The sequence below is a fragment of the Borrelia duttonii Ly genome, from assembly GCF_000019685.1.
GTDB lineage: Bacteria > Spirochaetota > Spirochaetia > Borreliales > Borreliaceae > Borrelia > Borrelia duttonii.
This window is the reverse complement of sequence record NC_011229.1, coordinates 403,701-461,371: the sequence shown is the minus strand read 5'-3', so window position 1 is coordinate 461,371 and position 57,671 is coordinate 403,701. Positions and strand designations below refer to the sequence as shown.

Here is a 57,671-nt window from a genome sequence, read left to right as displayed (position 1 = left end):
TTATAGCACCAGTTGTTTTTCCTACCCCACCTTTTTGATTAATAATTGATATTATTGTCATATAAATTTTCTCTTATTGTGTATTTTGATAATATTCTATTTTAAAACATAAATAATAAAAATTATACTATGTGAAAAATTATTTCTAAATAGTTAATTAGTAAATTAAACAATATCTACAATGTAAGCATTTAATTTGATTAAATGTCTAACTTTGGATAAAGTTATATTGTTAAATTAATTAAACGTAAATAAAATTATAGAAGTGAATTTCCTTGTAAAAATTTAAGGATATTGTTTTTGTTTTTTATGTTAAATTGTATTTTAGTATGTATCTTATCTAAAAAGCTTGCATCTATAATTTTAATTCCAATTTTGTTTTGCATTCGTATTAGTAAATTGTATTGATTGTAGTTTAGATTAAGAGATAATATTTCATTTTCTTCTTTTTCTATTAAATTTGTTTTATTTATTACTTCGTATGCTGATTTAGAATATGCTTTGTTTAAGCCTTGTTTTCCAAGTAGAGTGCCACCGAAATATCGTACTGTAATAATAAGAGTATCTGTTAAATTTTTGTTTAATATGGCTTCTAAAGTGGGTTTTCCAGCTGTATGTTTAGGTTCTTTATCATCACTCATTCCATTTGTGAATGAATTTAAGTTTCCAATTCTAAATCCATGGACAACATGAGTTGCCGTTTTAAATTTCAATTTATATTCTTTTAATATTTTGTTTATTTCTTCTCTTGTAGTTACATGGAAAATGTATGATAAGAAAATTGATTTTTTGACTTCAATTTTTGAATAAATATTTTCTTTAGGAATTAACATCATTTAATTTAATAATATATCATCTTTTTTGTGTTGAAGTATTTTTAATTTATGTATATTATTAATAAAGATTATTTTTATTAATTTTGGGTACAAGTGTTTAAGAGGGTTTTGAAATGATATCAGGTTTAAATCCTACATTGAGGTTATTTAAAGAGCATAGAATACTTTACTCTAATATGGAGAGAGGTTTAAAGCCCCTTTTAGAGGTTGATAATTTTATTAATAAGTATATTCAAAATAAAGAAGGTTTAGAGATTTATGATAAAATTGTAGGCAAGGCGGCTGCTGTTATTATTTATAATATTGGGCTTCAAAATGTCCAAGCAGGTGTTATTTCACAACCAGCTAAAGATTTTTTAGAAAGTAGAGGAATAAGGGTAAGCTTTAAAAAGCTGGTAGAAAGGATAAATGATAAGACTGAAAATTTAATTGAGAGTTTGGAAAATCCAGAAGAAGTTTATAAATATCTTATTAAAAGAGGAATTATTGTGAGTAATTTTTGAATTTATTTATTCCTTTGTTTTGGAATATATAGAAATTATTAATCCTATGTTATATATTAATATTAATAAACTTCCCCAGCTTAAGTAAAAGTTATCTTTTTCATAATTAAAAAGCCATACTCCAGAATAAGTTCCTAAAAAGCCTCCAACTGCAGAAGTAAGCATAATTAAATTTGGACTTATTGTGTGCTTGATAATTTGACTCTTGCCATCTTGAATTGTTTCTTTTTCAGAAAATTTGCTGTCAATGAAAACCATAGCAATTCCAGCAAGTGTGATGCATAAAAAATAGATTACAAATATCTTTCTAATAAGTTTTAACATGAAACTTTACCGCCTTTTAGTTTTCAGTTGTGAAAATTAAGTAACAATATAAATATAACATAAAAATAAATATTTTCTTATATGAGTATATAAAAACTAAATATTTTTATTGCAGTGTCAAGTGCTTTGCGGATGATTTAAGTTGTATGCAATTTTTTTGCATTAAATCCCATTGAGTATTAAATATTATTATTAGACAATATTAAGGTAATTTGTTTTTTTTGTAGATTGATATTTAAACTCTTAAGGAGAACATGTGTTATATATTGTGGGAACGCCTATAGGTAATTTAGGTGATATTACATATCGTGCAATTGATATTTTAAAGTTGGTTGATGTTATATTTGCTGAGGATACAAGAATTGCTAAGAGACTTTTATCTCATTATGGTATTGTTAAAAAATTAATTTCTTGTAATGCTATAACAGAATATAAGCGAATTGATTTATTGTTAAGTTATTTGTCTAGTGGAAGCAATGTGGCTTTTGTTAGTGATGCGGGAACTCCTTGTCTTAGTGATCCTGGTAGTTTGCTTGTTGATGCAGCATTTAAAAATGGATATAAAATTTGTCCTATTCCAGGTATTAGCTCTTTTAATACAGTAATTAGTGTTAATCCTTTTAGAGATAAAGTCATAGTATTTGAAGGATTTTTGCCAAATAAAGGAGTTAAAAGGGTAAAGCGCATTGAAGAACTTTATCATAGAGGAGATGCGTTTATTTTGCTTGAGTCTAGTCATAGAATTTTAAAATTATTGTCTGAAATTTCTTTAGTAGATTTAAATGCCAATGTTCTTGTTGGTCGTGAAATGACTAAGTTATATGAAGAATATAAAATTGGCAAACCTTTGGAATTGAAAAAATATTTTGAAAAACATAATAAGGATAAAGGAGAATTTACGATTTTGGTTAGTAGAAAGTCTAAAAATTAATATTAGTGGTTTTTTATAAAAAAAATGCGTTATATGATGTTATGTATTGATTGTTTTTATGACAAAGAGTAAATTATGAATGAAAAAATTGTAAATGTTTGAATTGTTAGTATAAATCATTCAAGATTATTGGGTAATTGATTTGGCTGTTTTAGTTGCGTTATTTTTTACTAAAATAGATGTTATTTTAAACTAAGGTTTGATTTTAATTATGAAATTTTCCTTTCTTGAAAATTTAAACATCTTTTAATATTGAAAATATTGGATATAGTTAATAGATTAATCAAATATAGGAAAATTATATAGTATGATAATATTTCCTTTGAAATAATGATATAAAAAATAAAGATTAAGTATTGACAAAGAATAGAGTATGTTATAAAGTAGTAAGAGTTGATATTATAAATTGGAAGAAGAGAGAAGGGAAGAGTTAAGTAAGGTTTAATAAGCCAAATAAAATACATAACCTGTTAATTTTTTAAATTAGAAATAAAAATAACGAAGAGTTTGATCCTGGCTTAGAACTAACGCTGGCAGTGCGTCTTAAGCATGCAAGTCAAACGGGATGTAGCAATACATTCAGTGGCGAACGGGTGAGTAACGCGTGGATAATCTACCTATGAGATGGGGATAACTATTAGAAATAGTAGCTAATACCGAATAAGGTCAGTTGAGATGTCAATTGATGAAAGGAAGCCTTTAAAGCTTCGCTTGTAGATGAGTCTGCGTCTTATTAGCTAGTTGGTAGGGTAAGAGCCTACCAAGGCTATGATAAGTAACCGGCCTGAGAGGGTGAACGGTCACACTGGAACTGAGATACGGTCCAGACTCCTACGGGAGGCAGCAGCTAAGAATCTTCCGCAATGGGCGAAAGCCTGACGGAGCGACACTGCGTGAACGAAGAAGGTCGAAAGATTGTAAAGTTCTTTTATAAATGAGGAATAAGCTTTGTAGGAAATGACAAGGTGATGACGTTAATTTATGAATAAGCCCCGGCTAATTACGTGCCAGCAGCCGCGGTAATACGTAAGGGGCGAGCGTTGTTCGGGATTATTGGGCGTAAAGGGTGAGTAGGCGGATATGCAAGTCTGTGCGTAAAATACCACAGCTCAACTGTGGAGCTATGCTAGAAACTGCATGACTAGAGTCTGATAGGGGAAGTTAGAATTCCTGGTGTAAGGGTGGAATCTGTTGATATCAGGAAGAATACCAGAGGCGAAGGCGAACTTCTAGGTCAAGACTGACGCTGAGTCACGAAAGCGTAGGGAGCAAACAGGATTAGATACCCTGGTAGTCTACGCTGTAAACGATGCACACTTGGTGTTAATCGAGAGGTTAGTACCGAAGCTAACGTGTTAAGTGTGCCGCCTGGGGAGTATGCTCGCAAGAGTGAAACTCAAAGGAATTGACGGGGGCCCGCACAAGCGGTGGAGCATGTGGTTTAATTCGATGATACGCGAGGAACCTTACCAGGGCTTGACATATACAGGATGTAGTTAGAGATAACTATTCCCCGTTTGGGGTCTGTATACAGGTGCTGCATGGTTGTCGTCAGCTCGTGCTGTGAGGTGTTGGGTTAAGTCCCGCAACGAGCGCAACCCTTATTGTCTGTTACCAGCATGTAAAGATGGGGACTCAGACGAGACTGCCGGTGATAAGCCGGAGGAAGGTGAGGATGACGTCAAATCATCATGGCCCTTATGTCCTGGGCTACACACGTGCTACAATGGCCTGTACAAAGCGATGCGAAACAGTGATGTGAAGCAAAACGCATAAAGCAGGTCTCAGTCCAGATTGAAGTCTGAAACTCGACTTCATGAAGTTGGAATCGCTAGTAATCGTATATCAGAATGATACGGTGAATACGTTCTCGGGCCTTGTACACACCGCCCGTCACACCACCCGAGTTGAGGATACCCGAAGCTATTATTCTAACCCGCAAGGGAGGAAGGTATCTAAGGTATGTTTAGTGAGGGGGGTGAAGTCGTAACAAGGTAGCCGTACTGGAAAGTGTGGCTGGATCACCTCCTTTCTAAGAGAAAGGTATTACTTAAAGGTAAATTATGAAATGTAAATTATGTTTTAACTCTTCCTTTGTCTTTTCTAAGACTATTTTTAGGGGGTTTAGCTCAGTTGGCTAGAGCATCGGCTTTGCAAGCCGGGGGTCGAGGGTTCGAGTCCCTCAACCTCCATTTATTTTAGGCTGAATAAATGGAGGTTATAATTAGCAGTAATGCTATGTTGATTGTAGCTAAATTTAAAATTGTTAAGGATCCGTTCTAATTTTATTGTCTAGGTAATGTGTTTTTTATTATGTCTTTAATTAAGTACGGTTGTTTACGTATGGCAATTCATGATAAGTGATCTTAATTTAGATTTTGTTTTTTCATTTTTTGTTTGCATTCGTTACAATTAATTTTTGATTTTTAAGATGTGGGTTTAGGAATTGCAAATCACTAAGCGTAAGGCATTTCTTTAAATATTTGGATGTTTCTTAAAATGAGTCTTAGTAAATTGGGACCAGGAGGACTTGAACCTCCGACCTCAGGTTTATCAGACCTGCGCTCTCACCACCTGAGCTATGATCCCCTAAAATATTCTTACCCTTTAAGATTCTATTGAACTTTATTAGGTTTGTCAATATACGGTTTATTTTTCTATTATGATTTATACTATTTTTTGGATTGTTGTTTAATATATGTTTTCATTACGATAAATTTTGAATTTGGTTTTTGTTTTGTTTAGAATTGTATTAATGAATAGAGAGTTTTTTATGCAAGATGCTGTTATTGTGGCTCAGTCTTTGCTTGGACATTTATTAGTTAGAAAAATAAATGAGATAGAGATTATTTCAAGAATTGTTGAAACAGAAGCCTATATGGGTGTTATTGATAAGGCTTGTCATGCTTATGGTGGTAAAATAACGAATCGTACTAGTGCTATGTATAATGTTGGAGGATATGCTTATATTTATATGATTTATGGTATGCATTATATGTTAAATGTTGTGGCATCTGATAAACATGCTCCCCATGCTGTTTTAATAAGAGGCATTGAGCCTATTTCTCCAAAAGTTGATAGAATATTTACTAATGGACCTGGCAAACTTACTAAATTTTTAAATATAGATTTAAAATTTAACAAAATAGATTTGCTTAATGATAGTAAGCTTTTTTTAAGGAAGAGTTTATCTTTAAATTTTGAAATTGTATGTGCAAAGAGAATAAATGTTCATTATGCAGGTGAAGAGTATGCAAATAAACTTTGGAGATTTTATATAAAGGGTAATAAATTTGTTTCTAAATATTAGTTTGGTTATTGATTTTTGATAATGGGATCAATTATTTCTTTTATAAAATCTTCAACTTGGGATGATGCAAATCCTATATTTTTATTTGGATTTAAGATTTCATTTATATCTTTGGATGTTAATTTAAAACTTTTATCATTGAGAATTAATTGAATTAAATTGTTTTCATTTTTTCCTGAGTATAAATTTTCCTTTACTTGCATTGCATAAGTTCTTATCTTTTCATGTAAGATTTGTCTATCACCGCCATTTTTGGTTGCTTTCATTAGTATATCTTCTGTTAATATAAATGGCATTTCTGTTTGAACATGTTTTTCAACTATGCGTTCATTTACCTTAATATTGCTAAATATTTGATTAAGTAATATCAAAATAGCATCAGTGGCCAAAAATGCTTGAGGAATATTTAGTCTTTTGCAGGCCGAATCATCTAGGGTTCTCTCAAGCCATTGAGTTGTTGCTATAAGTCCACCACTTGATTGTAGACTTATTATGAATTTAGCAAGTGAAGCTACTCTTTCACTGTAAATGGGATTTCTTTTATAAGGCATTGCTGATGAGCCTATTTGATATTTTTCAAAATTTTCTTCAATTTCTCTAAGATGTTGCATAAATCTGATGTCATTTGTAATTTTGTGGGCACTTTGAGCTAGGTTGCTTAAAAAGTTCAGTATTGATGAATCAAATTTTCGATCATAGGTTTGACCAGTTATTTTGTAAACCTTTTCAAATCCCATTTTTTTTGCGAGATTAATATCTAAATCTTTTACTTTGTCGAAATTAGAGAGAAATAATTCTTTAAAGCTACTTTGATTACCAACTGTTCCCTTTACTCCTCTAAAACACATATTTGAAAGTATGAATTTCAGTTCTCTAAAATCAAAAATTAGACTTTGAAGCCATAAACTACTTCTTTTCCCAAGAGTTGTTAGTTGTGCTTCTTGTAAATGTGTATATGCAAGTGTTGCTAGATCTTTATATTTTATTGAAAATTGTTTTAATATTATAATAATTTCTGTTAATTTTTTTTCAATTAATAATAAAGCTTCTTTGATTTGGATTAAGTCTGTATTATCCATCAAATATGCACTTGTGACACCAAGATGTAAAATTTTTTTAGCATCTTCTCCAACTAAATCAGCATAAGCATAAAGATGTGCCATAACTTCATGTTGGAATTTTTTCTCGTATTTTTCTACGAGTTTAAAGTCAATGTTTTCAATTTGTTTAGATAGTTCATTAAGTTGATCATTATTGATGTTTATGCCTAATTCTTGTTGTACCAAAGCCAAGTTATACCATAATTTTCTCCATGTGGTATATTTAAATTTAGGTGAGAAAATATAGAGCATTTCTTTGCTTGCATATCTTGATTTTAATGGGTTTAAATATTGCTCCACTCTTGATTCCTAAAAATTGTTTTTTCTCTTTCTGATCCAACAGATAAAATTGAAATTTGGATACCTACTTCTTTTTCTATAAATTCAATATATTCTCTAGCTTCAATAGGTAAATCATCATAATTTTTGATATTGCTAATATCTTCTTTAAATCCTTTAAAAACTTTATATATAGGTCTAACTTTTTCAATTGTTTCGCAAGAAGTAGGTATATAGTCGTATATTTTACCTTGAAATTCATAGGCTGTGCAAATTTTAAGGGATTCGATATTATTTAATATGTCTAATTTTGTTAGTGCTAGATGATTTAGTTCATTAAGAGCTATTGCTTTTTTTATTGTCAAGAGATCAAGCCAGCCAATTCTTCTTGGTCTTTTTGTTGTTGAACCGTATTCTTGTCCTTTTTCTCGAATTATATCTCCAATAGAGTTTGATATTTCTGTTACAAAAGGTCCTGAGCCTACTCTTGATGAGAATGCTTTTATTATTCCAATTTTTTGTTTGATTTTTGATATGGGAATACCACATCCTGCTGCTGCTGTAATTAATGTGTTGCTTGAAGTTACAAATGGAAATGTTCCATGTTCAATATCAAGCATTGTGCCTTGTGCTCCTTCTATTAGGATATGTTTTTCTGAATTTATGGCATGATGTAATATTTTTTCTGTATTAGTAATTAAAGATTTGAGTATTTCTATATATTTTTTATATGTATTTAAAATATCGTCATAGTCTAAGGGTTTATCGTTATATATTTTTTCTATAATTTGATTTTTTTCTTCTAAATTTGTCTTTAATTTATTTGCAAAAATCTCTGTGTTTAGTAAATCAATAGTTCTGATTCCTATTCTGTTTATTTTGTCAGCGTAGCATGGGCCAATGCCCTTTTTTGTAGTGCCAATTTTATGGATACCTTTTTTTTGTTCACTAAGTTCATCAAATTTAATGTGATAGGGCATTATTATATGTGCTTTATCACTTATGAATATTTCTGTTTTGATATTATTATTTTTGAGTACTTCAAGTTCTTGAATTAAAATGAGTGGATCAATTACTACACTAGGTCCTAGTATGCATTTTGCTCCTTGCAAAACACCTGATGGTAATAGATTGAAAATGAATTTTTTGTCGTTTACAACTATTGTGTGACCGGCATTATTTCCTCCGTTAAATCTTACAACATAATCTATTTTTGATGAGAGAAAATCTATAATTTTTCCCTTCCCCTCATCACCCCATTGAGTTCCAACAACTGCATAAATTGCCATTCCTATCTCCTATTGATTTATTTTTGCTACACTTCTAAGAGTTCTATGCTTTTCATTAAAATCAATACCATATCCTACGATGAAATCATTTTGAATTTCAAAACCTGTATAATCTATTTTTATTTCTGTGAGTCTTCTAGATGGTTTGTTGAAAAGCGTACAAATTTTGATTTCTTTGGGTTTTTTAGTTTGTAAGTGTGCAATTATTTTTTTATATGTAAGTCCAGTGTCTACGATATCATCAAATATTATTACATAACAGTTTTCTATGTTAATTTCAATGTCTTTTTTTATCAACACGTTTAATGAAGATAGAGTTTTGTTGCCATAACTTGAGGCTTGCAAAAAATCTATTTTTACGTTAAGTCCAATTTCTCTTGTAATATCTGCAAAGAACATGAAAGAACCCTTGAGAAGCGATATAAAAACCACATTATTTTTGTCTTTATAATAACTTCTAATTTTTTGAGCTAGTTCTTTGATTTTACTTTTTATTTTTTTCTCTGTAAACAGAGTTGAAATCTTATCACTCATTAATCTTTACATTTAACTCTCTATTTTTAACCTTTGTAAACATAATAATTATATTTTTTTTATTAATTTAATTCAAGGCAAAACTATGCCTCGTAAATTTGATGTGATATCATTTATTTTAAAAGAGGATATTGCAATGAATGCCAATTATGAAAAGTATAAGATGTTGGTTTTTGATCTTGATGGGACTTTACTTAATAGTAAGCATGAAATTACCCCATTGACCCTTAAGGTTTTATTAAGGTTGAGAGATGATTTTCATATAATTATTGCTACTGGTAGAAGATTATATGAAATTAGGGATATTTTGCTTCAGCTTCAAGACTTAAGAATTAATGAGGGTTATATTGTAACAGCCAATGGATCTGAGGTATTTTTAAATAATGATCTTTTATTAAGATGTAGTATTGATTATGGTATAGTAAGAGAAATTTTTAAGGTAGATAGAGAAGGTATTGATATTAATCTTTATGATCTTCATGATTGGTATTCTGATAGAGAGATTAGAAGTCCAATTATGAATCATTTTATTCAAAATTTGGGAATAAAACCAATTATTACTGATTTATCTGAGCTTAAAATAAATTCTTGTTCTAAGATAGTTTATTATTCTCATGATTTACTGAGGCTTGAAGAATTTGCAAATACTCTTAGAGAGAAAAATTTTAAAGGCATAAGTATGTTTTATTCTGCTAATGATCTTTTTGAAATTACAAATGTTGATGCTAGCAAATATAATGCTATTAAAAATATTTCTTTGTGTGAATGTATTGGCGTTGATTCTATTTTGGCATTTGGTGATAATGGCAATGATTATGAAATGTTAAAAAATGTTGGTAAGGGCATTTTAATGAAAAATGCACATGATCGTGTTAAGAATAGTTTGCCAAACAATGAGCTTACAAAATTTTGTAATGATAATGATGGGGTTGCAAAATTTTTAATAGAATTTTTTGATCTTGATATTAATTAATTTTTGTTTTTATTCTTTTTTTAATCTTAAAAAAATATTTGATAAAAAGTGTAATAATGGTATTGACATAGTAAAATTAAAAGTATATATTATTTTATGTTGTATAAACGATTGGCAAGTTAGAGATGGAAGATAAAAATATGGTCAAAGTAATAAAGAGTCTATGGTGGATGCCTAGGAGCTTTAAGGCGAAGAAGGTCGTGGTAAGCTGCGAAAAGCTTGGGGGAGAAGCAAACATTCTATGATCCCAAGATTACCGAATGGAGTAATCCAATTAGTTAGATGCTAATTATCTACTGCTTATGTGGTAGAGGCTATACCAGGGGAAGTGAACCATCTAAGTACCCTGAGGAAAAGAAATCAAAGAGATTCCCTAAGTAGTGGCGAGCGAAAGGGGAGTAGCCTAAACTTTAAATGTGTCAAGCTGCAGAGCGTTGCATTTAGAGGGTTGTAGGACGCTTGGAGCTTAGTCTGCAATAAGCTGAGAAGTTACAAAATATTTATATAGAAGAATAGCTTGGAAAAGTTAGCCAGAGAAGGTGACAGCCCTGTAATTTAAATATAAATATCTTCTTAAAGATGTTCCTAAGTAGGACGGGACACGAGAAACCTTGTCTGAAGCTGGGGAGACCACTCTCCAAGGCTAAATACTATAAAGCTACCGATAGTGAAGAGTACCGTGAGGGAAAGGTGAAAAGAACCCCGGGAGGGGAGTGAAATAGAACTGAAACCGTGGACTTACAAGCAGTCAAAGCCATGATATATTCATGGTGATGGCGTGCCTTTTGCATAATGAACCTGCGAGTTATCATGTCTAGCAAGGTTAAGGCATAGTAGTGCTGGAGCCTCAGCGAAAGCGAGTCTTAAACGGGCGATTTAGTTAGATGTGGTAGACCCGAAGCCGAGTGATCTATTTATGGCCAGGCTGAAGCTTGGGTGAAACCAAGTGGAGGGCCGAACCCTAGTCTGTTTAAAAAGGCAGGGATGAGCTGTGAATAGGAGTGAAAGGCTAAACAAACTCGGAGATAGCTGGTTCTCCTCGAAATGGATTTAAGTTCAGCCTTATTTTAGTGCAATAGAGGTAGAGCACTAATTGAGCTAGGGCCTGTCAAAGGGTACCAAACTCAGTTAAACTCCGAATGCTATTGTATGATGAATAGGAGTGAGACTATGGGCGATAAGGTCCATGGTCGAGAGGGAAACAACCCAGACCAACAGCTAAGGTCTCAAAAATGTATTAAGTGGAAAAGGATGTTTAGGTACGTAAACAGCCAGGAGGTTGGCTTAGAAGCAGCCATACCTTTAAAGAGTGCGTAATAGCTCACTGGTCGAGTACTTGAGCGCCGACAATGTAACGGGGCTTAAATACATTACCGAAGCTTTGGATTCTAATTTAATTAGAATGGTAGAGGAGCGTTCTGTAAGCTTGTGAAGTTAAACTGAGAAGTTTGATGGAGGTATCAGAAGTGAGAATGCAGGTATGAGTAACGAAAAAATGGGTGAGATCCCCATTCGCCGAAAACCTAAGGTTTCCTGGGTGAAGGTCGTCTTCCCAGGGTTAGTCGGCCCCTAAGGCAAAGCTGAAGAGTGAAGTCGATGGGAAACGGGTTAATATTCCCGTACCTCTTATAGTTTCGATTGGAGTGACGCATGAGGTTAACTACTGCTAGGCGATGGTAGTCCTAGTTTAAGCATTAAGGTGTTGATTTTAGTAGGCAAATCCGCTAAAAGAGCTGAGATGTGATGATGAGTGTTGTTTTGGCAACATGAAATGTAGGTAGTCAAGGTGCCAAGAAATAACTTCTAAGGTTAGGCTATAAGGGACCGTACCGCAAACCGACACAGGTAGGTGGGATGAAAATTCTAAGGCGCGCGAGAGAATCCACGTTAAGGAACTCTGCAAAATACATACGTAACTTCGGGATAAGTATGACCTAAGAGATTAGGTAGCATAAAAATGGTCCAAACGACTGTTTACCAAAAACACAGGTCTCTGCAAATCTGTAAAGAGAAGTATAGGGACTGACACCTGCCCGGTGCTGGAAGGTTAAGAGGAGATGTTAGTGTCAAAGCGAAGCATTAAATTTAAGCCCCAGTAAACGGCGGCCGTAACTATAACGGTCCTAAGGTAGCGAAATTCCTTGTCGGGTAAGTTCCGACCCGCACGAATGGTGTAACGATTTGGACGCTGTCTCAACGTGGAGCTCGGTGAAATTGAAGTATCGGTGAAGATGCCGATTACTTGTGGTTAGACGGAAAGACCCCGTGAACCTTTACTATAGCCTGGTATTGAGGTTTGGTTAAATATGTGTAGGATAGGTGGGAGACTTTGAAGCTATCTCGTTAGGGATAGTGGAGTCGTACTTGAAATACCACCCTTGTTTAATTAAGTTTCTAACTCATAGTGATATGAGGAGAGTGCCAGGTGGGTAGTTTGACTGGGGCGGTCGCCTCCCAAAGAGTAACGGAGGTGCGCAAAGGTTACCTTAGAGTGGTTGGAAATCACTCTGTAAGTGTAAAGGCATAAGGTAGCTTAACTGTGAGACTGACAAGTCGAGCAGATACGAAAGTAGGTCTTAGTGATCTGGCGGTGGCGAGTGGAAGCGCCGTCACTTAACGAATAAAAGGTACTCCGGGGATAACAGGCTTATCCTTCCCAAGAGTTCATATCGACGGAAGGGTTTGGCACCTCGATGTCGGCTCATCGCATCCTAGGGCTGGAGCAGGTCCTAAGGGTATGGCTGTTCGCCATTTAAAGCGGTACGCGAGCTGGGTTCAGAACGTCGTGAGACAGTTTGGTCCCTATCTGCCACAAGCGTTGGATATTTGAGAGGCTCTATCTCTAGTACGAGAGGACCGAGATGGACGAACCTCTGGTTTACCAGTTATCCTGCCAAGGGTAAGTGCTGGGTAGCTACGTTCGGAAGGGATAACCGCTGAAAGCATCTAAGTGGGAAGCCTTCCTCAAGATTAGATATCCTATTAGAGGGTCCTGGAAGAATACCAGGTTGATAGGTTAGAAGTGTAAGTATAGTAATATATTAAGCTGACTAATACTAATTACCCGAATCTTTGACCATATTTTTGTCTTCCTGTAAATACCCTGGTGATTAAAGAAAAGAGGAAACACCTGTTATCATTCCGAACACAGAAGTTAAGCTCTTATTCGCTGATGGTACTGCGAGTTCGCGGGAGAGTAAGTTATTGCCAGGGTTTTTTTCGTTTTATTGTACTGTTAGTGTTTATTTTAAAACATGTAAGTAGCATAATTATGCGCAATTTGAAAATTTTTTTATTTGTACTTTTTTTTTCTTATATTAGTTTGTCAGCCAAACAAACTCTAAAATTTAAGCTTGTAGATCAATATTATCCTTTATATTACAAAAATAAAGAAGGTAAGATGACTGGTATGATTTTTTATCTTCTTAACAAATGGGCACAGGATCATCATTATGAAATTAGTGTAGAGGCCATTGATTATCTTGATCAAAGCAAAATAGAAGATGATGTGGTTTATTTGGGATTAACATATAATTCTGATTTAAGTGAACATCTGTATTTTAAAAATGAAATTGGCAAATGTGTAACGGCATTGGTTTATAATTCAAAGGAAAATCAAAAAATTACAAATCCATCTCTTTCAAAAGAATTTCGTGTAGGAGTTGTAAAAAATAGCATATATAAAGATATTTTGAAGTTGCATGGTCATATTGATAATGTTTTTTCATTTTCAGATACACAACAGTTATTTTCAGCATTAAGAGATAACAAAATTGATTTAATATATGGAAGTTACAAATCATTGTATTTTTTATGGCATATTTATTTTGATCCATCTTTTTTAAAAGTATTTAATTCTGACTATTTTTATAGTTTTGGCATACGGGTTGCTATTAGTAAAAAAGCTGTTAATGAACTGAAGAGTTTAGATATTGATCTCTTGAGTTATATGAAAGCTCTCTCTAAAAGCGAATATGCTTCTTTTAAGGAGTTAGATTACTTATTTAATCTTGATGTTGGAATATATAATGATTATCCTCCTTTAAGTTTTATTAATTCTAAAGGTCAATTATCAGGAATTTTAGTTGATTTATGGAATGATCTCTCTAGAGAATATGCTTTTTCTTTAAAATTTGTAGGATTTCCAAAGGAAAGTATTAAACTGAGTCTGGATGATAAAGATATATCTGTTTGGGGTGGTATTATTGAAGATAATAATATTTTGACTTCAAAAATCTATAAAGTAACAGATCCAATATGTATGCTTGATTTTAATTTTTACTTAACGAATTCTAGAAATAGTGATAAAATCTTAAATTCACAAATTGTTGATTTTCACTTAAGTGGTATAAGGTTAGATAAAAATACAGACATAGTTAATAATTTTGCAGATATAATAAATAATTCATATGGTTTTATAGAAAATTCAATTACTACAAATTATCTATTGAGGTTGCATGGGTATAATAATATATTAAAATTTAAAGATTTAAGTTTTAACGTGCAAAAACCTTTAATATTAGCTAGTAATATTCGCAAATTGCAGTTGTTCTCGTATATGCTAGATGCATTAACATCAAATATCTTATTTGATACTTTATTAGAGATAGATAAAAATTGGTTTACTCAAAATGAGATTGAAGATTATCAAAGTAGTTGTTATAGCCATGTAAATAGCAGTAATTTTAATATTGAAGAAAAAATTTGGTTGGAGCACAATAAAAAATTAAATCTTGCTGTTAAGAATTGGTATCCTGTTGATTATGTAAATTCTGGTCGTTATAAGGGAATAAATGAATGGTTAATTAAAAAGATAAAAAGATTAACAAATGTGGATTTTAATATTATTAATGTACGTGAGCGGGAACTCAAAGATTTAATTAAGAATGGTCAAATAGATATTTTGTCTTCTAATTTGGATAGTGCAAATTTAGATTATTTTTTTAATATTAAATCAGTTTCAGGAATTCCTTTATATATTTTTTCACAAAAAACTAATTTATTTATTCCCAAATCATCTGATCGTATAGCAGTGCTTAACTTTTTATATTCTAATAAATTGGAAACCCAAATAGGAGCACAATTAGTACAAGTAGAGAGTTTTAAAGAGGCTTTGGATTTGATATACAAGAGAGAAGTTGATGGAATTCTTAGTGATGAGTATACTGCTACTGTTAATTTTGAAGATTTAAATGTTAGAGATCTTGAAAAAATTGTTAATGTGTCGGATTTATCATTTAATTTGAATATTGCTGTTTATAATCAAGATTATATTTTAAGAAGAATTATACAAAAAATTTTATTCCGAACAAATGTTAATAATAAATTATATTTTGATGATTGGGTATTTAATGTTCATGAAAGTTCTAAAGACATGAAATTAAAAAAATCTGGTATATTAGTCTTAGCGATTGTTTTTTTTGTTTTAACTATTTTAATGTTTTTCTTATTCAGATTATTGAAAGAAATAGGATTTAGAAAAAAAATGTATTCTTCTGTAATTAGTGAAAAAAAAGTTATTGAAGATGCTATTGTTGCTAAGACTATTTTTTTAGCAAGTATGAGTCATGACATTCGTACTCCCATTAATGGCATAATAGCAGCTACCGAACTTCTAGATAATACAGATCTTTTAGGTGTTCAAAAAGAATATGTGCAAATGATCAATTATTCATCTACTTCATTACTTTCTTTGATTGATGAAATATTGTATATCTCTAAAATAGATATGAATGGTATATATATTGAAAATAATGAAATAAATCTAGAATATGAGATTGAAGAAGTTGTAAAAAGTTTTCAGTCTCAAAGCGCAAAACATAATCTTGATTTAATTTTTTATTCAAAATCAGATTTAAATAATTATTTGATAGGAGATAGGTCTAGACTTAAGAAAGTACTTATTAATTTGATAAGCAATGCTTTTAAGTTTACTAAGGAAGGAATCATAATTATAAACTATGAAATTATATGTACTAGAGAAGGTGATAATGGTGATAGAATTTTTACCATTGAATTTAAAGTAATTGATACTGGTAAAGGAATTAAAAAAGGAAATATACCCGTAATATTTGAATTATTCAAACAGGGAGATGACTTTGATGCAAAAGAATATGAAGGAACGGGACTTGGACTTGCAATATCTAGAAAGCTTGTCAGTTTAATGGGTGGTCCTGGTATTACTGTTGAGAGTGAGGTGGGCAAAGGGACAACTTTTTCATTTATGTTGCCTTTTGTTTTAGGTAATGAGATTAATGATAAAGAGAAAAGTAAATTTAAATTGATTAGGAATAAAAAGATTTTAACTTTATTTTCAAGTAATAAAGCTGTTGTCTTGTTAAATGAAATAAGTGAAATCCTTGATTATAAGGATAACGTACGTAATTTTTATTCTTATGAGGATGCTTATGAAGAATGTTCTAAATATCCTTATTATGATTTTATTTTTATAAATGTTGATAATGCGGATTTACAAAAGTGTTTAAAATTTGCTGAACGGCTTGAAAAATTAAATTTAGATGCAAAAATAGTATTTGTGTTCTATTATTTAAAGAATGAAGAGATCATTGATTTTAAATACGAATATATTCAAAAACCTTTTAAAAGGTGGGATTTTTATTCTGATTGGATTATAAATGGTTCACTTGTAGATGCTCCATTAATTGATGATTCTGGAATTTTCAAGCTTAAGGATAATATTTGTATATTGATAGCCGAAGATAATGAGATTAATCAAAAAATTTTAAAAAATATTTTGATTGTTATAGGCGTTAGAGAAGATTCTATTGATATTGTGGATGATGGTTTTAAGGCCATTGATTATTTAAAAACCAATAGATATGATATTGCTTTTGTTGACATAAGAATGCCAAAATGTGATGGATTTACAGTATCTGAAGAAATACGAAGATATGAAAAACAAAATAATTTAAATTCATGTGTGTTAATAGCTGTTACTGCACATGCTTTAAGGGAATATAAAGATAGGTGTTTGGAGAGTGGAATGAATGATTATCTTGCAAAACCCATACATATTAAGTCGATTAAATATATATTAAAAAAATATTTATATATTGATGAGGTTAAGAATAATAATATTATAGAATATAAAAATTTCGATAAATTGGATGATTTGGATATTAATCGTGCTTTGCAAGATTTGGATATTTCGTATGACATGTACATTGATTTATGTAGAGGTTTTGTTGTCATGAGTGATAATATTATACGTGATTTGGATGAGGCATTTAATTTAAATAATGTGGTATTAATAAAAGAGTTGGCACATTCAATAGCAGGTGCTCTTGGTAATATGCGTAGTAATTTATTTGATGATTTTAAACAAATTGAAAATGGTACAGATTCAATAGAGGAATTAAGAGTACTATATTCTAAAGCACGTCAAAATTTGATTATGCTTGTTAAAAATATAAGAGATCGGATATTAAATGTTGTTGATATTGATGATTATGAAAAATTAGAATTTCAAAGTAATAATGACTTTTTAATTATTATGCAAAAACTTTTAAATGAGATAGAAAATAGAAATCCAAAAGAATATAAAAAAATTCTTGAAACCCTTAAAAAATATCATTGGGATGATGATAATATTGTGTTATTTGATTCTCTTGTTGAATGTTTAAGGGTATATAATTTTAAGGAAAGTGTTAACATTATCAAACGTATGATGAGCCATAATAGAATAGGGAAATTGTGATGAAAGGTATAATTTTAGATAACTTTGATGAAATTGCGATTGAACCTCAAAAGTTATTACTTGTAGATGATACGCCTACAAATTTAGATTTGTTACTAGATATTTTGCAAAATGATTATGATATTAGAGTTGCGCTAAATGGATTTGATGCTTTAAAACAGGTGGAAATTGATAAACCAGATTTAATACTTCTTGATGTGTTGCTTCCAGATGTTAGTGGTTATGAAGTTTGTAGAAGACTTAAAAATGATCCTGAGACTAGAGATATTTCTGTGATATTTATAAGTTCAAGAAATTCTACTGATGCACAACTTGAAGGATTTAATGTTGGTGGTGTAGATTATATTTTAAAACCTTTTAATGGAAGGATTATTAATGCCAGAATTAAGACTCATCTTGAACTTAAAAGGCTTAGGGATTATTTTAAAAATCTTTCAAGAATTGATGGCTTAACTCAAATTCCTAATAGAAGGTTTTTTACAGATAAATTTGCTAAATCGTGGATGCAAGCATTAGAACATCAAGATAATGTTATTGTGGGAATGTTAGATATTGATTATTTTAAGAAATATAATGACAATTATGGACATACCAATGGTGATGAATGTCTTAAATTAATAGCCAAAAGTTTAAATAGGATTGCTATTAAATATAAGATAGATGTTGCACGTTATGGTGGTGAGGAGTTTATTTTATTTTCTGTCAATAAAAGTTTAGAAGAAATGATTAAGATTGTTAGTTTTTTAATTGAGGATATTAGAAATTTAGGAATAGTTCATGAGTATAGTGATATTTCTCATTTTGTTACAGTTTCAATTGGACTTGCAGAACAAGTTCCGCAAGATTCCAATTTTACTAATATTATTAAACTTGCTGATGATAAGTTATATGAAGCTAAAATTTCGGGACGTAATCAATTTAAATATTAATCATGAAAATAGAAGTTAAATCTTATAAGTTAAAGACAATCCAATAGAGTCATAATAAACATACGAATTGTTTGTGCTTACCTTTTTTGTGATATCAGCTAATCCTACTGTATCTTCTGTATAGGAAGGTGCTGTTGAAAATTTAAATAGTACGTCTAATGTTAGATTTTCTATAACTTGAATTTTGGCAATTAAGGAAAAATTGTGATAAAAGAAGTCACTTCCCCATCCTTTATCTTGCATTGTGCTCACATATCTTGCATTTCCAATATATGTTTGACCTTCATATAAGAATCCAACTAAATTAAGGGGCATTGGCATTTGATATGCTAAGAGTGCATAAGGATTTATTATGGTTCCATTTATATTTTTACCTTCGTCAGCTTTATATTTCCAAAGTTGATTATTCTTAGCGTGAGGGTTATATCTTAATTTCATATTATTTCCAACTACTGTTATAACATGTGTCCATTCTCCATCAATGATTGAATTTAGATCAAATTGTAGTCTACCTCCTGTAGTGAATTCATAGTAAAATTCAGGTTTACTTGAATATTTTCCATTACCAAGATGTACTCCAATGCCTTTAAATCCAAATGCTTCCCAACCTATTCCAAATTCAGATTCTGTGTATATATTTAAAAATGCAATAGGAGTAATTCCTATTTTTGCATGGGATAGTGCTAGGATAGGTGATAGTCCAATATTGACATCAAGGTCTATTCCATTATTCTTGAAGAAAATTGAGTCGAAATTATTTTGTAATGGGATAAATTTATGACCTCCAAAATGTGATATTAATTTTGCGCTTCCCCACGAGCTAGGTTCAATCTGTTTGCTTGGGTCTGTCGATGTAAATTTTGGGGTTATAAAACTTGGAGAAAATTTACTATTTGAAGTTCCAAGTGCATGTGGTGGATAATAAGCCGTTTGGAAATCAATATAAAAATATCGCGTTTGATTTTGTTTTGTTTCTGAATTTTCTTTTGTTGTTGAATTTTCTTTTGTTTCTAATTTTTGTTTTGTTTCTTCCTCTGAATAGGTAGAAACAGTTTGTAAAAATATTAATATTATTAACAATTTTTTTAACATATAATACCTTTGCTTATATAAGATTTTTTTCCTTTTTAATTTTTTTCATTATAGTTTATTTCTTTAAATAAAGTAAATTGTTTTGATTATAATTTTAGACTAATTTTTTTCAATTTTTGATATTATCTCCATTAAGTTTTTTTGTACTTCATTAATATTTTTTGATGCGTCTATATTATTAAGTCTATTACTGTTTGAGTAAAAATTTATTAATGGTTTTGTTTGCAAATTATATTCCTGAAGTCTAATTTTTAAAGACTCTTTTGTATCATCTTTGCGTTGGTAGAGAATACCTTGGCAAAAATCACAAATTTCTTTTTCTTTTGTAGGAAGTGTATATATATTAAATATTTTGCAACAAGATTGGCATATTCTTCTTCCAGAAAGCCTTTTAACCAGAAGTTTTTCGTCAATTAAGAAATTTATTATTTTAATGTTTTCTAATAACCTATCTAATTCTATGGCTTGATTGATATTTCTGGGAAATCCATCGAGAATAAAATTATCCCTATTGTCAATAGTATTGATTTTGTCTTCAACGACTTTAATCGTAATTGAGTCGGGTACTAATTGTCCATTTTCAACTATTTGTTTGATTTCTTTTCCAAGGGGTGTATCATTTTCTATGTTTGTTCTAAACAAATCGCCTGTTGAAATGTGATAGTAATTTAGTTCATTTGATAGAATTTTTGCAATTGTACCTTTTCCAGAACCTGGAGGGCCTAAAAAGACAAGTTTCATAATGTAACTCCTGTATAGTTTTATTTTTATTTTTGATATTTAACCGAAGATATTTAACAAGAATTTAAATCCAACAATTGTTCCAATTGCAGATCCAATGTTAACAAAAAACACTATTAATAAGATTTTTGTAACTTTATTCTTAAAATATCCTTTTATGTTATGTAAATCTTCTTGTAGGCTTTCAAAATCTTTTATTTTTGGTTTATTTATATATGCTTCAACGAGTCCTGCTACCATACCTGTCCCAATAAATGGCATTAAAGAAAATATTGGAGCACCAATTGATGCTGTTAGTATAGTAATAATGTTGGCTCTTAATAAAATAGCTGCAATGCCTGCAAATACAGAATTACATATTATCCAGATTTCTAAATTTTTATAGGCAAATTCAAAGTCTTTAAAGTAGAATGAACTTGCTATTAGTATAATAATCGAGATAGCTATTAAGTAGGATATCAATTTGCTTATTGAGAAATTGTTTTTAGGTATGGTGTTTAGTTCTTCAATGTTAATAATTTTTTTAGTATCTTGAATTTCTTTTAAGTTTTCTATTATTCCCTTTACATGGCCAGCTCCCACAACAGCAAGAATTGTTCCAGATCCTTCAAGTATTTTACTTGCTATAAATTCATCTCGTTCATCAATTAAGACTTTTTTTACAGTGGGAATTTCTTTTGCAAGTTCTTCCATTATATTTGATAGAGCATCTTGTTCTTTAAGTTTTTCAATTTCATCTTCTGTGACTTTGATATCTGAGAATGAAAACAGGCTTGATATTATTTTTGTTTTTTCAAAAATTGGAACACAATTCCAAGCTCTCTTTAGAGTTGTCTCAACTTTTCTGTCTGCAAGTATTAAAGGTATGTTATGTTCCTTGGCTTTTAAAATGGCTGTTTTCATTTCTTCACCAGGACTAATTCCTTGTTCTTTTGCTAATTTTTTTTGAAAATTACTTAAAATAATTTGTACTATTAATAAAAAGGCTTTTCCTTGTTTTATTACTTTATATATGTCCAAGTTGCGCCATTTTTCATTTTCGTCTGTTTGTAGAATGGCATGGTAGCGTGCCTCATCAAGTTCAACCGCTATAAAATTTGGTTTTAATATATCAATCAAATTAGCAGTGTCTTGTGAGCTTTTTTTTGATACATGAGCTGTTCCTAATACATATATTTTATGATGATCTATGTCAAGAGTACTTACATGTGAAAAGTAGTCTTTTGTGTTTTCTTTTGCGGTTTCCAAAAGTTATCCTTGTCTTTAAAAATTTAACCATCAAGAAGGATGGTTTCTAATAATTTTACCACATGACCTATTGAAACTATATAGTCTATATTATTTTCTTCTATTGCAATTTTTGGCATTCCAAATACCACTGAGCTTTTTTCATCTTGTGCAATAGTTACGCCTCCAGCTTTTTTAATATCTCCAATTTCTCTGGAACCGTCATTTCCCATTCCAGTCATTATGAGAGCTATGACTTTTTCTTTTACGTTTTCTGATATTGACTTGAATAGTACTCCTATAGAAGGTTTGTGTCCGTTGACATTTTCCGCATCAAAAACCTCTATTTGATAATTATCGTTTATTTTGTTTATTTTTGTGTGATATCCTCCAGAACTTATATATATGCATCCTTTTTGAAGGATTTCATTGTTTTTTGTTTCTTTTACAGTTAAGTTACAAATCTTATTAAGATTGTTTGCAAATTCTGTAGTAAATCCTTTTGGCATATGTTGAACAATTACTATTGGAATAGGAAAGTTTTTTGAAATTTCTGATAAAATTATTTTTAATGCTGCAGGGCCTCCTGTGGATATTCCAATAACTACCATTTCAAATTTTCTATTTTTAAGTTTTTTTAAATCTTGGTCATTTATTATTTGTTTTTGATTAAGACTTGTTACTATGTATTTAGTGTTTGTTTTTTTTAAATTATGTTCTCTTATGTTTATTATATTTAGGTTATTTTTTTTATCTTTTTCATTTTGTGACGGTGTGTATGTTTCTGGTTTAGAATTAATATTGGTTATGATTTTGTTTTTTATACTCTTATTTCCATAAATTATAAGTAAATCAATAATTTTATCTTTTATTTTGTCTAATTTACTATCAATTTTTATTATGAAATCATCAGCACCTTGTAGTAGAGCATTTATTGCAAGATCTTTATTAGATGATAGTATAATGACGGGAATTTTATTATTGATATTTTGCTTTTTTTGTATGAGGGAAATGTCTTTGATAGTTTCTTTTTCTAGGCCTAGTAATATTACATCTGGGTCTTGTTTTAATTTTTTTAATGCAAAGTCTGCATTGGCTGCAGTTGCAATAACTTTAAGTTTTGATGAGGAATTTATTATATCCGATATAGCCTTTCTATTAACAGACGAAGAATCAATAATGAGCACGTAAATTGTTATTCTCATTTTTTATTTGCTCCTATAGGTCTGCTTGCATAAAATTATAGTTTGTATTTGTTTTGGAATGAAAGTTTTTTTTCATTAGGGACACTCTCATCATCCTTTTCATATATTATAGCCCAAGGTGTCTTTAAAAACTTGAAAGGAAGATTTAGACCAAAGAGTGATTCTGAGTGTCCGATAAATAAGTAACTCTTCATAGCCATAGAAGAATAAAATTTTTTCAAGACTTTAATTTGTGATTTTTCGTCGAAATATATGAGTACATTTCTACAAAATATGACGTCTATATTGGAAAATCCACTTTCAAAATTTAAATTATGATAATCAAATCGTATGTGTTTTTTGATGTCATTTACTACCTTATAACCATCCATGTGAGGCTTAATGTATTTTTTATACTCTGCTGGAATATGTTCACATTGTTGGCTAGAGTAATGTCCGTCTTTTGCTATCATTAACGATTTTAAACTTAAATCAGAGGCTATAATAATAAATTCAAAATTTTCTGGAATGTGGTATTTAAGAACAAATGCTAATGAATATGGTTCTTCTCCAGTTGAACATCCTGCAGACCATATAACAATTCTATTTTTATTTTCTTTTGTTTTAATATTTATTAATTGTGGTATTATGAATTTTTCAAAAGTTTTAAAATGGGCTTCATTTCTGAAAAATCTTGTTAAATTTGTAGTAACTAGATCTAAAAAATACTCTTTTTTAAATTTGTCTGAAATTATTAATTCGTATAGTTGTTGTGGTGTATTGATATTTTGAAGTTCATGTATTGCATCATTAATTCTACTTTTTAATACAATTTTATTTTTTTCATCAAAACGTATACCACTATTATCATATATAAAATTACAAAATTTTACCAAAAGTTCATCATTAATGTTTAACATCTATAAAGTCCAATTTTATGAATTTTCTTAATACATAGTATTACTTAACCATTGTAAATTTCTAGTGGGTTTATATAATTTTTTCAAAATAATAGTACAATTAGTATTAGTAGAGTTACTTTAAATATTAGTTTAAGGGATAAATTTGTGAATAAGTATTTATTATTTTTTATCTTGATTTTAATGCTAGTAGCTTGTGCTAGCAAAAGGAAAAATTTAATGGAAGAACATGGAATATTTGCTTTAATTGATACAAATAAAGGTACTATAAAAATTAAACTTTATTATAAAATTGCTCCTTTGACCGTGATGAATTTTATTGGTCTTAGTGAAGGTCTTATTGAAAATTCTGTTACAAATCAACCTTATTTTGATAATCTTATTTTTCATAGGGTTGTTGATGGGTTTGTTATTCAAACAGGTGATCCTACTGGTACTGGTACTGGAGGTCCTGGTTATGTATTTCCTGATGAATTTACTAAAGGTGTGAGGCATGATGAAGCAGGCGTTGTTTCTATGGCTAATGCAGGTCCTGATACTAATGGAAGTCAGTTTTTTATTACTCTTGCAGATAATCTTACATATCTTGATTTTAAGCATTCAATTTTTGGTAAGGTGGTTGAGGGAATGGAAACAGTGAGGAGCATAAGTCTTGGAGATAAAATAGAGAGAGTAAAGATAATTCGTGTTGGAGATCATGCACATTCTTTTAAAGTTAATAATGAAGAATTTTTAAAATTAAAGAGTAGTTATGAAACAAAAAAATTAAAAGAGTATGAAAAACATATGGCTTGGCAATTTGAAATAATTGATCGAGATTGCAAAGATTTTGAAAAAGATGAAAGTGGTATTTTATATAAGGTAATAAAACAGGGAAATGGTAAATGTGCTAAGAATGGTGATATTGTAAGAGTAGATTATGAGGGTTTTTTGTTAAATGGATTTAAATTTGATAGTTCTCTTGAGAGGGGTAATATAATGGAGTTTGAACTTGGTCTTGGGAGAGTGATTAAAGGTTGGGAGATAATGTTGTCAAATATGTGTGAAGGGGAAGAGAGAGTTATAATAATTCCACCAAATCTTGCTTATGGAGATAGAGATTTTACCAGTATGATAAAAGCAAATTCTTTTTTAAAATTTAATATTATTTTAAGGAAAGTTAATTAATGTTCAATCGAATTTTTTTTGATGAAGATATTAAATATGAATTTTATAGAAAATTTTTTCATATCTCAAGTTTAGTGTTTTTATTATTATATAAAGTGAATTTGTGGATAGGTTTTGTTGCAAGCTTGTTTTTTATGGTTATTTACCTGATATTAGAATTGTTAAGAGTCATGCAAAAAAAATTATTTTTTTTAGGAGATATATCAGAAATACTAGTGAAAACTAGAGAAGTCTCTTTTTGTAAAATATATCTCTCTCCAATATTTTTAGTAGTCAGTATGTTTTGTACTTATTTTTTTATAGCTAAACCTTTTAGTTATATTGGAATATTTTCTGCATGTATTGGAGATGGGCTTGCAAGTCTTTTTGGTAAGCTTATTCCATCTTTTAAACTTGTAAATAATAAAACGTTTGCAGGAAGTATTTCTGTTTTTGTTGTTGCTTTTATAGTATGCTATTATTTTGTTCCCAATTTTGTTATGGCATTAATTGTTGGTATGGGAGCTATGCTTGTTGAACTTTTTGATTTTGCAAAATACGATAATTTATTTTTGCCTGTAGGGGTTGCAACTTTATCTTTTTTATTGGTAACTTGAATTTATTGAGCTTGACTTTTTATAGCCAATAAAAAAAGAGTTTGCCTGATTCTTGTAAGTATATTGGTACTCCTATTGAAATTGGTATGAATGCATAGGGTATTTCTATCAAATTTAAGTAAGTTCCTAATACTATTAATGATGTTGATACAAAGAGTAGCAAATAACTTAAGTTTTTTTTCCTTAAACATGCTACCAGGAAGTTCATTAATATTAGTAGTAGGAATAAATAGATGTATAATTTATTATTTTTTATTGGAGAGAAAAAGTCGTTTGTGTGTTGATAAGCATTAATAGGTATTAAATAGCTATAAATCATTGAGAAAGTAAAAATTAAATAAATGGTATAAGTTATTGATTTTATTTGAAAATCACATATATATAGACTTAAAAAGAATAAATTTAGTAATGAAAATATGACTATTAAGTGATAAAATTTCATTAAAGAATACAATTCTAAACTCAATGTGTTGCTTAAAAGGTAATATTTAAAAATTGCAATGGGTTCAATTATATAAAAGCAAATAAAACAATAAAAAAATACGAATTGTATATTGTTTGTTCTCTTGTAATTGATATATGTCCAAATGGATCCTATGATGCCAATGTTGAATATAAAAAATTTGTTGACCAAAGCCAATGTATTTGTATTGTATATTTTACTAAGATAATTATAAAAGTTTATGCTGGTATTTAAGTAGTAAATAAATATTGATATAACAATTATTCCTAGACTAACGGTCGTTAATAAAAAGAAATTTAATTTTGAAAATAATGTTTTCATTTAAGTTCCCAAGAAGATATATTTTTTTGCATTTTGATTATTTTTTTTATTTTAGCATCAAGTTTTGCAAAAAAATCTATTTTTGTTTTCTCTTCAATTGAATTTACGTTCACAACGTAATTTTTTAAATCTGTATCTTTAGCTTTTTCATTTGGAATAATAAAAGCTACAATTTCATAATTATTACTCTTGTTGTTTAAGGATAACACGATTTTATAAAAGTTTTTTGGAATTAAAATTTTGTTGTTTCCAATAAATCCTTGGTTTTCCGTCAAGATTCCTGCGCTAATAATATAAATCTTTTCTTTTGAAATAGCCCATTTTCTAACTTTTTGTTCAAGTTTAGACCAAATTCCTGAGTTGAATGAACTTTTTTGTGGAGAAATGTTTGATAAAAAATAAGTCTCTCTCATAGCCTCTTTAGAAAAAGACATATCAGCAGAACTAACAATATGTCCTCTATCATATCCGCTGTGTAGGTAGTCACTTAATTTTGGTGCAATTCCTTTGATATCTGGATCTTCAAAAAATTTTTTACTTCGCGTGATTTTTTTTTCTTTAACTAAGATTAAAGCTAATTCAACCATTTCTCTTTTTAATTGATAAGCTACCCATTCTGATTGTCTTGCATGTTCAGCATATCCTAAAGAATAATATTTTTTGTGTAATACTTGGGTAGTAAGATATCCCTGTGGTAAGAGATATTCTTCTTGTAGTTTTATTGGAATTTGAGGTCTATAAAATCTATTTTTAATTTCTTCTAAATAATTAGAAGCTATTTCTTTTATTTTATTGACGATTTTTGGGTTTTGATGTAGGAATAAAAATCCTATTAAAATTGATATGTAGAGAATAATTAAGATTTTTGATTTTTTTTTCATTGATTTTCCCCTTTTTTATTTTTTAGATTATATCTAATACCAAAGTTAAATGAAATATTAAAAGTGTCAAGGAATAAACATTCGACTTTTGAGTATATATTAAGGTAAGAAATAGATTCTTTTGTAGAAAATTCAAAAAATATATATGGTTCTACTACATAAGGTATTTTATTATAAAATCTAAAATTTCCTATTAAATTTGTTGATAGGTAAAATCGTCCTCCAATACCCATACTAGTAGATAAGTATTTTAGTTTTTGAAAGAAATTAATGATATTCCAATTTATTCCTATACCAATATAAGTACTTGAGAATTGGATTTTTTTAGATACATTGTAATCTTCAATCATTAAAATCATGCAAACAGCCATAAAATCAAGATTATTTGTGGCGAATGTATAATAGGGTCTAAATATTATGTGATTGTTTTCTGCATTGAGAAAGAATCCTGTTCCAAGTCCTATACCTGTTGAATAGATGAAACCTCTATTTATTGAGAATATACTATTTTTATTTTTTTCTGATTTTTCTTTTAAAGGTAAATTTTTTTTATTGATTTCATCTTTTTTTTGTGTTTTTTCATTTGAAATTTTATTTTCTTTATTTTTTATCTCATTATTTAATGAATATAAATTAATACATGATAATAATAAGCAACAGTAGATTATTTTTTTCATAATTAAATTAGTTTAAATAATATACAATTATTTGCAAATAAAGAAGTGTTAGTGAGATGGGGAATACAAATTTAATCTTTGTACTGTGATAAAATTAATTTAAGTACTTAGGAGGTTTAAGGTTATGTTTTTGGATTTTTTAAAAAAGGAGCTTATTTTTGTATCGTCCACAATATGTTCTAAAGATGAAGCACTTAATTTTTTAGTGGAAGAAGTAAGTAAGAAAGGTTATACAAATGATAAATCAGTATTTATGCAAGGATTGCTTGATAGGGAAAATATTGGTGATACATCTTGGGAAAATGGAGTTGCTATTCCTCATTTTGTAGGAGATGTTGTTAGTATCAGTTTTATTTCATTGCTTTACATAAAGGGTAATGGTATAAAATGGTCTGATGATAATCCTCCTGTTAATTTAATATTTTTAATTTGTATGTCAAAGGATCAACAAGGTACTGGGCATATTAAGTCAATAGCTTTTATAGCCAGATTATTTGAAAATGATGATTTTAAAAATTTTTTAAAAAATGGAAATAATTCTGATGAAATTTATTCTTATATAAAAAATGTTGAAAATAATTATTTAGAGAGTGATTTTAGTATTTCTAGGACAGAGAATATATTGGCTGTATGTGCTTGTCCTGTAGGAATTGCACATACATATATTGCTGCTAAGAAGCTTGAAGTTGAAGCTAAAAGACAGGGATATAGCATTAAAGTTGAAACTCAGGGTTCTATTGGTATTGATAATCCTTTAAAAAAAGAGGATATTGAAGCTGCTGATGTTGTAATACTTGCAGTAGATAAAGATGTTGATGAGTTAAGATTTGATGGAAAGCGAGTTTATAAAATTTCGACTGCAAGGGCTATTAACGATGTAGAGAATGTTATTAAAGAAGCATTTAGTGTTCCAGTGTTAACATTTAAAGGTATGAATACTTTAAAGGATAATTCTAATAATAGCAAATCTGGCTTTTACAAATATTTAATGAGTGGTGTCTCTCCTATGGTTCCAATTGTGGCTAGTGGTGGTATTTTAATAGCCTTTGGCATATCTCTTGCAGGGGTTGGTTCTGGTGGTCCAAATTTTGAGCAATATCCTTTTTATAAGACAATTACAGATATTGGTGGTGTGGCTTTTAGTATGATGTTGCCAGTACTTTCAGGATTTATTGCAATGTCAATTGCTGATAAGCCAGGTCTTGCACCAGGTCTTGTGGGAGGAGTTCTTGCTAGGGACGTTAAAGCAGGATTTTTAGGAGCCATACTTGTAGGGTTTATGGCAGGTTTTATTGCAAGATGGTTAGCAAGAAGACAAATATCTGAATGGCTTAGGCCTATAATGCCTATATTTGTAATTCCTTTAATAAGTACTGTTATTATTGGATTTTTCATGATTTACGGAGGTGTTTATATTGCCCAATTTATGGGACTTCTTGAAAATGGTCTTAAGGAGCTTCAAAGTAATTCAGATGCTCATGGTATTATAGGAAAGTTGTTACTTGGGGCAGTACTTGGTGCTATGGTATCAATTGATATGGGAGGGCCTTTTAATAAAGTTGCATTTCTTTTTGGTGTTGGTATGATTCCTAGTGTGCCACAAATAATGGGTATGGTTGCATCAGCTATTCCTGTTGCTCCTATGGCTATGGGACTTGCTACTTTGATTATGCCACAATTATTTGAAGAGGAAGAGAGAGAATCGGGAAAAATATCATTTTTGATTTCTTTTATTGGCATTAGTGAGGGTGCTATTCCTTTTGCTGCCAGTGATCCTGCAAGAGTTTTGCCTTCGATAGTGCTTGGAGGTGCTGTTTCAAGCATTATTGCAGCATTTTGGGGCGTTGCAGATCATGCTCCGCATGGGGGGCCAATAGTTTTACCTGTTGTTGATCATAAATTTGGATTTCTTGTTGCAATAGCTGTTGGTGTTGCGGTGGCAACAAGTGTAGTTATTTTTTTGAAATCTTTAAAGGTTAAGGTATCTAAATGAGTGTTGATAATATATTTTTGATGAAAAATGAGATTAAGGAGTATGATTGGGGTGGATATGGTTTCATCCCTTCCCTTTTGGGACAAAAAAAAGACGGTTTGCCAAAAGCTGAAATGTGGCTTGGTGCACATAAAACATTTTCTAGTAAAATATTAGTTGATGGTCAATATGTTTCTCTTTTTAATTTTTTAGAAATACATAAAGAGCTTTTAGGTTTTGGGAGTGAATTGTCGTTTTTATTTAAAATTCTTTCAGTGCATAAACCTTTGTCACTGCAGATACATCCTTCAAAAGATATTGCTTTAAAAGGCTTTGCGCTTGAAAATAATAAAAAAATAGTTATTGATGATTCTAAGAGAATTTATAAGGATGAAAATCCTAAAGTAGAGCTTGTTTATGCTTTGAGTGATTTTTATGCTCTTAAAGGTTTTTTGCCACTTGATGGCATTAACCATATTTATAGAAGTTTAGGATTGGATTTTAATTTTATGACACATGAATCGTTTGTAAAAACCTTATTTGATTTACACGAATTTGAAATTGAGAATATTATTTATAAAGTGTTAGATAATTTAAATTTTATAGATGAATTTAGAGCTTTTTGGTTTAATGAAATTTATAAAATGTATGGTATTGATATTGGTCTTTTGGTATTTTTGGGAATGTATATTTTTAAATTAAAAACAGGTGAAGTTTTTTATACTGAAAGTCGAGAAGTTCATGCTTATCTTAAAGGTGAATGCATTGAACTTATGACTAATTCTGATAATGTCATTAGAGCAGGTTTTACAACTAAACATATTGACAAAGATGAAATGTTGAAGGTTGGAAAATTTGAGGAGGGAGTTTTTTCATTGTTAAAGAGTGAAAATATTGATGGTTGTGATGTATTTAAGTTGCCAGGTACCAATTTAAGTTTGTTTCACAAATGTATAGGTGGAGAGAGCTACTTTGAAAGAGTTGGTGTTATGATATTATTAGTTATAAAAGGAAAAGTTCAGCTTAATAATAGAATTTCTCTTAAGATGGGAGATAGTGTGTTTATAGGGAATTGTGATTGTAATAAGGAATTGTCAATTTGTGGTAATGGAGAAATTTTTATTGCGCTTTCTTTATAGTTAAGATATTGATTTTTAATTTTTAATTTTAAGAAAAGATATTTAATAATTTATATAAACATTTTAATAAATCCAATTGCAAAAAATTTAAATCTCATGCCTTCAAATACTATTTTTGGTTCTGTTAAAAATATTGTTGGACCAAGTGTTGGGTAAATTTTAAATCCTAATGATAAATTTTTGATGATTTTATATTCTATTGATAAGGGTAGTCTAGTTACTATTGCTATTCTGTCATAAGGGGATGGTTTTTGAGAACTAGGAGAAGTTAAATTTGCTTGAGACCAATCTACTCCAATTCCAAATCCACCTCCTATTATTAGAGATTTTCCTATTAGTTGTCTGAAAATTAAATCAATGGCAATTAAATTATAAGGCTTAAAGTTTATTGTATTGAAATATAGAAAGCTACCATATCCAAAATCTATGTCTACGTATGGCACTGAGATTAATAGGTTTATAAGAGGACTTCCAGTGCCTGTTCCTGCTGCAAATGAGTAAGCGTTTTTATATTTTTTATTATTGTTTGCAGTATTATTTGGTTTAAGTTTTTCAGGTTTTATTTCAGGTTTTATTTCAGGTTCTATTTCAGGTTCTATTTCAGGTTGTTCAGGTTCTATTTCAGGTTGTTTAGGTTCTATTTTAGGTTGTTCAGGTTCTATTTTAGGTTGTTCAGGTTCTATTTTAGGTTGTTCAGGGACAATAGGTTTGTCATTTGTAGTGCATATAGTTCCATCCTTTTTTTGTTTACATTCGATAAAATACATACTATCATATTGCGAAAAGGCAAGATTGTATAAGTTGAATATTAACAATAATGTAAGTATTTTTTTGGTGTTTTTTCCCATTAATGTTCCTTTGTATAGTTGTTTTATATGTATATTTTTATGAATCCAAAACCAAAAAATCCAAATCTTATTCCTTCCATTGATGTGGGATTAAATATCATTGTGGCACCAATTGTTGTGATAGCTTTAAAACCTATGAAAACATTTTTTAAAAAACCATATTCCAATATAATGGGAAGTCTAATTGTAAAGCCCAATCTATTATTGGATGAAGTTAATGAAAACTCTTCTTGTTTATTTTGTCCATTATTATTTTGTTGTGTTACATTGGAGGCATCTTGTTCATTTGGTTTTACTTGAGATAGGTCAATGCCTATGCCAAGTCCTCCAGAGAGTGTTGTATTGTGATAGACTTCTTCTTTAAATACAATATCAGTCCCAAGGACAATATAAGGTATAAAGTTGTTAGGATGCAGTCCATTAAAGCCCCCATATCCAAAATCTACATCTACATAAGGAAAATTGATTATGATATTGGTTATAGGATTTCCGATACCAAATCCTATGCCAAATATATTAGGTGGATAGGAACTTTTTTGAGAATGCTGTTTGTTTAATACTCTATTTAGAGCTTCTGGATCAATGGTTGTTGCAATAGATGAACTTATGGTTAAAAAAATCATAAGTATTGTTAATTGTGTTTTCATGAATTTTCCTCCAAATTGTGTTTGATTAGATTTGTATGATTTTTAAAATTATATTTCATAAAATATAAGATGTTTATGTTTTCGTTTATAGTCAACATTATTATGATTTTATATATTGGGTACATTTTTAATATTAAAATTTTTTCCATATCAGCATTTTTTTGATGATTGTAAATTATGACAATCAGAGTCATTTTTGTGTATATTGCTAAGTGATATCAGATTTTTATTAAGTTTTAAAATGTAATATCTGAATAAGTTGAGGTTATAAATAACATTTGATTTGAATTTTTGAACATTATTAGATGTAACATTATTTATGTTATTGTTATATTTATTTTTTATCGTAAATTTTTGGCATAATGTTATAGTTAAATTTGTAAACATTTTACTACATATTTTTTTTAGACATCTATTGTAATATACAAACATATTTTTATAGCTTATAAAAATAAATATTACAGCAAAGATTTATATTAAAAATATGTTTGACATATTTTTAATATAAATATAAATTTAAGTATAAATTTTACTTATGAGTTGATAAGATTGTTTTTAGTTATTTTCCATAATTGTAAGATAGGTTTTTAGTGTACAATTTTTATTAAATATCTTATATTGTATTATTAATTAAAAATTATGGTATGTATAAAAGTCAGAAAACTTAGAGAATATTGATCTTGGAATTAATATATATGATATCCTTTATTGTAAAAAGTAGATTTTTGCTTTTGAGGTCAAATTATATTGTGTCTTTATAGTTAAGTTTTAAGTTTTTAGGGAAGGTGTGGTTTATGAGTGATTTTATTGCTTCAAGAGAAGAGGAATTTTCTAAATGGTACTTGGATATAGTACAAAAGGCAAAACTTGTTGATTATAGTCCTGTTAAGGGTTGTATGGTTATTATGCCTTATGGATATGCTATTTGGGAGAGAATTCAGAGTGTAATTGATGATAAGTTTAAAGAGAGTGGGCATGAGAATGCATATTTTCCATTACTGATTCCTTATGAGTTTTTAGAGAGGGAAAAAGAGCATGTTAAGGGATTCTCTCCAGAACTTGCTGTTGTAACAACAGCTGGGGGTGAAGAATTGAGAGAACCTTTGGTTTTAAGACCTACTTCTGAGACAATTATTTGGAATATGTATAGTAAATGGATAAAATCTTATAGAGATTTACCTATTAAAATAAATCAATGGGCAAATATTATTCGTTGGGAAAAAAGGACAAAGCCATTTCTTCGTACTACTGAGTTTTTGTGGCAAGAGGGACATACTGCTCATGAGACTTCTAATGAAGCTCAAGAGGAAGCTTTGTTTATTTTAAATCTTTATAAAAAATTTGTTGAAGATTATTTGGCTATTCCTGTATTTTATGGTAAGAAGACAGAAAGAGAAAAATTTGCAGGTGCTGTGTCTACTTATACAATTGAAGCGTTGATGCAAGATAAAAAAGCTTTGCAAGCAGGAACATCACATTATTTGGGATTGAATTTTGCCAAGGCTTTTGATGTTAAATTTCAAAATAAAAACGGTGAGATGAGTTATGTTTTTGCCACTAGTTGGGGGGTTTCAACTAGGTTAATTGGGGCATTGATTATGGTTCATTCTGATTCTAAAGGTTTGATTTTACCTCCTAAGATAGCACCAATAGAAATTCTTATTGTTCCTATTTTTAAAAAAGATGATGATGTTAATAAAAAAATTCTTGAATATGCGACTACTATTTTTGATATTTTAGTAAAGGAAAAGTTTAGGGTTGAGATTGATAAAGATTTTAAGAATTCACCAGGATTTAGATTTGCTGCTTCAGAATTTAAGGGGATTCCAATACGAATTGAGATAGGTTCTAATGATATTTTAATGGATTGTGTCACTGTTGCAAGAAGAGATAGAGATAAAAATTCTAAGTATCAAGTATCATTTAAAGAGTTATTACCTAAAATAAAAGAGGAACTTGAGACTATGCAATGTGAATTATTTAATAAAGCGTTAGAATTTAGAAATTCAAATACCAAAGAAATTATTGGTTTTAAAGAGAATGATTATGATCTTTTTAAGACTTATATTAACGATAATTTAGGATTTGTACTCTCTTCATGGTGTGGAAATGAAGTTTGTGAAGAAAATATTAAAAATGATACAAAGGCTACAATACGATGTATTCCAGAAGATTTTCAAGATAAATCTTTAGACAATGTAACTTGTATTTATTGCAATACATCAGCCAAGCATTTTGTTTTATTTGCAAGAGCTTATTAAATTTTTATTTTTTAGTTATTAAGATATTAAGTATATTGTGAGTCATTAAAGTCTATTATTTGCATTATTGCAATGCTTGAGGTAAAGTCAATCATTATAGCTAGCGATGTTAGGATTGGAAGGATTGGTATGATGTTTGAGTAACTAAGTTCAATTCCTTTTGTATAAGTTGAGCATAGCATTGTAATTATGTAAATTAAACTATTAGGAATATGTGGAAATGCAAAAATGGAAATGAATGCTAATATACTCATATAGCTTATTTCATAGATTGTTATAGGTAAACTAGAGTAGGATTTTAAAATAATAAAGAAAGAAATTGTTGAAATGAAAATTGTTCCAAATTTAGACATAAAGTTTATTATTGGTATGTTTATGATTATGGATTTTTTTATATTTATTTTTTCATTTTTAATGTTTTCTATTAAAAGAGAATAGGGAGCATAAGTATCCATTGTTAGGCCCGCAAATATTATATTATGTAGAGATGTTAATATATTTTTGTACGATAATTTAAAATTCTTAGTTAATCGGTAGCTAATCATTGGAATTATTATTAGAATGATAATTCCTGTCCATAATGATAAAAAAATTATGCTATTTATATAATATTGATAGTTCTTAAAATTTTTTAAGTTAACAGCATATGCTGCTGTTATAAAAATAATTCCAAATTGTGATATTTTAACAATAATATCATTTGTATTATAAAAAAGATTGGACATGCTTAAGAGAAGCTCTTTTGCGATTCTTCCTTTTTGTTTTGCGTAATAAAAACTGGCACCAATAATGATTGAAATTAAATAAATATTTAAAAGATTTGGATTACTATTTGTAAATATAGTAAAAATATTTTTTGGAAAGAATGTTTCAAGAAATATTTTTTTATCAAATAAATATTGATTTTGAATATTTTTATCTAATATTGGAATTCTTTGTGGTAGGTATATTGTTGAAACAGCTATGGCTATAATTACTCCTGAAATATTAATTAAAATTCCATAATAGATTATTTTGCCAAACAACCTTTTGAATTTTTTATTTTCTATAATGTTTTCTATTCCAAGTGGAATTGCAAATATTAAAAAAGGAATTAGAGAAAAATAAGTTAACCTTATGAAAATATGTGAGAGTGCATTATAAGTTTCAGATGGCAGGAATAATCCAAATAATATTCCAATGGGGATGGTGAGAAAAAATTTTATTTTTTCATTCATATATTGTTCCTTTTTGAATTTGCAAAATCACAATTAATAGTATAATAAATTTTACTAGATTTTTTGTAAATATAAATTTGATATTGCATTTTCTTATCATTAATGTATATCAATACTGTGTTATGTGAAAAAATTTATATGTCATATATTTATGTTGTTTTATATTTTTTAAAGATATTTATTATATTTTGATTTTTTAAATTTTTAATTTCTTTTTTGTATTCATCGCTGATGTAGACATTTTTTTTAAGCAATAATTCAATCAAATTGATATTTTCAATTTCTATTGCAGCTTGTATAGGTGTTTTTCCATTCTTAAGAGTTAGGCTTAGATCAGCTCCTTGTTCTTTTAAAAGGTTGAATATTTTTTCATTGTTAAGATATATTGCCCAAAATATTGGTGAATGTTTTGTTTCATCTATGTTGTTGATTTTAATACCATAGTCTATTAGTATTTTGATAGTTTTAAAATCATTGTTAATTATTGCAATTGATAAAGGAGATACTTTATATCTAAAGTTTATCTGTGCAGCAAGATTTATAGCTATTAGGGTACCTTTTATATTTTGGAAATATATAGATGTAATTAAAAATTCATTTTTTATTTTTTGTAATTCTTGTAAGATATTTTTATTATTTATATCTATTAATTCTATTAATTTGTCTAACTTTTCTTTATTTGTTGTGTATTCTTGGTTATTAAAATTATAAACTGTTTTTGATAGTTCCTTTATTGTTTTGATAGTTTCATTTGCATTTAGGGATGTAATAAATTGTGTTAAGAGTATTATAAATATTATTTTCATTAATTTTGACCTTTAAATAGTTTTTTGAAACTGTTTTGTAATAATATCTTGATTTGAGGAGTTATTATTAAATATAATAACTGCAATTTTGTCTTTATCGTCTGTTATTATCAATTTGTTTTCTACGTTTTTTGAAGATATAAATATAAGTTGTAAGGCATTATTTGTATAGTCTATTAAACAAAAATATTCTTTTCCTTCCTCATTTATAAGTTTTAGGGCGTTTTTATATGATATTTGTAAATTTGGACTAAACCCTATTATTTCAAATGTTCCTGAACTTGGTAAATTGTAAATTTTGTTATCTATTCCCCACACAAAGGTTTTATCTTTATTAAATTTAATATTTCCATATTGTGTATTTGTTAAGTTTTCGTAAGAAGTTAATTTGTTTATAAGGTTTTGATTTTGTCTTTCAGATTCAAGTATGATTTTTTCGATGTTTTGTTCAATTATGACGAAATTTGATTCCAGTTGGTTTTCTTTAATTTGAATGATTGCTTTGTAGTAATTTTGGTTGCTTTTTACTATCAGGATAAAATCTTCCTTTGAGTTTTTTGATTTAAATAAAAAGCCGTTAGGTTTTACTTCCTCAATTATATCAAATTTAAAAATTAGGTTTAATTCGGGTATGTTGATTTTTATTTTGTTTTGTTGAGTAAAAAATAATCCATATTCATTTTTTAGTAGATTTTTATTATAAGTATTATTTGCAATCATTTTTTCATAATAAAGTGGTCTTAAATATTTTATGTTTTTAAATGTATGAATTACATTGTCTTGTGATGTTTGATCTAATGAATGTGTGAGTATTTTTCCAGGAATATTATCAAAAACTTCAAGTGCATAGTCAAAAACATAACCCTTATGACCATCTTTTGTTAATGCATATAGCCATTTTCCTTTAAGTGAACCTGCTTCTGTCGTTTCTCCGATATGTATTATTTTAAGTATGGTTTCTTTTGGTATCCTATGTATTATGTTTTCTCTGTAATTATCTGGAGATGTTCTTAGAGGTAAGAGATCTTTTTTGCTTATAGCATATTTATTTATATATGGTTGGATACTGTTTTGAAATTCTTCTGCTTCCTTTTTTGTTTGAAATTTTTCTATTGTGAATTTATGTACAATAAATTTTATTCCATTGTAATTTATTGTTGCTTTTTTGTCTTGATTAATGTTCTCTATTGTTACAAGAGATCCGTTTGGTAATTTTTCTCTATTATTTGAATCTAGAACAATACCATATTTGTCATTTTTATTAGAACAAGATAAAAATAATAAATATAATAAAATATAGATTAATTTTTTATTCATGTTAAAATTCCAGTATTTTTTATTGAACTTAAGATGTATTTTGTTATGCATGACCTTTATTATATAATAAAAACAATGAAGTTATTAATTCAAGTGTTTGGACTAGTGCTGATTTTTAGTTGCTATAAGAGTAAACAGAGTGAAATTCAGAGTCTAACAAGTCTTTTAGAAGCTTCAAATAAAAAAGGTCTAGATAGATTTCTTATCATTGATAGAATAGTTGATATTCATATGCACAATAAAGATTATGAGGATGCTTTGAGTTTTGTTAATAAGGGAATTGCTGATGATGAGGATAAGGAATATTATCCTTTATATTTTTATTTGATGGGTAATATATATTCTTATATTAAGGAAGATGAGATAGCTTTTACGTATTATAGATATATTGTTGATAATTTTGATGATTATATTTATGAGAATAGTTCTATAAAATTAGATATTGCAAAGAGAGTGATCAATTTAAATATTGATGCTATAGACAAAATAAATTATTATAAATTATTATTGAATGATAATTTTGAAAGTATGACCAATGCAGATAGGGGTAATTATTACTACAATCTTGCTTTAAGTTTAGAAGATGTTCAAAGTTATGATGAGGCTTATCTTTATTATAAAAAACTACTCTCAATACCGCGATCAGATTTAAAAATAGATTCAAGAGATTATTCTGCTGTTATGACTAAAATTAATTATTATGATAATCCGGATTTTGTAGTTTATAGAAATTTGAATGACTTAATTTCTGATGTTAAGAGATATATTTTTTCAGGAAATACTACAAAATTATTAAGTATAAGAGATAAACATAATTTTTTTATTCAAAGTTGGGATCAGCGAAGTGGTAAGAGTAATTCGATTAATACGAACAGTTTTTTGACAACTATGATTAAGCTTAGTAGTAGACGAAAAAATGGTATACAGTTTGCAAAAACTTTTGAAGCAGATTCTAGTAATGATATATCTTATCTTGGATCTAGTGGTTGGGAACATATTTGGGAATGGTATTTTGTTTTTAAAAAAATTTCTTATCCAAAAGATCCAGAAATTAATGATGGTTGGGCTTGGATAGGTGTTTATTTAGGTAAAAAATAGGGAGATTTGTGTGAATTTGCTTAATGGTCTTTTGAATTTTTTATTTTTGTTTTATTCTAATGTGTCTATCATAAATGACGTTTCATCTAAATCTAGCATAAAGAGAACAATTGATTGGGATGCTAAAATAGTTTATTTTGATATTATTAAACCAGTAGATGAAGATAGATTTGGTAGAGTTGGTATTGATTCTACTTCTAGATTAGTGTTTAGTGTTAATGATTTTAAGGATACTTTGATAAGAGAATCGCTTTTTGAAATTATAATTGATTCTGATTCTACTTTTAAAGACTATTTTGATTCTGATCCTCATTTAATATTATATTTTTCAGGACTTGATAGTATTTTGAAAAGAGGATACATGAAATATTCAGAAGATTTGAAAAATATCACCGTTAGGTATGAGCTTTGTATTTTCCCTGATTTTATAAATTTATTTTTAGGTCATAGTAAGCCTTATAAAGCTTTTTTTCCATTAATGAATACAACTGTTGAACAGTTTGTTTATACCGGAATTATTATTTATGCGGGTGATGATTATAAATCTTCCTCTGGTTCTATTGTTAAATTAGCTGATGCTTTTTTTGTTAAAATTTATGATGAAAATATTAAGCTTTATTTTGACAAAAGGATGGTTGACCCGGATGCCCTTAAAAAATGGGGTATGTTTGAGTATACAAATGATATTTCTTATAAGAATAAAGACAGAATTGGAGATTATCCTTTAAGATTGATTGCTAAGGGGGTTTATGGCAAAAATCATTCAGATATTATACTTGATGATTATTCCATAAATAAGATCTTTTCAAATGAAAATAATATCAATCTTTTAAGAGAGGGTAAGTTCGTTATTATTAAATGATAGACTTTAAATTGAAATTTTAAGATATTATTTAATAAGGCTTGTCTTTTTTAAGATAATAAATTAACATGGTATAAGGGTTTATTACCGAAGGGAAATAATGCCCTTATAGCTTAGGTGGTAGAGCACCACCATGGTAAGGTGGCGGCATCGGTTCAAATCCGATTGAGGGCTTTTGTATATTCAGGAGTGTTGTTATGGGAAAGAAGAAAGGTAAAGGAGCTGTTGGGCTTATAGCTTTAGTGTGTGAAGAGACAGGAATTAGAAATTATACTACTACTAAGAATAGACGTAATACTCAAGAAAAATTGGAATTGATGAAATATTGTCCAAGTTTAAGGAAACATACTCTTCATAAAGAAGGCAAAATAAAGTGATTTAAGTGATAGGTCAGTAGTTCAATGGTAGAACAGTGGTCTCCAAAACCACATGTTGGGGGTTCGATTCCCTTCTGACCTGTTGTTTGTGTTATCAAAGAGAGGCTTTTAAATGTTTAAATTTTTTAAAGAAAGTGTTTTAGAACTTAAAAAAATAACATGGCCTAGGTATAATGAAGTAATAGGCAGTGGAAAACAAGTTTTTTGGTTGGTTGTTTTTATTTCTGTTTTTTTAGGTGCGGTAGATTATATCATGTATCTTGTTATAACCTATATATTTTAAGGAAAAAATTATGTCTAGGGCCTGGTATGTGCTACAAACTTTTTCTCAGTATGAGAAAAAAATAGAACAGGAAATAAAGCTTTTAATTAGTGAAGGTGTTTTTGGTAATAATGTTTTGGATGTTAAAGCTCCTATTGAGAGAGTAGAAGAGATAAGAAATGGAAAGAAACGTATACGTGAGAGAAAGATTTGGCCAGGGTATATATTGATTGAATTAGATCTTTCCGATCAGGAGTGGAAAAGTACTGTAGCTAATATTATTAAAATATCAGGTGTTGTAAATTTTGTTGGTACTACTAAAGAACAAAAACCTCTTCCAATTAGTGATGAGGAAGTTAAGAGTGTCTTTATGCTTGCTGGAGAGATTAAAGCAGATAAATCTATTTTTATACTTTATGATTTTGAAGAAGGTGAGAGAGTAAGAATTAAGGGAGGCCCTTTTGATTCTTTTGAGGGTGTTATTGGATCCATTGATTATGAGAAGAAAAAATTGAAAGTTGCAGTTCAAATTTTTGGAAGGTCAACTCCTGTTGAAGTTGATTTTCAACATATAGAAAAAATTTAGCAATAAGTTTATAAATGGGAGCTTTAAGAGCGTTATTTACCATAAGGAGTTTTTTATGTCTAAGAAAAAAAAGGAAGTTGCTTGGGTTAAACTTCAAGTTCCAGCTGCTCAAGCTGCTCCAGGAGCCAAAATAGGACAGGCTCTTGGACCTCATGGTGTTAGTGGTCCTCAGTTTGTTAAGGAATTTAATGAGAGAACTGCTAAAATGGAACCAGGAATTGTTGTTCCTGTTATTATTACTGTTTATAGTGATAAGAGTTTTTCATTTGTTGTTAAAACTCCACCAGCTTCAGTTTTAATTAAAAAAGCTGTTGGCATAGAGACAGGTTCTAAGAAATCAAATACAGATAAGGTTGGGGTTATATCAAAAGAAAAAATAATGGAAATTGCAAAAATTAAAATGCCCGATTTGAATGCAAAAACGGAGCAGGCTGCATTTAAAATTATTGCAGGAAGTGCTAGATCTATGGGTGTTGAGGTGGAAAAATAATGGCTAAGAGTGGAAAAAAATATCTTCAAGCTCTCTCTAAGGTAAATAAGCTTAAATCTTATAATATTGATGATGCAATATCTTTATTAAAAGAAATTAAGTTTGTTAAATTTGATGAGACTATAGATGTATCTGTTAATCTTAACTTAAAGAAAAATCATACGGTTAGAGAGACGCTTGTGTTGCCACATCAATTTATGAAAGAAAAGAGAATACTTGTTTTTGCAAAAGGTGAGAAAGCAGAAGAGGCACGAGAATTTGGTGCTGCTTATGTTGGAGATGATGATCTTATTAATAAGATTAAGGATGGTTTTAGTGATTTTGATGTTGTTGTTGCAACGCCTGATATGATGAAAGATGTTGGAAAACTTGGTCCGATTTTAGGAAAAAGGGGATTGATGCCAAATCCCAAAACACAAACAATTACAAATGATTTGAAAGGTACAATAGCTAGTCTTAAGAAGGGACGTACGGAGTTTAGAGCAAATAAGAATGGTGTAATTAATTTTTCTGTTGGTAAATCTTCTATGGATAGTAAGAAAATAAGGGAAAATTATGATGAATTTATTAAAGAATTACTTAAAAGACGGCCAAGTGATTTGAAAGGTACTTTTGTTGATAGTGTTTATGTTTCATCTACGATGGGACCTTCTGTAAAGATTGATTTTGTTTAGGAGCTGAATTATGGATAAAAAGATAAATCCTAAAAAGGTTGAAATGTTTAATTCGTTAAAAGAGTTTTTAGATGGTAAGGATAATATTTTTTTCTTAGATTACAGAGGATTAACGGTAGCAGAACTTACTAAGTTAAGAAGTAGGGTTGAGGATGAAAAGGGTGCTTTAAAAGTTGTTAAAAACAATATAATGAAAAGAGTGTTAAAAGATAAAGATATTGAAGGTCTTGATTCTTATCTTTTAGGTCCAACAGCTGTTGTTACTGCTTTTGATGAAGCCAATGTTATTGCGAAAATTTTTTATGAGTTTGTCAAAACTACTACTTTAAAGGTTAAAGGAGGTTTTGTTTTAGGAGAAGTTTATGATGAGCTTAAACTTAGTGCCTATAGTAAACTTCCTACTAAGATTGAATCTATTTCTTTGTTTATGAGTGTGCTTAAAGCACCAATGTCAAAACTTGTAAGAACTTTAAAGGCTTTGTCTGATATTAAAGTTTAAAAAAAGCAGTGTTAGTCTTAATAGGGTGCATGCTATCACTGTTTAAAATAATATGAAAGGAGTTAAGTTAATATGGCACTAAATAAAGAAGATATTTTAACATGGCTTGAAGAAGCTAAAACATCTGAAGTTGTTGAGCTTATAACAGCTATTGAAGAAAAGTTTGGGGTTACTGCTGCTGCAGTTGCAGTTGCTGCTGGCCCTGGTCCTGCTGCTGGTGGTGTTGAGGAACAGACAGAATTTGATGTGATGCTTGTATCTTTTGGAGATAGTAAGATAAACGTTATTAAAGAAGTAAGAGCTATTACTGGACTTGGACTTGGCGAGGCTAAAGCCTTAGTTGAATCTGCTCCTAAAGCAGTTAAGGAAGGTGTTTCAAAATCAGATGCTGAGGAAATAAAGAAGAAACTAGAAGCAGTTGGTGCAAAAGTTGAAATTAAGTAAAGCATTAAAAATATGCCAAATTTTTTATTCCACATGTCGTTTAAGTGGCATGTGGTTTATTGTGTCTTAAAAAAGGAGTCTTTTAATGATAAAAAGGGTTCATCTAGGACAAGGAAAAGCCGAAGAAATCTTAAACTTACCTAACCTAATAGAAATACAATTGAATTCTTATGAAAAATTTTTGCAACTTGAGAGATTAAAAAATAATAAACCTTTGCTCAATGAGGGCCTTGAATCTGTGTTTAGAGATGTTTTTCCTATGAAAAGTAGCAATGGTGAGGTTGCTCTTGAATATGAAAAATATTATATTGAATATGATTCTATTAGCTTTACTGAGAAAGAGTGTAAAAGAAAGGGGCAAAGTTATGAGGCTGTTTTAAAGATAAGATTAAACTTACAGTTTCTAACAACAGGAGAGATAAGACAAAAAGATGTTTATATGGGAACTATTCCTTTAATGACAGATAGAGGAACTTTTATCGTTAATGGTGCAGAAAGAGTCATTGTATCACAAATTCATAGATCTCCGGGGGTTGTTTTTTATAAGGAAAAAGATTTATATTATGCTCGTATTATTCCTTATCGTGGTTCTTGGCTTGAATTTGAGATTGACTCAAAAAAAGATTACCTTTATGTTAAGATAGACAGAAAAAAAAGAATATTAGTTACTCTTTTCTTAAGAGCTTTAGGTCTTGATACTAGAGAAAAAATAATAGAGACTTTTTATAAGATTAGAAAAATTGAAGTAAATGATGATACTAAAAGAGAGATTACAGGACAGTATTTAGCTACAAACATTACTATAAAAGAAAATATGACTTATCGGGCAGGTGATAAGATAACTTTGCAAGATATTGAAGACTTTTTGCAAAATGGAGTTAAAGAAATAAACTTGATTGATTTTGATGGGTATGATAGTGTTCCTGGAAAACATTTCATTAGTTCCGATGTTATTTTAAATTGTTTTGAAAAAGAAGATGCTTATTTTGCTTTAAAAGATGGATTTAAAGAGCTTTCACGAGAATCCGTGATGCTTGCAGTTTATAGTGTACTTTTGCCTGGTGAACCAATATCAATTGACAATGCTGAGAACGATTTAAGAACTGTATTTTTTTCAGAAAAAAGATATGATTTAGGTCATGTAGGAAGATATAAACTTTCTAAGAAGTTTGGTCTTGATGATCTTACAACATCAGTTCTTACTATGACAGATATAGTAAATACTATATCTCATCTTTTAAGAATATATGATGGGCATGATGTTCTTGATGATATAGATCATCTTGGAAATAGAAGAGTGCGTTCTGTTGGTGAGTTACTTACAAATATATATAAGGGTGCAATGTCAAGAGTAGAAAAAATTGCAAAGGACAGAATGTCTAATAAAGAAGTATTTAATTTGAAACCTCAAGAATTAATTAGTGTTAAGCCCGTTGTTTCTGCTGTTAAAGAATTTTTTGCAACCAGTCAGCTTTCTCAGTTTATGGATCAGGTTAATCCTTTAGCCGAACTTACTCATAAGAGACGTCTTAATGCATTGGGTCCTGGTGGACTCTCAAGGGATCGAGCAGGTTTTGAAGTAAGAGATGTACATTATACTCATTATGGTAGGATGTGTCCTATTGAAACTCCTGAAGGCCCAAATATTGGACTTATTGTTTCTTTGGCTACTTATTCAAAAGTTAATGATTATGGTTTCTTAGAAACTCCTTATAGGAAGGTGATTGATGGTAAGGTGACCGATGATATTGAATATTTGTCTGCTATTGATGAGGAAAAAAAATGTATTGCGCAAGCAAATGCTTCTGTTAGTTCTGATGGTAATTATACTGATGATTTGGTGTCTGTTAGGATTTCTGGTGATTATACTACAATGATGCCTAAAAATATCGATTACATGGATGTTTCGCCTAGACAATTAATATCTGTCTCTTCGGCGTTAATACCTTTTCTTGAACATAATGATGCAAATCGTGCTCTTATGGGTTCGAATATGCAACGTCAGGCAGTTCCTTTATTATTTCCACAGCCACCTATTGTTGGTACAGGCATGGAGAGGATAGTTGCAAAAGACTCTGGTGTTGTTATTAAAGCAAAAAGACCTGGTAGAGTTGTCTTAGCCACAAACAAAAAGATAGTTATTAAACCTGATAATGCAACTTCTGAACGAGATTTAGATGAATATGAACTTTATAAATATGAGAGGACAAACCAGGATACTTCTTTCAATCATTCAGTTTTGGTGAAGAATGGCCAAATTGTTAATAAGGATGAGATAATAGCAGATGGTCCTGCTACTAGATATGGAGAATTGGCGCTTGGTAATAATTTATTAGTTGGTTTTATTCCGTGGAATGGATTTAATTATGAGGATGCTATTTTAATTTCTGAGAGAATTGTAAAGGAAGATCTTTATACTTCAATTCATATTAAAGAATTTAGCATTGAAGTAAGAGAGACTAAGCTTGGACCTGAAAAAGTTACGGCTGATATTCCTAATGTTAGTGGAAAGATATTGAGTAAACTTGACGAAAATGGAATTGTAAGAATAGGGACTTATGTAAAACCAGGTGATATTTTAATTGGTAAAGTTACTCCAAAATCAGAAGGAGATATTACCCCTGAATTTAAACTTTTAACTTCTATATTTGGTGAGAAAGCAAAGGATGTTAAGAATAATTCATTAAAAGTTCCTCATGGTACTGAAGGAACTGTAATTGATGTTCAAAGAATTACTAAAGATGATGTTGGAAATCTTCCACCTGGTGTGGATGAAATATTAAAGGTTTATATTGCCAAAAAAAGAAAACTTAAAGAAGGTGATAAAATGGCAGGAAGACATGGAAATAAGGGTGTAGTTGCAAAGATTCTTCCTGTTGAAGATATGCCATATCTTGCAGATGGGACCCCTCTTGATATATGCTTGAATCCTTTGGGAGTGCCATCTCGTATGAATATTGGACAATTGATGGAATCTCAGCTTGGTCTTGCTGGTAAGTATCTTGGCGAATATTATGATGTTCCTGTTTTTGAGTCTGCTACAAATGAATGTATTCAAGAAAAGTTAAAAAAAGCTGGATTTAATGAGACGTCAAAGGCAGTCTTGTATGATGGATATACAGGTGAACCATTTGAAAATGAAGTTATGGTTGGAGTTATATATATGTTGAAACTTCATCATCTTGTTGATGATAAGATGCATGCAAGGTCTACAGGCCCTTATTCACTTGTATCTCAACAACCTCTTGGAGGAAAAGCTCAATTTGGTGGACAAAGACTTGGAGAGATGGAAGTTTGGGCTCTTGAAGCTTATGGAGCTGCGCATACTTTGCAAGAATTATTAACAGTAAAGTCAGATGATATGTCAGGAAGAGTTAAGATATATGAAAATATTGTTAAGGGCATTCCTACTAACGTATCTGGAATTCCTGAATCTTTCAATGTTTTGATGCAGGAACTAAGAGGTCTTGGTTTTGATTTATCTATTTATGATGATAATGGAAATCAAATTCCTTTAACAGAAAAGGAAGAGGAATTAATTAATAAGACTTAGGTTTTGAGGATTTTATGAAAGAGATAAAAGATTTTGAAAAGATAAGAATAAAAATAGCATCTCCTGACCAAATTAGAAGTTGGTCTTATGGAGAAGTTAAGAAGTCTGAAACTATTAATTATAGAACTTTAAGACCTGAGAAAGATGGTCTTTTTTGTGAGAGAATTTTTGGTACAACTAAAGAATGGGAATGCTATTGTGGAAAATTTAAGTCGATAAGATATAAAGGTATTATTTGTGATCGTTGTAATGTTGAAGTGACTCATTTTAAAGTGAGACGTGAGAGAATGGGACATATTGAACTATCAGCTCCTGTTGCTCATATTTGGTATTATAAATATATTCCTTCTAGAATTGGTCTTTTACTTGATATTACTGCTTCTAATTTAAATTCTATTCTTTATTATGAGAAATATATTGTAATTGAGCCAGGTGATACTGACCTTAAAAAAATGCAACTTTTAAATGAAGATGAGTATTCTGAAGCAAAAGAAAGATATGGGATGTCTTTTAGCGCTTCAATGGGTGCTGAGGCAATTAAAACTCTACTTGAAAATCTTGATCTTGATGAGCTTTCATCTAAGCTTAGGCTTCAAATGATTGATAAAGACGACAAAACAGATAAAAAACTTTTAAGACGTCTTGAAATTATTGAAAATTTTAAGATTTCTGGTAATAAACCAGAATGGATGATTATGGATGTTCTTCCTGTTATTCCGCCAGAAATTAGACCTATGGTGCAACTTGATGGTGGTAGATTTGCAACTTCTGATCTAAATGATCTCTACAGAAGGGTAATAAATAGAAATAATCGATTGAGAAAACTTTTACTTCTTAATGCTCCTGAGATTATTGTTAGAAATGAAAAAAGAATGCTTCAAGAATCAGTTGACTCTCTTTTTGATAATTCTCATAAGAGAAAAGTTGTTAAGGGCACATCTAATAGACCTCTTAAATCTTTATCTGATGCGTTAAAAGGTAAACAAGGTAGATTTAGACAAAACCTTCTTGGAAAGAGAGTTGATTATTCTGGTCGTTCTGTTATTGTTGTTGGGCCTGAACTTAAGCTTCATCAGTGTGGTATTCCTGCAAAGATGGCTCTTGAGCTTTTTAAACCATTTGTGATTAGAAAATTAATTGAGAGTGAAGCCGTATTTAATATAAAAAGGGCTAAAAGTTTAATTGAACAAGAAGTAGATGAAGTATGGCAAATTTTGGATAATGTTATTAAAGAGCATCCTGTGCTTTTAAATAGGGCTCCAACCCTTCACAGATTGGGAATACAAGCTTTCGAGCCAGTTTTGGTTGAAGGCAAGGCTATTAAATTGCATCCCCTTGTTTGTCATGCATATAATGCCGATTTTGATGGTGATCAAATGGCCGTTCATGTTCCTTTAACTCCTGCGGCACAGGCTGAGAGTTGGGCTTTGATGTTGTCAACTAATAATTTGTTAAATCCTGCAAATGGACATCCTATAGTATTTCCATCTCAAGATATTGTTTTAGGTCTTTATTACTTAACTATGGAGAGAAAAAATGTTATGGGAGAAGGACGTAAGTTTTCTAACTTTAATCATGTTCTTCTTGCAATTAATAATAAAAGCTTAGATTATAATGCACGAATTTATGTAAAAGTTGGTGAGGAATATATAAAGACTACGGCAGGACGTGTTGTATTTAGTGAAGCTTTGCCAGGAAAAATTTCATTTGTAAATAAAACTCTTAGTGATTATGAATTGCAAACTTTAATTTCTGAGGTTTATGTTATTTATGGGTCTTCTATTGTAATTGAAATGTTAGATATTATTAAAGAGCTTGGATTTAAATATGCTACTAAATTTGGATGTACAATAAGTATGAGTGATATTATTGTTCCTCAAGAGAAAAAAGTGTATGTAGAGAAGGCTAATAGGGAGATTGCGAAAATTCAGAATGATTATACCAAAGGTGTTATTACTGGAGAAGAGAGATATAATAACGTTGTTTCTGTTTGGTCAAAAACAAATGAAGAGCTTACTAATAAAATGATGGAGATCCTTAAAAAGGATAGAGATGGCTTTAATGTGATTTATATGATGGCTGATTCTGGTGCTCGTGGAAGTAGAAATCAGATACGGCAGCTTGCTGGAATGCGAGGATTAATGGCTAAAACATCGGGTGATATTATTGAACTTCCAATTATCTCTAACTTTAAAGAAGGACTGTCTGTTATTGAATTCTTTATATCTACAAATGGTGCAAGAAAGGGACTTGCAGATACTGCTCTTAAGACAGCAGATGCTGGATATTTAACGCGAAGATTGGTAGATATTGCACAAGACGTTGTTGTTAGAATAGAAGATTGCGGTACTATTAATGGTATAAAAGTTGAAGCTTTAAAAAATGGTGAGGAAATAATTGAACCTTTACGAGAAAAAGCTGTTGGAAGTTATTCAATTGAACGGATAAAAAGTCCTATTACTGGAGAGATTATTTTAGATGTAAATGAAGAAATTACAGAAGACAAGATAAAAGAGTTAGAAACAGTTGGTATTGATAAACTTGTTATTAGATCTGTTTTAACTTGTGAAGCTGAGCATGGAGTTTGTCAAAAGTGTTATGGGCGGGATTTCTCAAACAATAAACCTGTTAGCATTGGAGAAGCTGTTGGAATAATAGCAGCACAGTCAATAGGTCAGCCAGGAACACAGCTTACGATGAGAACTTTCCATATTGGAGGAGTTGCACAAGCTGGTAGTGAAGATGATAAGATTGCTCTTAAGAATGCTTTTATTCTAAATGGACTTGAAGGTTTTAATGTTCAAGTTGACGGAGGATTGCTTTTTACAAGGAAGGGAGTCTTAAGGGTAATAAATGTGATTTATGAGGAGAGTATTAAAAAAATTAAGAAACTTAAGGTTTCAGATTCTCAAAAAGTAATTAAGGGAATGTCTTTATTTATTGATAAAAGTGGAGTTGAGGTATTATCATCTCATATTGGTTACATTAAGATTAAAGATAATAAGTTGATGATTGTTTCTGAAGAACAAGAGATTTCACTAAAGGTTGGTACAAGACTTGAAATAAATGTTGGAGATTATGTTGAGGCTGGACGTGTAATTGGAACATTTGATCCGTTTGCAGAACCAATTATTGCTGAGGTTAAAGGAAAAATTAAATTTAAAGATATTATTTTAGGAACAACTCTTAAAGAAGAGATTAATCTTGAAACAGGCAATATTGAAAAGAGAATTACAGATCAAGTTTTTGAATCTCTTGATCCTAGAATTTTGATTATTAATGATAGAGGTGTTGAAATTGCATCTTATGTATTGCCTGGAGATGCTTACCTTCAAGTTGAAGATGGGCAAGATATTGATATAGGAGATATCATTGCAAAGCTTTCTAAAGGATCTGAAAAAACACAAGATATTACAGGTGGTCTTCCTAGAGTTAATGATTTATTTGAAACAAGAATTCCTAAAAACTTAACTGAAATGGCTAAAGTAAGTGGAGTTGTTCAATTTAAGGCAATTCAAAAAGGTAAAAGACTTATTAATGTTATAGATGAATATGGAGTTGAACATAAGCATTATATTCCTGCTGGAAAACATCTCTTGGTGAGGGATGGGGATGTTGTTAGGGCTGGAGATATGCTTTGTGATGGAAGGATTAATCCTCATGATGTTCTTGAAATTCTTGGTGGAATTAGTTTGCAAGAATTTTTATTAGCAGAAATTCAAGATGTTTATCGAAAGCAAGGTGTAAGTATTAATGATAAACATATTGGTGTTATTATTAAGCAGATGATGAAAAAAGTTAAAATTGTTTCTGTGGGTGATACTAATTTTGTTTATAATCAAAAGGTCGATAAGCATGCTTTTTATGAACAAAATAAAAGGGTTATTGAGCAAGGTGGTGAACCTGCAGTAGCTAGTCCAATTCTTATTGGTATAACTAAAGCATCTCTTAATATTGATTCATTTATTTCAGCTGCTTCTTTCCAAGAAACAACTAAAGTCTTAACAGATGCGTCAATTGCTGGTAGTATTGATGATCTGAGAGGTCTTAAGGAAAATGTTGTTATTGGTCATTTAATTCCTACAGGAACGGGAATGAATTTATATAAAAGGGTCAAGGTGAGAGAAAATTCAAATTCAGAAGTCTAGCTTGAAAATAAATTTTATATTTGATACCATTTACTGGTAAAATCAGGAAAAAGGGAGCATAGATGCCTACAATTAATCAACTAATTAGGAAGCCAAGAAAAAGTCAAAAAGAAAAGACAGCATCTCCTGCGCTTCAAAATTGTCCTCAAAAGAGAGGAATTTGTACTCGTGTAATGACAGTTACGCCTAAGAAACCTAATTCAGCTTTAAGAAAAGTAGCTCGTGTTAGACTTTCAAATGGATTTGAGGTAACAGCTTATATTCCGGGAATTGGTCATAATTTGCAGGAGCATTCGGTTGTTCTAATTAGGGGTGGACGAGTTAAAGATTTGCCGGGTGTTAGATATCATATCATTAGAGGGGCTAAGGATACTCTTGGTGTTAATAATAGAAAGCAAGGTCGTTCTAAGTATGGAACTAAGAGACCAAAGGCTTAAGAGGTGTAAATTGTATGTCAAGAAAGAGTAAAAAAATTAAGAAAAAGGTTTTTAAAGATTCGAAGTATGATTCTCAGGTAATTGCTAAATTTGTAAATAGAATGATGTATGATGGGAAAAAGTTTATTAGTGAATCTATAGTTTACAATTCAATTGATATGCTTGCAGAAAAACTTGAAGAGGTTGATAAGGTTGCTGCTTTCAATAAGGCTTTAGATAATGTTAAACCATTGGTAGAGGTTCGCAGTAGGAGAGTTGGTGGTGCTACTTATCAAGTTCCAGTTGAAGTTAGAGAGGAGAGACGTGAGGCTTTGGCAATGAAATGGATTATATCAGCTGCCAGAAAAGCTAGTGGAAAATCAATGCAAGAAAAATTAGCAAATGAGCTTGTTAATTCTTATAATTCAACAGGTGCGGCTTTCAAAAAGAGAGAAGATACTCATAGAATGGCAGAAGCAAACAGAGCTTTCACACATTATAGATGGTAATATAGTAATAGGTTTAATTTTTATATATTTTGATGTTGTGGATTGATTTGAGCTTAAGTAGAGTTGGGTGGAGGTTTGTATATGAGATGGTTAACAAAGGTTGTTTTGCTTTTCTTGCTCTTAAGTTGTTCAGATTCACAAGATAAGGTTTCGTTTTCTAATACTGTTTCTGTCATTGTTGATGGTACTTTTGATGATAGAGGATTTAATGAAAATTCTTCCAAGGCAATGACTCAGATTAAAGAAGAATTTAAAGTGAATATAATTCAAAAAGAATCTAAAGCTTCTAGTTATTTGTCTGATATTGGAGGCTTAGAAGAGAGTGGTTCTGATTTGATCTGGGGAGTTGGTTTTAAATTTTCAGATGTATTTTTACGTAAATCTCTTGAAAATGCTAATATAAATTATGGCATTATTGAAGGTTCTTACTTGGAAGATGTTAAATTGCCACAAAATTTAGTAAATATAAATTTTAGATCGGAGGAAGGAGCATTTTTGGTTGGGTATCTTGCAGCAAAGATATCTAAGACAGGTAAAATTGGATTTTTAGGTGGAATAGAGGGTGTTGTTCTTAATGCATTTAGGTATGGATATGAAGCTGGTGCTAAGTATGCAAATAAAGATATTGAAGTAAGTTTTCAATATGTAGGAACATTTTCTGATCTCTCTCTTGGACGTTCAATTGCAAGTAAAATGTATTCATCTGGAGTTGATATTATATTTGCAGCAGCAGGTCTTTCAGGACTTGGTGCTATTGAGGTTTCAAAGGAACTTGGAGATGGACATTATATTATTGGTGTTGACCAAAATCAGTCTTATCTTGCTCCTGGTAATGTGCTTGTGTCTTACGTTAAGTGCATTGATATAGTTATTTTCGATTTGACAAAATCTTATTTAAAGTTTGATAATTGGCGTGGAGGTAATTTGGAGTTTGGACTTAAAGATGGAGCACTTGATTTGATTTTTAATGAAACAATAAATTTAGATTTAATTAGGAATCCAGATTTTCTCTTAGAGATTAAAGAAAAAATAATTAATAATGAGATTACAGTTCCCAAAGATGAAAAATCTTATAATTATTTTATTAGTGATCATCTACATAAAAGATGATATAAAATTAGAGGTTTTACTTTATGAATAAATTTATGGTATTAATTTGTGTGATATTAATTTTCTTAGGATGCAGTAAAAAGACATCTATTTTGGGAACTTCAGGAAAGGCGTTAATTTCTTTGATAGTTGATGGTACTTTTGATGATAAATCATTTGGTGAGGATGCTTGGAGAGGTGCTAAGGTTTTAGAAGATGAATTTGAAGTTGAAATTGTTGGAAGAGCTTCAACAAGTAGTGCTTATGCTGGTGATTTAGAGAGCCTTAAAGATAGAGGTTCTGACATTATTTGGGGAGTTGGTTTTAGACTGCAAGAGTCTATTGAACATGCTGCTTTATTGAATAGAGATATTATTTATGGAGCTGTTGATGTTATTTATGAAGATGATACTAGTATTCCTGATAATTTGCTTGGTCTTTCCTTTAAAGTTGAAGAGGCTTCATTTTTAGCTGGGTATCTTGCGGCTAAAATATCTAAGACAGGTAAAATTGGATTTTTAGGTGGAATGGATAGTATGGTAATTAATGCATTTAGGTATGGATATGAAGCTGGTGCTAAATATGCAAATAAAGATGTTGGGTTAACTTCTCAATATTTGGGATCTTTTGTAGATTTGTCTTTAGCAAGGACTATTGCTTTAAAAATGTACAAAGATGATGTTGATATCATATTTGTGTCAGCAGGGCTTGCAGGACTTGGTGCTATTGAGGTTTCAAAAGAACTTGGAGATGGGCATTATATTATTGGCGTTGATCAAGATCAGTCTTATCTTGCTCCTGATAATGTATTGACATCAGTTATTAAGAATGTTGGAAATTCTATTTATGAAATAACAAAGGATTATTTAAATACTAAGAGTTTTAATGGTGGTAAGTTACTAAAATTGGGTCTTAAAGATAAAGCTGTTAGTATTGTTAAAAATGGTTTTAAAATTACAGATGAGCTTAAATCTGAAATTCAAATTATAGAAAATAAGATAGTTAATAGTGATATTATAGTTCCAAGTAATTTTGATAAATATAATAATTTTTTAAATATTCATATTTATTAAGTCAATTCTTTTTTTATAGAAAAATATATTAACTTTATTAACATGTTAATATATAGACTATTTTTATCTTCTGAATAAATTTTGTATTTATAAATTTTTGTTTTAGAATTAAAAAATTGTTTACTTAAAAGTTATTTTGTATAAGGAGAGGATAAGTTATGTCTAAAAATTTATCTTTCATTTTACTTTTTGTTTTAATGTTCATATCTTGCTTTTTTTCAAAAAATAAGTTTGCTAGAAGTGTTGATGATCAGATTGTTATTGGACTTGTGGCTCCGGGTAGTTTTGATGATGAGGGTTATTTTCAAAGTTTTCTTGATGGTGTTATGGATATAAAAAATGAATTTGGAACTAAAGTTATTCCAAAAGTTATAACACCTTATCCTTCTGAAGAAAAAATGTTGATGACTGCTAGTGAATTGTTGTCGGAAGATGTTTTCGCATTACAAAACAAGGGGGCTAATTTGGTTTGGTTTATTGGTGCTTCTTTTTCAGATTCTGTGATAAGATTTGCTCATGAGAATTTTAATGTTTTGTATGGAATTATCGATCCTTTGCATTATGAAAATATTTTGATTCCACAAAATTTTGTAGCTATTAATTTTAGATCAGAGGAGGGTTCATTTTTAGCTGGATATTTAGCTTCTAAGATGAGTAAAAGTAATAGAATTGGATTTGTAACAGGTGTTAATATGGATTATGTTGAGAGATTTGTGATTGGATTTAGAGCAGGAGCATTTTATGCAAATCCTACAACAAGAGTAATTGTAAAGAGAATGTTGGATGAAGTTGATAAAGTTGCTGGCAAATTGTTTGCTGAACATATGTATGTTGAGGATGGTGTTGACATTATTTTTCCTGTCATGGGGCCTGCTTCACTTGGTATGTTTAAAGCTGCCAAAGAACTTGGAGTTGGACATTATATTATTGGAGTTAATAAGGATCAATCATATCTTGCACCCGGTCATGTTATTACTTCTGTAATAAAGGATGTTGGGCAAGCAATACACGATTATTCAGCAAATTTGATAAAAAATCATAAATTTGCTGGTGGTAAAGTTTTTGATTTAGGACTTGAAGACAATGTTATAGATATTATTAAAGATCCTGATATTATTGATAGTGGGCTTATTGATGTTCTTATAGAAATTCAAACTAAGATAATTAAAAAGGAATTAATTGTTCCTTCTACTGAACATGAATTTGATTTATTTAAGGCAAGGTTATAGACTTTAATTATATTGGGGATTGTATTGGCTTAACTTAGCTTAAAGAGGAGATATATGTGATTAATTTATTGTTAGTGTTATGTTTGTTGTATTTTTCGTGTTTTACTTCTGAAGTTGATGGTGAGCCTGTTAAAGTTGGTGTTTTAGTAGATGGATTTTTTGATGATGAGTCTTTTAATAAAAGTGCTTTGAATGGTATTAAAAAGGTGGAGAAAGAATTTGGATTAGAAGTAGCTATAAAGGAATCTAGTCCAAATTCTTATTTGTCTGATTTAAATTCATTGAAAGCAGATGGTTCTAATTTTATATGGTTGATTGGGTATAGGTTTAGTGATGTGGCTCTTAAAATTGCTATGGAAAATCCAGAAATTAAATATGTAGTTGTTGATTTTATATATGATTCTGATTTAAGCATTCCTAAAAATTTATCAGCCATAACTTTTAGAGTAGAGGAAGTAGCATTTTTAGTAGGTTATATTGCTGCTAGTATTTCTAAAACAGGTAAGATTGGGTTTTTAGGCGGGATGGATGATGACTTTATCAACATATTTAGGTATGGATATGAAGCTGGTGCTATTTATGCTAATCAAAATATTAATATTGATAATAAGTATGTTGGAAGTTTTATTAATTCCGAGAGTGGAGAGATATTGGCAAACGAGATGTATGTGGATGGTATAGATATTATTTATCATGCTTCAGGTTTATCTGGGCTTGGAGTTATTGAGGCTGCAAAAAAATTGGGGGCTGGACATTATGTTATTGGTGTTGACCAAGATCAATCTTATCTGTTACCCGAACATATTATTACATCTTCAGTTAAAGATATTGGAAGAATATTAAGTCTTGTTATTTCTAATTATTTGAAAACAAGAGCTTTTGAAGGAGGTCAATTATTAAATTATGGGTTAAAAGAGGGTTTGCTATATTTTGTTAAAAATCCTAAAAAAATTTCTTTTAACCTTGAAAAGGAATTAGATGATATTTATTCAAAGATAATTAATGGTAAAATTATTGTTCCAAATAATAAGGATGCTTATAATAGGTTTCTTAAAATATTTTTTTAATCAGTATTAATTTTTATTAATGATTAAAGAATTTATTTACATATTTTTTGTATAATTCATTTAATTTTGATACGTATTTTAATGATTAATTTTTTTATCTTAGGTGTATCAATTTGTTTTTTTGCAATTATAATTTAACTTATAACTTGTTTTAATTAGATATTGCTTAACTTTTAATTTATGTTTAATATCCAAAATTTTTGGTTTTAAATCTCATTTTATTATTATTATAATGTATAATAAATAGGAGTCGATTGATGTATGTTTTTCAGAGGTTTGAGCATTGAATAAGAATGTGTTTCCCAAAATTTATTATTATGATCAAGATTTTATTGATATTTATAATAAGAGTCTCTCTTGGATCCGAGATAAGATTATTTTTTCCCAATCTTTAGAGAAAGGTAAAAAGGATAAGAATTATTATTCTGAAAATGTTGAATTTATAGATCAATTGCAAGCTTGTCTTTCAAGCTTTTTTCTTGTTTACAGTAATGGAGAGTATTCTCCTACATCTACTATTGATAAATTTTATGAACTTCAAGAATCATCTGGTGCAATTAGATCACGTTATGATCACAATAATAATATTATTCACTTAGAAGGAAATGATGATGGTATTGGATTACCAATTTTTGCTTGGGTTGAATATAATTTGTATCATAAAACAGGCAATAAAAAGCGTATTTGTGATGTTTTACCAGTTCTTGATAAGTATTATAAATGGATAGAAAAAAAGTTTTTAAAATCAAATGGTCTTTATTCGATTGATATGAATAAGATTTTTTATAAAAATTCTCCTAGAAAGAATGTTCATTATCCTATAGATTTTAATTCATTTCAGGTGCATAGTGCATATTGTATTGCCAAGTTAGCAGATATATTAAATGATAAAAATTTATCCTTAGAATATAAGAAAAGATTTTTTTCTCTTAAGGCTAAGATCAATTCGTTGATGTGGGATGAAGTAGATGGTTTTTATTATGATCTTGATGTTAATGAAAAAATTATTAAACTTAAGACTATAGTAGGGTTTTTGCCTCTTTTATCTGAAATTCCAAGTGAAGATAGAATTGAGAGAATGGTTTTATATTTAA

The 57,671-nt window shown here is 29.8% G+C and carries 48 protein-coding genes, 4 tRNA genes and 3 rRNA genes (2 of these 55 cut by a window edge); 35 read left to right on the top strand and 20 right to left on the bottom strand.

Going from position 1 to position 57,671, the window contains the following annotated elements:
* Window positions 1–61: the start of a ParA family protein gene (locus tag BDU_RS02130; RefSeq protein WP_012538185.1), read on the bottom strand. 704 nt of this gene lie to the left of the window's left edge; the window shows 61 of its 765 coding nt (coding positions 1–61); the start codon lies at window positions 59–61; its stop codon lies off the left edge, out of view.
* Between the two features lie 196 nt (window positions 62–257).
* Window positions 258–836 carry a YigZ family protein gene (locus BDU_RS02125; RefSeq protein WP_012538184.1) on the bottom strand — a complete coding sequence of 193 codons (579 nt, stop codon included), beginning with the start codon at window positions 834–836 and terminating at the stop codon, window positions 258–260.
* 113 nt (window positions 837–949) lie between these two features.
* On the opposite strand from BDU_RS02125, the gene BDU_RS02120 reads away from it, so the two are divergent.
* The gene (locus BDU_RS02120) at window positions 950–1,339 is read left to right on the top strand and encodes a DUF1893 domain-containing protein (protein WP_012538183.1); all 390 of its coding nucleotides are present in this window, start codon (window positions 950–952) and stop codon (window positions 1,337–1,339) included.
* Window positions 1,340–1,345: 6 nt separating this feature from the next.
* Here BDU_RS02120 and BDU_RS02115 read toward each other — a convergent pair whose 3' ends face one another.
* Window positions 1,346–1,663 carry a hypothetical protein gene (locus BDU_RS02115; RefSeq protein ID WP_012538182.1) on the bottom strand — a complete coding sequence of 106 codons (318 nt, stop codon included), beginning with the start codon at window positions 1,661–1,663 and terminating at the stop codon, window positions 1,346–1,348.
* A 256-nt stretch (window positions 1,664–1,919) separates the two neighbouring features.
* Between BDU_RS02115 and rsmI the strand changes: the two genes are divergently transcribed.
* From rsmI to BDU_RS02100, 3 genes are all read left to right on the top strand, one after another.
* Window positions 1,920–2,594 carry a 16S rRNA (cytidine(1402)-2'-O)-methyltransferase gene (rsmI, locus tag BDU_RS02110; protein ID WP_012538181.1) on the top strand — a complete coding sequence of 225 codons (675 nt, stop codon included), beginning with the start codon at window positions 1,920–1,922 and terminating at the stop codon, window positions 2,592–2,594.
* 495 nt (window positions 2,595–3,089) lie between these two features.
* Window positions 3,090–4,626, top strand: a 16S ribosomal RNA gene (locus BDU_RS02105).
* Window positions 4,627–4,712: 86 nt separating this feature from the next.
* Window positions 4,713–4,786: transfer RNA gene (locus tag BDU_RS02100), tRNA-Ala, on the top strand.
* Window positions 4,787–5,109: 323 nt separating this feature from the next.
* Here BDU_RS02100 and BDU_RS02095 read toward each other — a convergent pair.
* Window positions 5,110–5,183: transfer RNA gene (locus BDU_RS02095), tRNA-Ile, on the bottom strand.
* A gap of 166 nt (window positions 5,184–5,349) precedes the next feature.
* Between BDU_RS02095 and BDU_RS02090 the strand changes: the two genes are divergently transcribed.
* Complete coding sequence (locus BDU_RS02090; protein WP_041177781.1) at window positions 5,350–5,904, top strand: DNA-3-methyladenine glycosylase; 555 nt, start codon at window positions 5,350–5,352, stop codon at window positions 5,902–5,904.
* Window positions 5,905–5,909: 5 nt separating this feature from the next.
* Here the strand turns inward: BDU_RS02090 and purB are convergent, their stop codons facing one another.
* Genes purB through hpt form a run of 3 tightly spaced genes read right to left on the bottom strand, consistent with a single transcriptional unit; the run spans window position 5,910 to window position 9,106 of the window.
* Window positions 5,910–7,304 (bottom strand): adenylosuccinate lyase, encoded by a 1,395-nt coding sequence (purB, locus tag BDU_RS02085; protein ID WP_012538179.1) that lies wholly within the window; start codon window positions 7,302–7,304, stop codon window positions 5,910–5,912.
* Entirely contained in the window at window positions 7,289–8,572 is a 1,284-nt protein-coding gene (locus BDU_RS02080; protein ID WP_012538178.1) for an adenylosuccinate synthase, read from the bottom strand. Before BDU_RS02080 ends, purB begins: the two co-directional genes overlap by 16 nt.
* 9 nt (window positions 8,573–8,581) lie before the next feature.
* On the bottom strand, window positions 8,582–9,106 hold the full coding sequence (gene hpt, locus BDU_RS02075) for a hypoxanthine phosphoribosyltransferase (protein WP_012538177.1): 525 nt from the start codon (window positions 9,104–9,106) through the stop codon (window positions 8,582–8,584).
* Window positions 9,107–9,242: 136 nt separating this feature from the next.
* Between hpt and BDU_RS02070 the strand changes: the two genes are divergently transcribed.
* From BDU_RS02070 to BDU_RS02050, 5 genes are all read left to right on the top strand, one after another.
* Window positions 9,243–10,079: a Cof-type HAD-IIB family hydrolase gene (locus BDU_RS02070; protein ID WP_041177712.1), complete on the top strand. Its 837-nt coding sequence runs from the start codon at window positions 9,243–9,245 to the stop codon at window positions 10,077–10,079.
* Window positions 10,080–10,221: 142 nt separating this feature from the next.
* Window positions 10,222–13,159: ribosomal RNA gene (locus BDU_RS02065) — 23S ribosomal RNA — on the top strand.
* 22 nt (window positions 13,160–13,181) lie between these two features.
* Window positions 13,182–13,292, top strand: a 5S ribosomal RNA gene (gene rrf, locus BDU_RS02060).
* 187 nt (window positions 13,293–13,479) lie between these two features.
* A complete protein-coding gene (locus BDU_RS02055; RefSeq protein ID WP_449727619.1) occupies window positions 13,480–17,796 on the top strand; it encodes a response regulator in 4,317 nt (1,438 codons plus the stop codon).
* A complete protein-coding gene (locus BDU_RS02050) occupies window positions 17,796–18,725 on the top strand; it encodes a diguanylate cyclase (protein WP_041177711.1) in 930 nt (309 codons plus the stop codon). Before BDU_RS02055 ends, BDU_RS02050 begins: the two co-directional genes overlap by 1 nt.
* 15 nt (window positions 18,726–18,740) lie before the next feature.
* On the opposite strand, the gene BDU_RS02045 is transcribed toward BDU_RS02050, so the two are convergent.
* From BDU_RS02045 to BDU_RS02025, 5 genes are all read right to left on the bottom strand, one after another.
* The gene (locus tag BDU_RS02045; protein WP_012538173.1) at window positions 18,741–19,817 is read right to left on the bottom strand and encodes a hypothetical protein; all 1,077 of its coding nucleotides are present in this window, start codon (window positions 19,815–19,817) and stop codon (window positions 18,741–18,743) included.
* Between the two features lie 99 nt (window positions 19,818–19,916).
* Complete coding sequence (locus tag BDU_RS02040; RefSeq protein ID WP_012538172.1) at window positions 19,917–20,558, bottom strand: adenylate kinase; 642 nt, start codon at window positions 20,556–20,558, stop codon at window positions 19,917–19,919.
* 39 nt (window positions 20,559–20,597) lie between these two features.
* Window positions 20,598–21,806, bottom strand: coding sequence for a TraB/GumN family protein (locus BDU_RS02035; protein WP_012538171.1), 1,209 nt, complete (start codon window positions 21,804–21,806; stop codon window positions 20,598–20,600).
* A gap of 23 nt (window positions 21,807–21,829) precedes the next feature.
* A complete protein-coding gene (locus tag BDU_RS02030) occupies window positions 21,830–22,990 on the bottom strand; it encodes a chemotaxis protein CheB (protein ID WP_012538170.1) in 1,161 nt (386 codons plus the stop codon).
* Window positions 22,991–23,025: 35 nt separating this feature from the next.
* Window positions 23,026–23,889 carry a CheR family methyltransferase gene (locus tag BDU_RS02025; RefSeq protein WP_012538169.1) on the bottom strand — a complete coding sequence of 288 codons (864 nt, stop codon included), beginning with the start codon at window positions 23,887–23,889 and terminating at the stop codon, window positions 23,026–23,028.
* 219 nt (window positions 23,890–24,108) lie between these two features.
* On the opposite strand from BDU_RS02025, the gene BDU_RS02020 reads away from it, so the two are divergent.
* Window positions 24,109–25,056 (top strand): peptidylprolyl isomerase, encoded by a 948-nt coding sequence (locus BDU_RS02020; RefSeq protein WP_318250777.1) that lies wholly within the window; start codon window positions 24,109–24,111, stop codon window positions 25,054–25,056.
* Window positions 25,056–25,652, top strand: coding sequence for a diacylglycerol/polyprenol kinase family protein (locus tag BDU_RS02015; protein WP_012538167.1), 597 nt, complete (start codon window positions 25,056–25,058; stop codon window positions 25,650–25,652). The genes BDU_RS02020 and BDU_RS02015 overlap by 1 nt, the downstream gene beginning before the upstream one ends.
* Window positions 25,653–25,671: 19 nt before the next feature.
* On the opposite strand, the gene BDU_RS08520 is transcribed toward BDU_RS02015, so the two are convergent.
* Genes BDU_RS08520 through BDU_RS02005 form a run of 3 tightly spaced genes read right to left on the bottom strand, consistent with a single transcriptional unit; the run spans window position 25,672 to window position 27,994 of the window.
* Window positions 25,672–26,436, bottom strand: coding sequence for a hypothetical protein (locus tag BDU_RS08520; protein ID WP_012538166.1), 765 nt, complete (start codon window positions 26,434–26,436; stop codon window positions 25,672–25,674).
* On the bottom strand, window positions 26,433–27,317 hold the full coding sequence (locus tag BDU_RS02010) for a DNA/RNA non-specific endonuclease (protein ID WP_012538165.1): 885 nt from the start codon (window positions 27,315–27,317) through the stop codon (window positions 26,433–26,435). Before BDU_RS02010 ends, BDU_RS08520 begins: the two co-directional genes overlap by 4 nt.
* A complete protein-coding gene (locus BDU_RS02005) occupies window positions 27,314–27,994 on the bottom strand; it encodes a hypothetical protein (RefSeq protein ID WP_012538164.1) in 681 nt (226 codons plus the stop codon). The genes BDU_RS02010 and BDU_RS02005 overlap by 4 nt, the downstream gene beginning before the upstream one ends.
* Before the next feature lie 124 nt (window positions 27,995–28,118).
* Between BDU_RS02005 and BDU_RS07690 the strand changes: the two genes are divergently transcribed.
* Together BDU_RS07690 and manA are read left to right on the top strand one after the other, a co-directional pair.
* Window positions 28,119–29,987 carry a fructose-specific PTS transporter subunit EIIC gene (locus BDU_RS07690; RefSeq protein ID WP_012538163.1) on the top strand — a complete coding sequence of 623 codons (1,869 nt, stop codon included), beginning with the start codon at window positions 28,119–28,121 and terminating at the stop codon, window positions 29,985–29,987.
* A complete protein-coding gene (gene manA / locus BDU_RS01995) occupies window positions 29,984–31,105 on the top strand; it encodes a mannose-6-phosphate isomerase, class I (protein WP_012538162.1) in 1,122 nt (373 codons plus the stop codon). The genes BDU_RS07690 and manA overlap by 4 nt, the downstream gene beginning before the upstream one ends.
* Window positions 31,106–31,155: 50 nt before the next feature.
* Here manA and BDU_RS01990 read toward each other — a convergent pair whose 3' ends face one another.
* Window positions 31,156–31,953 (bottom strand): DUF3996 domain-containing protein, encoded by a 798-nt coding sequence (locus BDU_RS01990; RefSeq protein WP_012538161.1) that lies wholly within the window; start codon window positions 31,951–31,953, stop codon window positions 31,156–31,158.
* 23 nt (window positions 31,954–31,976) lie between these two features.
* Complete coding sequence (locus tag BDU_RS01985) at window positions 31,977–32,600, bottom strand: BAPKO_0422 family outer member beta-barrel protein (RefSeq protein ID WP_012538160.1); 624 nt, start codon at window positions 32,598–32,600, stop codon at window positions 31,977–31,979.
* 794 nt (window positions 32,601–33,394) lie between these two features.
* Between BDU_RS01985 and proS the strand changes: the two genes are divergently transcribed.
* Complete coding sequence (gene proS / locus BDU_RS01980) at window positions 33,395–34,861, top strand: proline--tRNA ligase (RefSeq protein WP_041177710.1); 1,467 nt, start codon at window positions 33,395–33,397, stop codon at window positions 34,859–34,861.
* Between the two features lie 26 nt (window positions 34,862–34,887).
* On the opposite strand, the gene BDU_RS01975 is transcribed toward proS, so the two are convergent.
* The 3 genes from BDU_RS01975 to BDU_RS01965 all read right to left on the bottom strand — a co-directional run bounded on the left by BDU_RS01975 (window position 34,888) and on the right by BDU_RS01965 (window position 38,201).
* Window positions 34,888–36,078, bottom strand: a complete 1,191-nt coding sequence (locus BDU_RS01975) for a dicarboxylate/amino acid:cation symporter (RefSeq protein ID WP_012538158.1) — start codon at window positions 36,076–36,078, stop codon at window positions 34,888–34,890.
* 149 nt (window positions 36,079–36,227) lie between these two features.
* Window positions 36,228–36,884: an ankyrin repeat domain-containing protein gene (locus BDU_RS01970; protein WP_012538157.1), complete on the bottom strand. Its 657-nt coding sequence runs from the start codon at window positions 36,882–36,884 to the stop codon at window positions 36,228–36,230.
* 12 nt (window positions 36,885–36,896) lie between these two features.
* Window positions 36,897–38,201 carry a hypothetical protein gene (locus tag BDU_RS01965; protein WP_318250776.1) on the bottom strand — a complete coding sequence of 435 codons (1,305 nt, stop codon included), beginning with the start codon at window positions 38,199–38,201 and terminating at the stop codon, window positions 36,897–36,899.
* Window positions 38,202–38,276: 75 nt separating this feature from the next.
* Here BDU_RS01965 and BDU_RS01960 point away from each other — a divergent pair, with 75 nt between their 5' ends.
* From BDU_RS01960 to BDU_RS01865, 20 genes are all read left to right on the top strand, one after another.
* Window positions 38,277–39,299, top strand: coding sequence for a tetratricopeptide repeat protein (locus BDU_RS01960; protein ID WP_041177779.1), 1,023 nt, complete (start codon window positions 38,277–38,279; stop codon window positions 39,297–39,299).
* Window positions 39,300–39,309: 10 nt separating this feature from the next.
* Complete coding sequence (locus BDU_RS01955; protein ID WP_012538154.1) at window positions 39,310–40,161, top strand: hypothetical protein; 852 nt, start codon at window positions 39,310–39,312, stop codon at window positions 40,159–40,161.
* Between the two features lie 102 nt (window positions 40,162–40,263).
* Window positions 40,264–40,335: transfer RNA gene (locus BDU_RS01950), tRNA-Thr, on the top strand.
* A gap of 23 nt (window positions 40,336–40,358) precedes the next feature.
* Window positions 40,359–40,538 (top strand): 50S ribosomal protein L33, encoded by a 180-nt coding sequence (rpmG, locus tag BDU_RS01945; RefSeq protein WP_012538153.1) that lies wholly within the window; start codon window positions 40,359–40,361, stop codon window positions 40,536–40,538.
* A gap of 10 nt (window positions 40,539–40,548) precedes the next feature.
* Window positions 40,549–40,620 (top strand) — tRNA-Trp (locus BDU_RS01940).
* A 30-nt stretch (window positions 40,621–40,650) separates the two neighbouring features.
* Window positions 40,651–40,821: a preprotein translocase subunit SecE gene (gene secE / locus BDU_RS01935; RefSeq protein WP_012538152.1), complete on the top strand. Its 171-nt coding sequence runs from the start codon at window positions 40,651–40,653 to the stop codon at window positions 40,819–40,821.
* Window positions 40,822–40,831: 10 nt separating this feature from the next.
* Window positions 40,832–41,386, top strand: a complete 555-nt coding sequence (nusG, locus tag BDU_RS01930; RefSeq protein ID WP_012538151.1) for a transcription termination/antitermination protein NusG — start codon at window positions 40,832–40,834, stop codon at window positions 41,384–41,386.
* Window positions 41,387–41,441: 55 nt separating this feature from the next.
* Window positions 41,442–41,876, top strand: a complete 435-nt coding sequence (gene rplK / locus BDU_RS01925) for a 50S ribosomal protein L11 (RefSeq protein WP_012538150.1) — start codon at window positions 41,442–41,444, stop codon at window positions 41,874–41,876.
* Window positions 41,876–42,550 (top strand): 50S ribosomal protein L1, encoded by a 675-nt coding sequence (gene rplA / locus BDU_RS01920; RefSeq protein ID WP_012538149.1) that lies wholly within the window; start codon window positions 41,876–41,878, stop codon window positions 42,548–42,550. The genes rplK and rplA overlap by 1 nt, the downstream gene beginning before the upstream one ends.
* Window positions 42,551–42,560: 10 nt before the next feature.
* Entirely contained in the window at window positions 42,561–43,049 is a 489-nt protein-coding gene (gene rplJ, locus BDU_RS01915; protein WP_012538148.1) for a 50S ribosomal protein L10, read from the top strand.
* 72 nt (window positions 43,050–43,121) lie between these two features.
* On the top strand, window positions 43,122–43,493 hold the full coding sequence (gene rplL, locus BDU_RS01910; protein ID WP_012538147.1) for a 50S ribosomal protein L7/L12: 372 nt from the start codon (window positions 43,122–43,124) through the stop codon (window positions 43,491–43,493).
* Window positions 43,494–43,578: 85 nt separating this feature from the next.
* Window positions 43,579–47,046, top strand: a complete 3,468-nt coding sequence (gene rpoB, locus BDU_RS01905; protein WP_012538146.1) for a DNA-directed RNA polymerase subunit beta — start codon at window positions 43,579–43,581, stop codon at window positions 47,044–47,046.
* A gap of 14 nt (window positions 47,047–47,060) precedes the next feature.
* On the top strand, window positions 47,061–51,194 hold the full coding sequence (gene rpoC, locus BDU_RS01900; protein ID WP_012538145.1) for a DNA-directed RNA polymerase subunit beta': 4,134 nt from the start codon (window positions 47,061–47,063) through the stop codon (window positions 51,192–51,194).
* Between the two features lie 62 nt (window positions 51,195–51,256).
* The gene (rpsL, locus tag BDU_RS01895; protein WP_012538144.1) at window positions 51,257–51,631 is read left to right on the top strand and encodes a 30S ribosomal protein S12; all 375 of its coding nucleotides are present in this window, start codon (window positions 51,257–51,259) and stop codon (window positions 51,629–51,631) included.
* Window positions 51,632–51,645: 14 nt separating this feature from the next.
* A complete protein-coding gene (gene rpsG, locus BDU_RS01890; RefSeq protein ID WP_012538143.1) occupies window positions 51,646–52,119 on the top strand; it encodes a 30S ribosomal protein S7 in 474 nt (157 codons plus the stop codon).
* Window positions 52,120–52,200: 81 nt separating this feature from the next.
* Complete coding sequence (locus tag BDU_RS01885) at window positions 52,201–53,229, top strand: BMP family ABC transporter substrate-binding protein (RefSeq protein WP_041177709.1); 1,029 nt, start codon at window positions 52,201–52,203, stop codon at window positions 53,227–53,229.
* 23 nt (window positions 53,230–53,252) lie between these two features.
* Window positions 53,253–54,281, top strand: coding sequence for a BMP family ABC transporter substrate-binding protein (locus tag BDU_RS01880; RefSeq protein ID WP_012538141.1), 1,029 nt, complete (start codon window positions 53,253–53,255; stop codon window positions 54,279–54,281).
* Window positions 54,282–54,439: 158 nt separating this feature from the next.
* Window positions 54,440–55,510 carry a BMP family ABC transporter substrate-binding protein gene (locus tag BDU_RS01875; protein ID WP_012538140.1) on the top strand — a complete coding sequence of 357 codons (1,071 nt, stop codon included), beginning with the start codon at window positions 54,440–54,442 and terminating at the stop codon, window positions 55,508–55,510.
* 56 nt (window positions 55,511–55,566) lie between these two features.
* Entirely contained in the window at window positions 55,567–56,577 is a 1,011-nt protein-coding gene (locus BDU_RS01870; RefSeq protein WP_012538139.1) for a BMP family ABC transporter substrate-binding protein, read from the top strand.
* A gap of 283 nt (window positions 56,578–56,860) precedes the next feature.
* On the top strand, window positions 56,861–57,671 hold the 5' portion of the coding sequence (locus tag BDU_RS01865; RefSeq protein WP_012538138.1) for an MGH1-like glycoside hydrolase domain-containing protein. Its footprint extends 614 nt past the window's final position; 811 of the gene's 1,425 nt are visible here — the first part of the coding sequence; it begins with the start codon at window positions 56,861–56,863; its stop codon lies beyond the right edge, outside the window.

What these genes read in the sequence shown, in the direction of transcription:
- BDU_RS02125 (WP_012538184.1), bottom strand. Translation starts at nt 836, where the DNA reads ATGATGTTAATTCCTAAAGAAAATATTTATTCAAAAATTGAAGTCAAA.
- BDU_RS02120 (WP_012538183.1), top strand. Translation starts at nt 950, where the DNA reads ATGATATCAGGTTTAAATCCTACATTGAGGTTATTTAAAGAGCATAGA.
- BDU_RS02115 (WP_012538182.1), bottom strand. Translation starts at nt 1,663, where the DNA reads ATGTTAAAACTTATTAGAAAGATATTTGTAATCTATTTTTTATGCATC.
- BDU_RS02090 (WP_041177781.1), top strand. Translation starts at nt 5,350, where the DNA reads ATGAATAGAGAGTTTTTTATGCAAGATGCTGTTATTGTGGCTCAGTCT.
- BDU_RS02080 (WP_012538178.1), bottom strand. Translation starts at nt 8,572, where the DNA reads ATGGCAATTTATGCAGTTGTTGGAACTCAATGGGGTGATGAGGGGAAG.
- hpt (WP_012538177.1), bottom strand. Translation starts at nt 9,106, where the DNA reads ATGAGTGATAAGATTTCAACTCTGTTTACAGAGAAAAAAATAAAAAGT.
- BDU_RS02070 (WP_041177712.1), top strand. Translation starts at nt 9,243, where the DNA reads ATGAATGCCAATTATGAAAAGTATAAGATGTTGGTTTTTGATCTTGAT.
- BDU_RS02055 (WP_449727619.1), top strand. Translation starts at nt 13,480, where the DNA reads ATGACTGGTATGATTTTTTATCTTCTTAACAAATGGGCACAGGATCAT.
- BDU_RS02050 (WP_041177711.1), top strand. Translation starts at nt 17,796, where the DNA reads ATGAAAGGTATAATTTTAGATAACTTTGATGAAATTGCGATTGAACCT.
- BDU_RS02045 (WP_012538173.1), bottom strand. Translation starts at nt 19,817, where the DNA reads ATGTTAAAAAAATTGTTAATAATATTAATATTTTTACAAACTGTTTCT.
- BDU_RS02040 (WP_012538172.1), bottom strand. Translation starts at nt 20,558, where the DNA reads ATGAAACTTGTCTTTTTAGGCCCTCCAGGTTCTGGAAAAGGTACAATT.
- BDU_RS02030 (WP_012538170.1), bottom strand. Translation starts at nt 22,990, where the DNA reads ATGAGAATAACAATTTACGTGCTCATTATTGATTCTTCGTCTGTTAAT.
- BDU_RS02025 (WP_012538169.1), bottom strand. Translation starts at nt 23,889, where the DNA reads ATGTTAAACATTAATGATGAACTTTTGGTAAAATTTTGTAATTTTATA.
- BDU_RS02020 (WP_318250777.1), top strand. Translation starts at nt 24,109, where the DNA reads ATGGAAGAACATGGAATATTTGCTTTAATTGATACAAATAAAGGTACT.
- BDU_RS02015 (WP_012538167.1), top strand. Translation starts at nt 25,056, where the DNA reads ATGTTCAATCGAATTTTTTTTGATGAAGATATTAAATATGAATTTTAT.
- BDU_RS08520 (WP_012538166.1), bottom strand. Translation starts at nt 26,436, where the DNA reads ATGAAAACATTATTTTCAAAATTAAATTTCTTTTTATTAACGACCGTT.
- BDU_RS02010 (WP_012538165.1), bottom strand. Translation starts at nt 27,317, where the DNA reads ATGAAAAAAAAATCAAAAATCTTAATTATTCTCTACATATCAATTTTA.
- BDU_RS02005 (WP_012538164.1), bottom strand. Translation starts at nt 27,994, where the DNA reads ATGAAAAAAATAATCTACTGTTGCTTATTATTATCATGTATTAATTTA.
- BDU_RS07690 (WP_012538163.1), top strand. Translation starts at nt 28,119, where the DNA reads ATGTTTTTGGATTTTTTAAAAAAGGAGCTTATTTTTGTATCGTCCACA.
- manA (WP_012538162.1), top strand. Translation starts at nt 29,984, where the DNA reads ATGAGTGTTGATAATATATTTTTGATGAAAAATGAGATTAAGGAGTAT.
- BDU_RS01990 (WP_012538161.1), bottom strand. Translation starts at nt 31,953, where the DNA reads ATGGGAAAAAACACCAAAAAAATACTTACATTATTGTTAATATTCAAC.
- BDU_RS01985 (WP_012538160.1), bottom strand. Translation starts at nt 32,600, where the DNA reads ATGAAAACACAATTAACAATACTTATGATTTTTTTAACCATAAGTTCA.
- proS (WP_041177710.1), top strand. Translation starts at nt 33,395, where the DNA reads ATGAGTGATTTTATTGCTTCAAGAGAAGAGGAATTTTCTAAATGGTAC.
- BDU_RS01975 (WP_012538158.1), bottom strand. Translation starts at nt 36,078, where the DNA reads ATGAATGAAAAAATAAAATTTTTTCTCACCATCCCCATTGGAATATTA.
- BDU_RS01970 (WP_012538157.1), bottom strand. Translation starts at nt 36,884, where the DNA reads ATGAAAATAATATTTATAATACTCTTAACACAATTTATTACATCCCTA.
- BDU_RS01965 (WP_318250776.1), bottom strand. Translation starts at nt 38,201, where the DNA reads ATGAATAAAAAATTAATCTATATTTTATTATATTTATTATTTTTATCT.
- BDU_RS01960 (WP_041177779.1), top strand. Translation starts at nt 38,277, where the DNA reads ATGAAGTTATTAATTCAAGTGTTTGGACTAGTGCTGATTTTTAGTTGC.
- rpmG (WP_012538153.1), top strand. Translation starts at nt 40,359, where the DNA reads ATGGGAAAGAAGAAAGGTAAAGGAGCTGTTGGGCTTATAGCTTTAGTG.
- secE (WP_012538152.1), top strand. Translation starts at nt 40,651, where the DNA reads ATGTTTAAATTTTTTAAAGAAAGTGTTTTAGAACTTAAAAAAATAACA.
- nusG (WP_012538151.1), top strand. Translation starts at nt 40,832, where the DNA reads ATGTCTAGGGCCTGGTATGTGCTACAAACTTTTTCTCAGTATGAGAAA.
- rplK (WP_012538150.1), top strand. Translation starts at nt 41,442, where the DNA reads ATGTCTAAGAAAAAAAAGGAAGTTGCTTGGGTTAAACTTCAAGTTCCA.
- rplA (WP_012538149.1), top strand. Translation starts at nt 41,876, where the DNA reads ATGGCTAAGAGTGGAAAAAAATATCTTCAAGCTCTCTCTAAGGTAAAT.
- rplJ (WP_012538148.1), top strand. Translation starts at nt 42,561, where the DNA reads ATGGATAAAAAGATAAATCCTAAAAAGGTTGAAATGTTTAATTCGTTA.
- rplL (WP_012538147.1), top strand. Translation starts at nt 43,122, where the DNA reads ATGGCACTAAATAAAGAAGATATTTTAACATGGCTTGAAGAAGCTAAA.
- rpoB (WP_012538146.1), top strand. Translation starts at nt 43,579, where the DNA reads ATGATAAAAAGGGTTCATCTAGGACAAGGAAAAGCCGAAGAAATCTTA.
- rpoC (WP_012538145.1), top strand. Translation starts at nt 47,061, where the DNA reads ATGAAAGAGATAAAAGATTTTGAAAAGATAAGAATAAAAATAGCATCT.
- rpsL (WP_012538144.1), top strand. Translation starts at nt 51,257, where the DNA reads ATGCCTACAATTAATCAACTAATTAGGAAGCCAAGAAAAAGTCAAAAA.
- rpsG (WP_012538143.1), top strand. Translation starts at nt 51,646, where the DNA reads ATGTCAAGAAAGAGTAAAAAAATTAAGAAAAAGGTTTTTAAAGATTCG.
- BDU_RS01885 (WP_041177709.1), top strand. Translation starts at nt 52,201, where the DNA reads ATGAGATGGTTAACAAAGGTTGTTTTGCTTTTCTTGCTCTTAAGTTGT.
- BDU_RS01880 (WP_012538141.1), top strand. Translation starts at nt 53,253, where the DNA reads ATGAATAAATTTATGGTATTAATTTGTGTGATATTAATTTTCTTAGGA.
- BDU_RS01875 (WP_012538140.1), top strand. Translation starts at nt 54,440, where the DNA reads ATGTCTAAAAATTTATCTTTCATTTTACTTTTTGTTTTAATGTTCATA.